Below are 57,671 nucleotides of genomic sequence, written 5' to 3'. Positions count from 1 at the left end.
GTTTAGAGGCTGATCAGCACCATGTGCCGTGTAGAAGTATAATGTCCTGCGTCTCTACGCGGCACATGGAAACTCGCCAACTACCGAATAATGGGGCTCCGCTCGAAGGGGCGGGTGCGGTCGAATTGGTAGCGGTAGGTTACGTGGGTTTTGTAGATGCGGGCCCCGATGGAGCGAGTAAGGGCCAGCATGCGGGGGTTGAAGTCGCCAATCCAGTTCATTTCGATGTCGTGGTAGCCGGCGCGCATAAACTCCTGGCGGGCGTGTACCATCAGGGCGCTTTCCACGCCCTTGCCTTGCCAGGCCGGTACCACCCCAAAAATCACCCCGAATAATTTCTTATCCCGGCGCCGCTCGTATTTGCGCTGCTCCCACAAGAACCGGAGCTTGCCCCAGAGGTTGAAGTTGCGGCCCACGTGCTTGAAAATCTGGTTTAGCTCGGGCAAGCTCACGAAAAAGGCCACCGGCTCATCTCCCGCGTACGCAAACCATAAAATTCGCTCGTCCAGCACGGGCTTCATCTGCTTCACCAGGTCACGGGCCTTGTCCAGGCTCATGGGGTTCACGCCGCTGTGGTTGGCCCAGGCCAGGTTGTACACGTGATGAAAGTCGCGGGCCAGCTTATCGGTGTCGCGCTTACTGGCGTGGCGAAAACTGAACTCTGGATGCTCCTGGGCGTAGCGCTGGGCAGCCTTATCAAAAGTGGGGTGCAACAGCGTGGCCACCTCGCGGTAGCAGGTGTACTGCTTGAAATAGAGCTGAAAGCCGTAGTTCTCGAACAGCGGCTGGTAGTACGGTTGATGATAGAACATGCCGTAGTTGGGCTCGGTGAAGCCATCGGTAAGCAAGCCCCAAAACCGGTCACGCTCCCCAAAGTTGATGGGCCCATCCATGGCCGCCTGCCCCCGCACCGCCAGCCATTGCTGGCAGGTGTCGAACAGCTCGTTGGCTGCTTCCTGATTATCAATGCACTCAAAAAAACCCATGCCGCCCACCGGTTGGGTGGGGTCGGTTTGGGGAGTGTGGTGGTTGATGAAAGCCGCTACCCGGCCGATAACCAGCCCGCCCGCGTCCGTCAGCACCCAGCGGGTAGCCTCGCCGTGCGCAAAATTCGGGTTCTTCTTAGGGTCAAAAACGGCCTCTATTTCGTGGTCGAGGGGAGAAATCCAGGCAGGTTGGTTCTGGTAGAGGCGGCTGGGCAAATCCAGAAATTGCCGGACCAGGGCTGGGGAAGTAACTTCGAGTACAGGCATGGGACTGATAATAAAGGCGCTGGCGTAGCTCCGGTGGCCTACGGCGGCAAACGCAGGGCTGGCTGATGCTAGACCTGGCGCGCCGGCCAGCACATCACCAACAGCAAAGTAAAGCCATTTGCTTACCGAACGTACACCACGCAATTCAACGGGGCCGTTAGGAAATCAGCTGACTGATACGTCCCCATCCTTACCGGCAGAGCGCAACACCGCTACCTGATGCCAAGCCGAAACCTCACAAAACGCAGCTACATTCGGTCCTTCATCTTTTATCCTGCCTGTTGCCGGTGCTTCGTTCTATTCCTCGTGCTATCTGGGCTGCGGCCGTACTGCTCCTGGCGCTTCGGCTGGCCCTCAACCTGGGGCTGAACCCCGGCCTGGAATGGAACTACGATGAGCGCCGCAACGGCCGCATTGCCGACAACTACCTGGCCGGCCGGGGCTACGTGAGCCTGGACCCGGAGCGTAAGCAGCTCCGCCCCGATTCCTTTCACGCCAGCTTTCCGGTGTTTGTGTACGTGGCCTGGAGCCGGACTGGCCTGCCCCGGCACTACCTCACGCTGCTGGTATACGCGGCGGCGGCGGGATGCTACTTGCTGGGCGGGCTGTACGTGCAGCGCACTCTGGGGTACTATGGGCTACGGCCGAAGGTAGCCTGGGCCGGAGCCTTGCTCTGGGCTTTGTCGCCGGGAGTGATATACTACATTGGCGCCTTCTGGTGGTACGAAAACCTGGCCTTACCCCTGCTGATTGTGGTGGTATACAAGCTGCTGCGCCTGCACGGGGGCCGGCCTCTGCGCCTGCCTGATGCCATGCTGATTATCGGGGCCGTAGTGCTGTCGTGCTTACTGCGGGGCTACTTGCTGGCGGTATATGGGCTGCTGTTTGCGGTTTGGCTGCTGATGCTGCGCCGGCCGGCACCACTGCGGCCGGCAGCCTGGGGGCTGGGCCTGGGCCTGCTGCTGGCCCTAGGGCTGGCCCACACGCCCATTCTGCTCAAAAATTACCGGTTGTTCGGGGCCTATGTGCTCAGCAACCAGGCCGGGTTTGAATTGCTGCAGGGGCACAACTCCATCACGCAGGGGCGCTTTATGTTTGATTGGGACGAGCGCCAGGGCCCTTTTGATCAGTACGTGCGCGCCCACATTCCGCAACTGGACTCCCTGAACCAGTACCAGGAAAGCCAGGCCCGGGCTCGGCTGGCCCGGCAATGGGTGGCCGCGCACCCGCAGCAGGAGGTTCAGCTACTGCTGCGCAAAACGGGCCTGTTCTTCTCCCCCGAAAACTTTGTTGCCGATGCCCCCCGCACACCTTGGAACCTCTTTACTGCCCTGCTACTGCTGGCTTTCGGGGCTGCAGTGCTCCTGACTTTGTTTGGCTACCGAGGGCTGCGCTTCCAGCCGCACGACTGGCTGCTACTCACGCCCGTGCTGGCCACCTGGCTGCTGAGTCTGGTGTTTTTCGTGGGGTTCCGGTGGCGGTTTTTTGCTGAGCCGGCTTGGCTGCTGTTCCCCTTGGTGGTAGCGCAGCGTCTGGGGTGGTTTGGCCGGAATACGGCCGGCCGGTAACCGTTACGGATGCTGGTAGATGGAGAGAATGGGTAGCCCATCGGCCGTAACTCGGTACACTTCCCAGCCGGTAGGCGTAACCACGGTGCCCGCCTGGCTGCGGTAATCCAGCAGCAGAAAGCGTCCCGGTGCCGTTTCACTTACCACAAACCGCTGCCTGTCGGCGGGAGGTAGCAGCGCCCGGTTATTCTCGAAAGGAGGAATGTGCTGCGGGTCCACCAGAATTGGGCCCTGTGGGTAAGTTCGTGCCAGGTATTCCAGCCCTTGCCGGTAGGAGAGGCCCCAGTAGTCACGCTCAAACCATTGCTCCACCTTGTGAGTGGGCAGAAAGCTGAAATACACCTGCTGTTGCGGGTGCATCAGCGCCATGCGAACAGCCGTAAAGGCCATTTCCAGGGTTACTGCGCCGGCAGCTGCCTGCATTATTCGCCGCCGCCGCGTGGCCTGCCCGGCCCAGCGCCACAGCCGCACGCCCGCACCAACGGCTAGTAGCAGCAGCGCCGGGTATACAAAATACAAGTGCCGCCAACCATCGTACAGCACCGAGTTCATTCCTATTACCAGTATCATCGGCCCCAGCAACCACCCGCAAAACAGCAAATCGAGCCGGCCGGTGTAGGTGCCCAGCACCGTCCGGGGGCGAGTGCATACCTGCCTGATTTGCAGAAGTAGGCCTCCCAGCGCCGCTAGGGAGTAGGAAAGCGGAGTAGTAACCAGCAGCCAAACCGGGGCATAATGCCAGGGCAGATCCTGCGCCGACTCGTACTCTCCCCAGTACAGCACCTTACCCTGCCAGCGAAAATGCCGCATGGCCTCAAACGCCTGCAGGAAGTTATCCAGAGGGGCCGCCCATAAATAAGGCCAGCCGGCAATGCCGGCACCCACCGTACTTAGCAGGTACACAGCCCCACTAGCACCAAGACGCGCCCGCTTTAGGCGCTGCTGCGTTGGCTGAATAGCTTCCAGCAGCAGTAGTACCAGCGTAAAAGGCACCAGCATGCTACCCAGAATCCGGATGTCCAGGGCCACCGCCGAGGCCAGCCCGTGCACCAGCGCCCGGCCCGGCGTGGGCCGCTCCAGCAGCCGGGCCAGCGTGTACATGCCCAAGGTAAACGCCGCCAGAAACACTAGGTCCTTGGCGTTATAGAACGACTCGGCGAACATGCGCGGCGAAAGCACGAACAGCAGCGCCGTAAACAGCGCCACGTACTGATTGCGGAAGCGTAGCAACGCCAACCGGTACAGCGCCCAGATTCCTCCCACGCACACCACAAAAGTGGCCATGTGTCGCCATAGGTAGTAGGTGCGTAAATCAGAGCCGGAACGGAGCGTAGTATGCAGCAGGGCCAGGGGCAGCTCAAACAGTACGCCGTGGTCATTATCCACGTAGCCAGCCAGGGGCGGTACTTGTTGGAGCAGGGGTTGACGAGCTGCCCATTCGGGCGCTACCAGCGTGGTTATGTGGCGCAAGCTCACCAGGCCGTTCAGGTGGTCCACGGGCTCATCCCAGGATACCCCGTAGTCGGTCACCAGCCAGGCTCCCAGGAGCAACAACCCCCCGAAAAAGGCCGGTGCCAGCCAGCGGGGTGCCCTAATAGCGGGGGTAGCAGGGAGAGAAGGCATTGGGGAGAAGGTAAGCGGCAAACTTGCCGGAACCAGCAAGGTACTTTCCGGCCGCAAAATGGCCGCTCCGGGCACAACAAAAAAGGACTGCCGCAGGCGGCAGTCCTTTTTTGTTGTGGGAGATACTGGGTTCGAACCAGTGACCCTCTGCTTGTAAGGCAGATGCTCTGAACCAGCTGAGCTAATCTCCCGAGGGGGTAAGCGTACTCTAAAAAAAGTGGGAGATACTGGGTTCGAACCAGTGACCCTCTGCTTGTAAGGCAGATGCTCTGAACCAGCTGAGCTAATCTCCCAATGGGCGTGTCCTGTTTGGGATGGCAAATATGGGAGGCTGTTTTCGAAAACGCAACACTTTGTGCCATCTTTGGCAGAAGATTTTTTGCAGTTATTCGTTGGGTTCACCTCAACTAACTGCCAGTCAGAAATTTCAGCGGAAGGAACACAGTGCGTCGATTTCTGAAAATTTTCTGTTTTACCCTACTTGGCCTGCTCACTATGGGCTGGCTGGGCTTGTGGCTGGGGCAGGATTACCTGGTAGGGTTGTTTGTGCGCGGGCTCAACCAGTACCTCTGCGTACCCGTGCACGCCAGCCGGTTGGAGGTATCGGCCCTGGACCAGTTTCCGCGCCTCTCGGTAACGCTGCACGATGTGACGGTGCAGGGCTCGGTGCCCACCGATACCGTGCGCCTGGCCCGGGCCCGGCGGCTGTACTGCGCCTTTGATGCCTGGGACCTGGTAAGTGGGCACTACCGCATCCGGGAGGTTACCCTCACTGATGCCCGGGTTCATATTCGACGCAACCAGCAGGATGTGGGCAACTACCACATCATTTGCCCCGATACTGCCGCCGTTCAGCCCGATGACGCACCTTTCAAGCTGGCCCTGGAAGGTATTCGGCTGGAGCGGGTAGCCGTGGTGTACGAAGATGCCGGCCGGCGCCAGTACATTGCCCTGCATACCCCCGCCGCCCAGGCCCAGGTAGCTATTATCGGGCCGCTGGTGGAGGTGGCCGCCACTGGCGAAGCCCTGGTGCGTACCGTGCGCCTGGGTTCCGACGACTATTTTCAGCAGAAACTCCTGCAGCTTCGGGCCGCCGTACGCATTGACCGGCAGCAGCAGCAGCTTACCATTCAGCCCTCGGAAATTGGGGTAGGTCCGGCGCGTTACTCCCTGGCCGGTAGCATCGGCTACCGGGGCGCACCCCAGCTGAATGTACGTTGTGAAGCTGCCGGGGCCGATGTGCAGGCGGTGCTGGCGCTGTTGCCTCCCCGGCTCACACGCTCCTTGGCCGGCTACCGCAGCCGGGGGCAGGTGTATTTCGGGGGCACAGTGCAGGGGGAGTGGTCGGATAAGCAGAACCCAGCGGTGCAGGTGCAATTCGGCTGCCGACAGGCTTCGTTTTTTCATCCGAAGTACCGGCAGGCGGTGGAGCAGGTAAGCCTGAAGGGGACGTTCAGCAACGGTGCCGCCCGCAACGGCCGCACGGCCGTACTGGCTTTGCAAAACATCCAGGGCCAGTTGGCCGGCCGGGCCTTTAGCGGCCAACTGCGTCTGGAAAATTTCATCAACCCACAGCTGGCCCTCACGGCCCGGGCCGATGTGGATTTACGGCGCGCGGTGCAGTTTTTCCCGGTGGCGGCGGTGCAGTCGGCCCAGGGGGAAGCGCAACTGGCGTTGCAGCTCAACGGTCCGTTGCAGGCCATTCGGGGGCGGCCTACTGCCCGGCAAGTCAGCGGCCAGCTTACGTTCCGAGGGGTTACGTTGCGCCTGCGCGACTTCCGGCAGCCATTTACCGGCTTGGCTGGGCGGCTGGAGTTGCGCGGTGCTGATGTGGCCTTTTCAAGCATTGCGGGGCGGTTGGGCAACTCTGATTTTCAGGCCCGCGGAACCTTGCACAACGTAACCGGCTGGGCCGCCAGCGCCCGCCAGCCCCTGCGCGTGGAAGCCGCCGTAACCTCTGAGCTGCTCGATTTCAACCAATTACTGTATGTGTATCAGCCGGTGAAGGGCAGCGCGGCTAAGCCGGGCCAGCCTGCGCCAGGCGGCTTGCACGTACCAGCCACGTTGGCGCTGAGCGTGCAAACCCAGGCCCGACAGGTACGGTTCAGGCGGTTGCGGGGGCGGCAGCTGCGCGGCACCATGCGGCTGCAAAACCAGGTGTTCAGCTCTCCGGGCCTCACCCTGCTGGCCGCTGGTGGGCGCATAAGCGTGCGGGGCATGGTAGATGCCCGCCGGACGGAGCTGCTGAAAGCCAGTACCATAGCCAGTTGCCAGCAGCTGCCGCTGGATAGCCTGTTTTACGTGTTCGAGAATTTTGGGCAGCAGTTTATTACGGCCCGCCACCTGCGCGGCCGGCTGACGGCCACCGCCGAGTCGGACACGTATTTCGATGCGCACCTGAGCCCGCTAACCGAGCGGCTGGAGGCGGAAGTGCACGCCACGATTCAGGATGGACAACTGCTCGACTTTGAGCCCTTGCAGCGGCTGAGCCTGGTGGCTAACCGAGCCACTTTGCGCCACCTGCGCTTTGCCGAGCTGCGCAACATCCTGTATGTGCAGAGCCGTACCGTGTACATCCCGCAGATGGATATTCGCTCCAACGTGCGGGCCGCTTCTCTGATCCGGGTAACGGGCACGCATACGTTTGATCAGCAGATAGACTACCATGTGCAGATTCCGCTGCTGCCGGGTTTGTTGTCACGGGTGGCGGCCCGCGCCGATGGGCCGGGGCTGCGGCTGGCCATTCAGGGCTCCGAGGATCAGTTTACGGTGCGTTATGAAACCGGCCCCGGGCGCACGGCCACCGCCCCGGCCCCGGCTGCTCCGCCCAGCTCAACGACGCCGGGAACCGCTACTCCGGCCGCACCGCCCGTTTCGAGGCCTGCCGCCCGCCCTTCATTCGAGGTAAAGAAGCCCGTAAAGCAGCCCGCTCAGCCTCAAACGGGCGAGTATTTTGAATTTTAGGCCGGATGAGGGCGGGTTGCTCCAACCTCATCCGGCCCCTCTGCGTTAAGGCCCGAAGAGTTATTTCCACTCCACCCCATTCTCCTCTCGCCATGAACGATACGCAGTTACTTCAGAATTATTCAGATCAAGAAAAAGCGGCTTACCTCAGCGTTATTGCCAGCCTGGCTTCAGCCGACCGGGAAGCCTCGGCGGCCGAAATCGAGTTTTTGCAGCAACTAGCCCACCAGGCTGGCCTCAGCGGCGGTGCTACCCAGCAGGTGCTATCTTCGGCCAAAGATGCCAGCAACGAGTCAATCAAAGCCAACCTGGATGCCCTGCGTGGCAGCGACCTGCGCTTTTCCCTGGTAACCGACCTCATCAGCTTTGCCCGCGCCGACGGCTCCTACGCCAACGATGAGGAGGCCATGATCAACAAAATTGCCAGCTACCTCGGCATCACGCCCCAGCAAACCCAAACCCTGAATCAGGTGGTAGACCAGGCGGAGCAAGTACCGCACAGCGCCAGTGACCCTGCCAAACAAGGCTTTTTTGGGGGCATCACCGATAAGCTGGAAAGCGCCGGCATTCCCAAAAGCGCCCTGATGGCGGGCCTGCTCGGCGTAGTTGCCCCCATGGTTATTTCAAAAGTAATGGGCGGCCGCGGCCAGAGCGCGGGCGGTCTGGGTGGTGGCTTGCTGGGCGGTGGCTCCATGGGTGGCCTGTTGGGCGGTGCCGGTGGTAGCGGCATGGGCGGCTTGCTGGGTGGTCTGCTGGGCGGCGGCTTGCTCAGCGGCGTGTTAGGTGGCGGCGGTCAGCAGCAAACCACAGATTCGTACGGTAACTATCCGCAGCAAGGCTCGCACGTAGGTAGCGGCGGTTTGGGCTCCCTCATGTCGATTCTGGGCGGTCTGGGTGGTCAGCCCAACTCCCAGCCCCGTAGCAACGGTGGCGGCGGCCTGGGTGGCCTCATGAACGGCGGCATGGGCGGCTTGCTCGGTGGCCTGCTGGGCGGACGCTAGCAGCCTCCTTATTTCACAGTTAAACCGGTCGGTTCTGCACATGCAGGACCGACCGGTTTTTTTGTGCTGGTAGCTGTGTGCATCTTGCCAGATATCTTCCAATACCATTTGTATGAGAGTAGTTATCCTGATAGGATTACTGTTGGCGAGTAGTGAGGCGCAGGCGCAAACCAAGCCGGTAATTGAAGTGCGGCCCCCGCTAAAAATTGCCACACTGTATCTGAGCAGCATGGAGCTGGAACACCAAGCCGACGTGCAGCTGCCAGCTGGTACCAGCCGGTTGCTCGTGGCCAACGCCTCGCGCTACCTCAGCAAGGCCCAGGAAGTGGAAGTACGTCTGGGCGATGGAGTAGAGGTGCTGTCGGTAGGCGAGGATGATGAGGAAGACGAAGTAGCAACGGCCCTGCCTGCCGCCAGCCGCGCCGCCGATAGCCTGACGCGGGCTAACGATGAGCTGGCGCGGCTGGATGCCGAGCTTAAGGCCTTGGAAGAAGAAAAAGCCATGCTGCTGGCCAACCGGACCCTGCCGAGCGGAATGCAGGCAAACTGGAGCGCCGAACTGCAGAAGGGAGCCACCCAACTGCGTACCCGGCTGGTGACTATTCAGCTGACCACGCGCCAGTTGCTGGCACAGCAGGAGGTGCAGAAAACCCTGGCCAGAGGAATAGAGCAGCGCAACCGGCCTGCCGAGCAGGTGAAGCCGTTTTACATTGTAGTACGGGCCAAGCGGGCGGGTATTTTTCCCCTGCGGCTGCGCTATGAAGCCCAGCGCCTGCGTACCTGGCGGCCTAAGCTGGAAATACGGGCCGACGAAACCGGCAGAACCGTGCAGTTCCTACCCAGCGGGTTAGTGTACAACCGCACGGGCCTCGACTGGAATAGGGTGCAACTGGTGTTGGTGAATGAAGTGCGGGAAGTGGACATCAGTAAGCCCGCAATGGAGCCTTGGACGCTCGACTCTGATGGGAAAGACGACCACATTGGCGAAGGCCGGGTAGATGCGTTTGTGGTGAAGGGTAGCTCGGCGGGTCGGCCGGTGGAAGCGTCGCAGGGAACCCGCTACGAGGTGCCGGAGCTTATCACGCTCAAGTCGCGGGAGTCGCGCAGTATTGCGCTGCCCGCCCTCACGCTGCCCTCGCGCACGGAGTATCTGGCGCTGCCAAAGCTGTCGGATAAAGTATTCCGGCAGGCGAAGGTGAGCGGGTGGGAAGGTCTGCATCTGCCCGATGAAGCGCAGGTGTACTCCGGTGGGGCCTACGTAGGTGATGCTGAACTAGAAGGCCGCGCCTATAACGACTCGCTGGAACTGGCGCTAGGCTATGATGAGCGCATTGTGGTAGGGCGCACTAAGCTGGAGGATTACAGCCGTAACGTGGGCAGCCAGAAGCGCAAAGTGCGCTTAACCTACGAGCTGAATGTGCGCAACCTGCGGCCGGAAACGGTACGCATCAAAGTGCAGGACCAGATACCGGTATCCAGTGAAAAGGAAATTGAGGTGAAGGCCATCGAAATCAGCGGGGCCCAACTGGAGGAGCGCATCGGCCGCCTGACGTGGTACCTGACCCTGGCCCCGAACGCCAGCCAACGCCTGAAATTCAGCTTCGAGGTAGAAATGCCGAAGGACAAGGAAGTCAATATCATCAAGCACGACATCCGTATCCGCTCACCCAAGTTCCGGTAAGCCACCCGTTCTGGCATCTGCCCCAATAAAAACAGGCCCCATTCGGAATGGGGCCTGTTTAGTGTATGCACGAAAGACTGCCGTTAACTCGACAACCCATTTACCTGCACAATGGTAGTGCCGGTGCTAGCGAAGGTGCCGCCGGCCTGCTCTACGGTTTCCACCAGGCGGTAGTTCAGTTCCTCCTTCACCTCCAGGTACTCATCGTAGTTGGTGGTTTCCACGAAGTATTGCACCGTTACCTCCTTGGCGGCGGGCGTGAGGGCCGAGAACTGCATCTGCACCTCCTTGGTTACCAGTGGGTTTGCCTCGATGACGCGTTTCCCCTCCTCTACAATGCGGTGGAGCTGCTGGCTGGTGGTAGCGTGGCTCAGGGCCAGGGTGAAATTCACGCGCCGGGCCGTGCGCAACGAGAGGTTGTCCAGGGGCTTGTCAATCATGCTCTTGTTGGGCACCGTCACGTAGCTTTTCTCGGCCGTGCGCAGGCGGGTGCTCCGGAAACCTACTTTCTCCACGGTACCGGTTACCGGGCCTACCTCCACCAGGTCGCCCACGGCAAAGGGCCGGTCGAGGAAGATGGTGAAGGAGGCAATCAGGTTTTCCAGGCTTTCCTTGGCGGCGAAGGCCACAGCCAGACCCCCAATACCCAAGCCCCCAATCAGGGCCGTTACGTTCACGCCAAACACCCGGCTCAGCATCACCAGGAAGGTAATGGTGAGCACCAGCACCTTCAGCAAATCCTTGGCAAAGGGAATGAGCTGGTTGCTGAGGCGGGAGTGACTGTTTTCGGAGCGACGCTGGAACACGAGCACCAGAAAATCGATGATGCGCAGCCACACCCAGCCAATACCCCAGATAACGGCCAGCTGAAACAGCCGAAACAACAAGCGCTTCGCCCAGGGCTCATTGTGGGCAATTTCGGAGCTGCGCACCGGATAGTCCAGCACCTGAAACGCGAAGTAGGCCGTGACCAAGAAGATGACGATGGACAGCGGCTGAATTAACAGGGCCTGAAACTGCTCCTCCGACACGCCCTCGGTACGCCGCCGGATAAACCGAAACACCAGCTTGGACAGCAGCCGGGACAGCAGCGTTTTGAAGGCGTACCCAAACAGCAGTATGCCCGCGCACCACAGGTACGCCGCCACGTTGTTGCCCAGAAAGCGGTAGTTGAGGATTTCCTGAATGGTCATACTAGGAATGTGCAGAATGTGGTTGAGTGTGCGGAATGTGAAAAATGACACAATACTGCTGGAACGAGCACATTCTCCACATTCTGCATATTTCACTCACACTCTTATCCTATACCAACTGGCGCAGGGCCATTTCAAACGACTTCTGGGCAATGCCGGTGGTGGCGTCGCCTTGGTGACGGGTGCGCTCCAGGGCCGCCCGAATCACGCGGGAGGTGTCCTGGAAAATGGCTTGGTCGGTAATTTCGGCGTTGGATTCCATCAGGTAGGCGAAAACCCGGGCCATGCCGCAGTTGGCAATAAAGTCCGGAATAACGCTGGTGTGGTCGTCGGCAAACTCGCCGGTGGGCCCGAAGAAGATTTCCGGGTCTTGGAAGGGCACGTTGGCCCCGCAGCTAATTACCTCCAAGCCGCCGGCTACCAGCTGCTCCACCTGCTGGCGCGTAACCAGCCGGGACGCCGCCGCCGGAATAAAGATTTCTGCCCCCGACGACCAGATGCGCTGGTTCACTTCCTCAAAGGGCAGCAGGTTATCGGCCGTGAGGGCGTTGCCCTGGCGGCGCAGAAACAGCTCCCGGATTTCCTCCAGCGTAAAGCCATCTTCCTTAATAAGCCCGCCGGCCCGGTCGATGATGCCGGTGATGCGCGCGCCCTGGCTGGCTAAGTAGTAGGCTGCCGCCGCGCCCACGTTGCCCCAACCCTGTATAATGGCGCGCTTGCCCGCTACCGAGCGGCCGCCCCATAGCTCGTAATAATGGCGCACGGCCTCGGCCACGCCGTAGCCGGTAATCAGGTCGGCCACGGTGTATTTGCGGCTCAGGTCGGGGGTGAAGGTGGCGTCTTCCAGCACTTTCACCACGCCCTGGCGCAGCTGACCCAGCTTCTGAATTTTCTGGGGCTCGGTGGCGCGGTAGTGGCCGTTTACTACGCCTTCCTGGGGGTGCCAGAGGCCGTAATCCTCCGTAATCGGAATCACGTCGTGAATTTCATCCACGTTCAGGTCGCCCCCGGTGCCATAGTAGTTTTTCAGCAGCGGAATAACGGCCTTGTACCAACGCTCCAGCACGCCGCGCTTGCGGGGGTCCTGGGGGTCGAAGTTGATGCCGGATTTCGCGCCCCCAATAGCCGGGCCCGATACGGTGAATTTCACCTCCATTGTTTTGGCCAGGCTTTCTACCTCCCGCTTGTCCAAGCCCTTGCGCATGCGGGTGCCGCCGCCGGCCGCCCCACCGCGCAACGAGTTAATGACCACCCAGCCCTCGGCCTCGGTTTCGGCGTCTTTCCATTCAAATACGATTTCGGGGCGCTTGTTCTCAAACTTGGCCAGCAGGTCTTTCATTCGTTCAGGTAGTAGGGTGGTGGGTGGAACTCAGAGGGGGCAAAGGTAAGCAGCCCCGGCGGCCAAGCCATATTCGCTTCGGTAGTAAGCACCTGGACACTAAACGGCCCCCAGGCACAGCAACAAAGCCAGTTTATATAGGATAAATTATACACTCAGGGATGGTGACCTGCAAAAGCACGCGCCACGCAGCTTTAATGGCCGGGCTTCGTCTGTTGTCGGCAAGAAGCCGTAAAGGGGCATACGGATCCAATTTCCGCGGTTTATAAATTTTTTTTGTCTCTGGTACGCTGGGAGGAACTTTGCGGGGCTTAAATATCGTATTACCCCTATTCCTGCATATCCCCCACTGGTCCCACCACCGTTGTAACGACATATGAAACCCTTGCTTTCACGAGTAGAATCCAAAAAAGTAGATAAGGCGGCCGCCATGCTCAAAGTGTTGGCCCATCCCAAACGGCTGGCTATTGTTGACCTGCTGGGCAAGGAAGAAAAAATGACCGTCACGGAAATTTACCGTTCCCTTGATTTGCCTCAGGCTATTGCCTCTCAGCATCTTATCACCTTGAAAGACCGGGGCATTTTGTCCTCGTTCAAAGTAGGTACCAAAATCTACTACTCTCTCTCCATCCCCAAACTGCTCGACGTAATCGACTCCCTGGAGGATTGCTGCGACACAATGTAAATCCGCTCTGCGCCTGCTGGTGTCGTTGCCTGCAAGTAAAAAGCCCGCTTCACAATCGTGAAGCGGGCTTTTTCTGTATCGTATGGTTGGTGAGGCTTAGGCTACGTTGGGCTGGCGCTCCAGGTCAAACAAGTCGGTGAGTACGTCAATCAACTGGTCGGCTTCGCCGCGTTTGCAGGCCGCTTTCAACTGGAGCACCGGCTGCTTCAGGATTTTCTGCATCAGGGAGCGGGTGATGTCGTCCATGCGCTTGGTTTCCTCGGGGCTCATCTTCTTCTGGTAGCGGTCCATTTCCTCCAGCCGAATCTGTTCCAGGGCGTTCTTCAGCTTCTGAATGGTCGGCGACACCAGCATTTCCTTGCTCCAGTCCTGCAGGCCCAGAATGCTTTCCTCAATAATGGCCCGCACCTGAGGCACAGCAGCTAACCGGCGCTCCAACGCAGCCGAAGCCTTGCTCTGGATGGCATCAATGTTATACACCAGCACCCCGGGCACTTGCTCCACATCGGTAGCAATGCTACGGGGCACGGAAAGGTCGATGAAGAACTTATAGCTCAGCACTTCCAGGCGCTCCACCATGTCGCGGGTGAAGAACGGGTCCTGGCGGGAAATGCTGCTGATGATGACATCAGCCTCCTTCATGCCCTGCACCAGATTCTCGAAATCCAGCACTTGCAGGCCGCACTCCTGGGCCAGCTCATCGGCCTTGGAGCGGGTGCGGTTGCAGATGGTTACGTCGGAGAACACCTTGCTGTCGCCGAAGTGGCGGCACACGTCGGCCCCAATCTCACCCAGGCCCACCACCAGCACGCGTGGGTTAGCTACGTCGGCGGTCAGCTCTTCTACTAGCTCCAGAGCAGCGTAGGAGGTGGAAGCGGCGCCGTCGCGGAAGGAAGTTTCCTGCTGCACGCGCTTATTGGTGAAGAATACGGTGTGCAGCAGGCGGTGCAGGAAGGGCCCGGCGGCATCCTCATCAGCCGACCATTGGTAGGCTTGCTTTACCTGGTTACTGATCTGTAAATCCCCCACCACCTGGGCATCGAGGCCCATGGCTACCTCAAACAGGTGGCGCACGGCCTCCGTCTGCTGGTCCAGCACATCGAAGTAGGGGAAATACTCGGTTACCTCGGGCAGGTTTTTCAGCCGGCCCAAGGCTTCGATGATGGCCGGGCTCTGGTCGCGCTCCGCTGAGTAGTACACTTCGGTGCGGTTACAGGTGCTCAGTACCAGCAGGTCGGTCAGGCCAAGCTCGTGGTGCAGGGTGTGCAGAAAACGCCGACAGGCAGTTTCATCCAAGGCAATAAGCTCCCGAATTTCGAGGGGAGCTTTCTTGAAGGATAAACTTAGGGCCTTGAAAGGTTGAAGCATAGCGGTTGCTAGTGCGGAAATCAGGGGGCAAAAATACGTTACAAATTGCTAGGTAAAAACAGTTAGCGTACGTCCAGGGTTCGGGTGAGGCTGAAATTGGGTCAGAAACCTGGTTTAAACCGGCTAACCAACGATTATTCGGGCTGAAACTGACGAAAATCAGTTGGCCGGCGTTGCTACGCCCGGCCTGGCGGAGGCCGGAAACGTATCTTCGTCGCAGCGGCGGCCGTATCCGGGCCTGCCGACCTACCCTCTTCCTACCCGTGCTGCCGATTCCCATCTACGACCAAAAGTCCCGTATCAAGCTCGTCATTGTGGCCGTGGCCCTGCTAATTGGGGCCGCCACCGTTATTTATACCAACGTGCTGGTGCAGCGCCTCTCGGAGCGGGAGCAGGAGCAGATTGACCTATACGCCAAAACCCAGCGCTACATTATCAACACCGAGGAAACCTCCAATCTGTCGTTTTTGATGGATGAGATTATCGGGGCCAACACCACCATTCCGGTTATCGTGACGGATGGGGACGGCAATATTGTGGATGCGCGCAACGTGAACGTGCCCAAGGGTGCGTCGGAGCAGGCTTCCATCAAGCAACTGCGCCAGGAAATTGAGCTGATGAAGGAGCAGCACCCGCCCATCGTCATTGAAATTGGGGCCGGGCTGCGCAACTACATCTATTATAAGGAGTCGGATTTGCTGACGCAGCTGCGGCTCTACCCGCTGGTGCAGCTGGCCATTATCGGGTGCCTGGCTGTTATTGCCTATTTCGCGTTCAGCTATTCCCGCCGGGCCGAGCAAAACCGCGTGTGGGTGGGGCTGGCCAAGGAAACGGCCCATCAGCTGGGCACGCCCCTAAGCAGCCTGGTGGGCTGGCAGGAATACCTGCGGGAATCGGAGCGGTTCCGGGGGGAGCCCATTGTGGAGGAGTTGGGCAAGGACATCCGGCGGCTGGAAATCATCACCGAGCGGTTCAGCAACATTGGCTCGGTGCCGGTGCTCAATGACGAGAATATTCTGCGGGTAACTCAAAATGCCATTGCTTACCTGCAAAGTCGGGTATCGCGCAAAGTCAGCTTCGAGGTAAAAACCGACCTGCCCACCGATACGCCTGCCCAGGTAAACATTCCGCTGTTCGATTGGGTGATTGAAAACATCTGCAAAAACGCCGTGGATGCTATGGACGGCAAGGGCAGCATTACCATTCACCTGCGTCGTCCCATCCGCAACAAGTCCCAGATTGCCATTGATATAACGGATACCGGCAAAGGCATTTCCAAGAGCAAGCTAGACCGAGTATTTCAGCCGGGCTTCACCACCAAAAAGCGGGGCTGGGGCCTGGGCCTGGCCTTGGCAAAGCGCATCATCGAGAACTACCACAAGGGTAAGCTCTTCGTGAAATGGAGCGAAGTAGGCCGCGGCACCACCTTCCGGGTGATTCTGAACGGGTGAGAATGGGTAAGTGAGAATGAGAAGTAAAAGGTGAAAAGGCAAAAGTCAAAGCTCGGTACCACTCTTAAAATGGCGGCTGAGCTTTGCCTTTTGCCTTTTCACCTTTTACTTCTTACTGGATTTCCCCCGGTTGGTTAGCTCGATGTAGCTGTTGCCGCTGACGGGGCGGCCGTGGTGGGTACCTTCTACCTGGCACATGCCTTCCCAATAGTGCATTTTGATACCGGCGAACAGCTTGAGAGTTAGCTCCTGGTCGGCCACTAGGGGCGTGAGGGTAAGGTCGTACTCCTGGCTGGGGATGCGCAGGCGCCACTTGCTGGGGTAGCGCAGCTTGGAGTGGGGGCTGGTCCAGTAGTCGAGTACTTCGAGCTGGAAATCATCGGCTTTGAGGTCTACGTTTTGGGTAGGGGCGCTGTAGGTGCCGCCGCTGACGGTACGGCTGGAGTTGCGGTCAAACAGCAGGTAGGTCATGATATCGTGGCGGGTGCGGGGACTTCCGGCCGTGGGGTCAGTCTCGTTCAGTTGCAGGGAAAACCAGTCCCAGCCGATGCCCTTGTTCGTGACGCTGTTGCAGTTCCATTGCCGGTCGTACCACAATTCGCCCTCCACCTCGTGCACCTGGCCGTTTACTTCCAGCGTGCCCGCGGCAGTGAGGCGGGGGTAGCTGTAGTAGCCGGCCTTAGCTACGTCGCCGTAGTTCTCGTAGCCAGTGCCGCTGTGCAACAGTACGGGTTTGGCGGGGGTGGTACGCAGGTCGAGGGCATGGCCCTGGTGGGCGGCCATTCGGCCCTGCAAATGGTAGCGGCCCTCCTGTCCGTCGAGGGTCCAGGTCTGATCCTTCTTCCTGGTTTTCAGGCTCAGCGGCAACTGCGGCTCCAGTAGCTGGGGTAGGCGCTCTACCTTGTAGTCGTAGCGGAATTGCTTGGCCTGCGGGTCGGTGAGGGCGAAGTTGACCATCTGCCAATCCCGCTTCCCGTTCAGGTTGAAGTGGAAAAACACATACTCCACCCCGAATTGCTCCCCAGTTTTTACGTCGCGCAGGTGGCCGGTAAAGTACCACCATTCCAGGGAGTTTTGCTTGTGCACGGCTTCCTCCTGGGGCAACTGGGCCCGCTCCGTGAACACGTCATATTTATTGGTCGGCTTTAAGGCGCAGCCCGCCGCCGCAAACAGCAGAAAGGTAGCCAGCAGATAGTTCTTCATACTGCTGGAATAAGGCGTTGACGGGCCAAAAGGTTTATTTCGGGTTGATGGCAGAATACAGATATAGGCTGAACGAGTATGTATCATAGAACGTCATTCCGAGCATGTTGCGTCCTTGCTCTAGACGCAACATGCTCGGAATGACACAACACGTGAAACAAGCTTCTAAAAGTGCTAGCGCGGCAGCACCGGGCGCACCCGCAGTAACGCCAGGCCCAATCCGAACACCGCCACTACGCTCAGCAGTAGCTTGAACAGGCCGCGCTGGGCGGTGGCTAGCTCGGGCTGACTGGTGAAGGAGTGGCGGGGCTCCTGGGCATAGTCGGTGTGGGTGAAGGCGACTTTGCGGAATAGGAAGGGGTAATAAAACGCCCGTAGCGCATCGTGGTAGCGGGTGGCACTGCGCTGGAACGCCAAGTGGGTGGGCAGGTCGGAGCCGGCCAGGGCGTTGAGGCTGGTTTGGGCGTTTATGGCCGGAGAAAGCAGGTTGAGGCTTTCCGCCAGGTTGTGACGTGCCTGCAAACCGGTGGCGTAGGCGGCGGCCTGCGGAGCCACGGCCAGGTCGCCGAGGTGCTGGAAGGCGTAGTACCAGCGCCACACAAACCGCTCCCGAATGGTGGCCGTGTCGCGGAACTGCGGGTAGAGGGCGAAAAAGCGGTTCATGGTTTCCGCTTTGGGCCGGTCCCAGCCCCCGTGGATTTCCTCGCGCTGCTTGATGGTCAGCTCGATACCCTGCGGCAACGGCCGGGCCGCGGCTACCCCCAAACTCAGCAGGCTCGGCACCAGCACCACCAGCAAAAGCCACACGCCCAGCAGGGCCACGGCATTCACGGCCGAGGTGCGTTGCAAGGCTGTCACCACCAGCACCACCCCAAACCAGAACAAGCAGTACAAGGTGCTCAACGCCAACCAGCTAACTACGCGGCTATCCAGCGGGACCCCCGCCCACATCATCCCTGCCACCGACAACAGCCACACCAAGCCTAGCACCACGGCCATCCGGAAGGCGAGCTTGGCTCCGATGACCGTAGCCGGCCGGATGGGTTGGGCCAGCAGCAGCGGCAGAATACCCTCTTCCCGCTCGCTGGACAACAAATTGAAGCTCAGGGCAATGATGAGCAGCGGCAGCAGATACACCAGCACAAAAGCCAGGTCGAAATTGCCGCTGAGCAGCTTCAGGGGGTTGGTATTGTCGGTGGCGTAGAGCTGGTTTTGCAGGCCCAGCAGGCGCAGCTTCACGTAGCTGGGGTTCACGTCGCGCAACCCCAAAGAAAGGGCCGCCCACGGGTCGGGGTGGTGCACGGCGAAGGTGGAGTGGTAGTAGCCTATGTCGCCGGCGTCGGCGGCGTTCGGGAACTTCACTTTCAACTCCTCCACGTTGCGGCGGGTTAGCTCGGGCAACGCGGCCAGCTGCTGGCGCTGCCGGGCTATTTCGGTGGTGCCGTAATAGATGCCGTAGAGGCCCGTAGCCAGTAGTAACCCGCAGAGCAATACCAGGCCCTTGGCAGCCCGAAAGTGGCGCCACTCGGCCGCGAACAATATCGAGAATACACGCATCAGCTTAGGCAACAGACGTTTTAGAAATCAGGCGCAGCCCCAGCCAGCACAACCCCACGGCCCACAGCAGCAGGGCTACCACCGGCAGCAGCAGGCGCGGCAGCGCCCAGCCTAGCGGCGGGGCCTGGTAGCTGAAAACCGGCAGCTTCTGCCAGGTGCTGGCATCCAGGCGCCGTTCTTTGTCGCCATAGCCCATGTTAGCCTGCAGGCCGTTCAGGCGCTGCACCAGCCCGTATCGGTAAGCCTCAGCGGCTTGCTGGAAGTGCACGTAGTGAGCAAAATCGGAGCCGGCCAGGCCCATCGACAGCGGCCGGATGGCCTGGTAGGGATTCAGCAAGCCGGCCCACTCCGACAGGCGGTTTTGACGCTCATAGGTGGCGTTCAGCTCGGCGAAATGCTGCTGGTAGACTTTCGCGGAATACTCCTCGCCGGCTGCCATCTGCACCCCGGCTAGGCTCACGGGCAGCTTTTCCTCGGAGTCAACCCCGTACTTTTTCAGCAGGTCGGCTTTCAGGGCTTCGGCGCGCTGGTCGTGCGGATCGTGGCCGTCGATGCCGTGCTGGGCTTCGTCGTGCACCTCGGCGTCCATCTGGGCCTTGGTGACGGTGGGGTAGAGCGTGGCACCCAGGTTGGCCGTGGCCTTGGGTAGAATCACGCCGCCCAAAATCCAGAGACCCAGTAGCGTAACCAGGGCCGCGCGGGAGCTGGCCTGCCAGGCCGAAACCACCACCGCGCCCACCACGAACAAGAAGAAATACACCGCGTAGCCCACCACAAACAAGGCCAGCCGGGCCACCAGATCAAGGCTGCTGGCAAACTCTTCACCCGTAAACAGCAGGGCTGCCGCCAGCGCCAACGCCGGCGCTACCACCAACGCCACGGCCTGGCTGTACCCTCGAATCTTGCCCCAGGCCACCTGCCGCATAGTTACGCCCTGGCTGAGCAGCAGCTTGAGCGTACCCGTGGCGCGCTCCTCGGAAAAAGCCCCGAAACAGAGGAAAATAATGAGCAGCGGCACCAGCAGTTGCAGCACAAAGGCCACGGTCATCTCCCCAAATCGAATGAGTGAACCAACCTGCTGGGCCTGGCTGAAGTTGATGCTGTTCTGCTGGTGCGCCTCCAGATACACGGCGCTGCCGGTAAAGGCGTCCACGCCCCCATCCAGCAAGCTCAGCCCCGATTTCGGCCGAAACGCATACGAGCCGTAGTGGGCCACGCGGTGCGGGTGCCGGGCCGGCTGGTTCCGGAACTTATCGTTGACGGTTTGCTGGGCCAGCTGGCGCTCCTGCTGCAGGGTGCGGAACGAGGCCCGGCCCACCAGCGTGGCGGCCAGTAGTAGCAGTAGTACCAGGCCGCTCAGCACCGCAAAGCGCCGGTCGCGCAGGGTGCTGACGAATTCTTTTTGCGCAATGCTCCGGATCATCGGCTAGTGCATGTAGGTGAGGTAGAGCTGCTCCAGCCCTTGGGCGTTGAGGGCGGCGGTGGGGCGCACGTCCACCAGCTCGCCTTCGCGCATGATGCCCACGCGGGTGCCCACTTCCTTGGCCCGGAAGATGTCGTGGGTGGCCATGAGCACGGCCGTGCCCTGGCCGCTGAGGCGGTGCAACAGCTCGGAAAACTCGTTGCTGGCTTTGGGGTCGAGGCCGGAGGTGGGCTCATCGAGCAGCAGCACCTTGGCGTGTTTGGCCACGGCAATGGCAATACCCACTTTCTGGCGCATGCCCTTGGAGTAGGCACCCACCCGCCGCCGCACGGCCTCCGCGGGCAGCCCGGCATCAGTCAGGTACGCCAGCAGTTCGCTCTCCGGGTACTTGAAGCCGGCCAGACTACTGAACAGCGCCAGGTTTTCCAGCCCCGACAAGTGGGGGTAGAGCAGCACGTTTTCCGGAATGTACGCCAGGTGCTTCTTGATTTCGAGCGGATTGGCGGCCACTTCCAGCCCGTTCACGAAGGCCGCGCCCGAAGTGGGCTGCACGAACCCCAGAAACAGGTTGATGGTGGTGCTTTTGCCGGCCCCGTTCTGGCCCAGCAAGCAGAATATTTCGCCCGGCGCAATCTGCAAATTCAGCCCGCGCAGGGCCAGCTTATCGGCGTACTGCTTGCGCAGCTCCCGGGCTTCGAGAAGGTAGGTCATGAGTAGTACTAAGTAGTGAGTACCGAGTAGTGAGAAAGAAGGGCCGAAAGCAATCTGCCTGGCTCGGGGGCGTCGGACCGGCGCAAATCAAAACGTGTAGCCCAGCGTGGTCATGAAGTTGCGGGGGGCACCGGGGCTGGCCCGGAAGTAGTCGTAGCCGCCCACGAAGTAGTTCTTGTTCAACACGTTGTTCAGGTTCACGTGGAAGTTGAAGCGGTTGACGGTGTAGAACAGGGCCATGTCGGCCACGGCGTAGCCAGGCCAGTAGGCCCACTCGTCGGGGCCGCTATCCAGGGGCTTCACCTGGTTTTCGAAGCGGCGACGGGTGACGAAGTTGCCCCCCACGGCCACGCCCAGGCCACGCAGACCCGGCGAGAGGAAGGTGTACTTGGCCCACAAACCGCCCGAGTTGCGGGGGGCGTTGGCCAGGGGTTGGCCCTGCTCGGCCGCGAGGTCGGCTTTGGTTACCTCCGTGTGGTTGAAGGCATAGCTGGTGTTCAGGCTGAAATTGGGCAGGATGTTGCCCGTCAGCTCCACCTCTACCCCGCGCGAGCGGGCCTGGTTCTGGCGGTAAATGGCGGCTCCCTCGGCCGTGAGGGCACCGGTAGCCACCAGCTGGTTACGGCGCTCAATCTGGTAGGCGGCCACGGTAGCAAACAGCGCCTTCTGGAAAAACTCCCCTTTCAGGCCGGTTTCCAGCTGGTAGCTGGTTTCCGGGCTGAAAGGCTCCGAGCGGCCGTAGCGCTCCGGGAAGCGAATCAGCTCGGGCCGCAGCGGCCGGAAGCCGGCGCTGTAGCTGGCAAAGTAATTCAGGTTGTCGCGCAAAGCGAAGGTGAGGCCCGCCCGGGGCAGAAACTTGGTCTGGGGAATGTTCGTCGAGCCGTCGCCGTAGTCCCGCTCATCGGCAAACAGCTCGTAGCGCGCCCCCAGCAGCAGCCCCAGGCGGGGCGTTACCGCCAGCTGGTCCTGCACATACAGGCCGGTGGTGTGGTACACGGCGTTGATGTAGTCAAGGAAAAACGCCGGGGTGGGCCGCCGCACGTAGGTGCTCGGGTCCCGGATTTCGTAGCTGGGGTTGTTCAAATCGAGTTGCAGCGGCACCACGCGCTGGCCGACCACGCCGTTGCTCACGCTGGTTACCACCCGCTGCCGCGCCTCAAACATGGCGCTTTCCTTGTCAGTGTTGAAGCGGATATAATCGGCCCCTGCCACCACTTTGTGGGCCACCGAGCCGGTGCTGCGGTTGAGCACGAAGTAGGTCGACAGGTTCTTGGTGTACTCCTCGGCGCGGCGGTCAAAGTAGCGCAGGTTCATCACCGAGTTGGTGGGCTTGCTGGGGTCCGAGTTATCGTAGGAGTTGAGCGTGCGGTGCTCACTCAGGTTCTCGTTGAAAGTGAAATCCAGGTAGGATGCGTTGAACGAGAGCCAGTCGGTGAAGCGGTGGTTGAGCGAGGCGTTGAGGTAGTAGGTCTTCGTGCGGAAATAGTCGCTCGGCTGGCTCAGCGTGAAGGAGCGGGGCACCCCGTACAGGTTGTTGCTTTTAATGGGCAGGCCCCGGTCAAGGTAGCCATCAATGGCCGTGTACACCAGTTCGGCGTTGAGCGTGGTTTTATCCGACACCAAGAACGTCACGGTGGGCGCCAGCATCAGGGAGCGGGTATCGTTCACGTCGCGGAACGTGTTGCTCTTCTCGTAGCCCGCGTTGAAGCGGTAGAGCACGTTTTTCTGCTCGGTGAGCGGGCCGGTGAAGTCGGCAGTGACGCGGGTGGTGTTGAAGCTGCCCGTGGAAAACGTGAGGGCCTTGCGGTCGGTCTGCAAGGGCTTCTTCGTCACCATGTTGATGGTGCCGCCGGGGTTGATGTCGCCAAACATGGCCGCGCCGGGCCCTTTCAGCACTTCCACCCGCTCTAGGTTCACCGTCAGCGGCGCCTGGGTAAACGCGTTGCCGAAGCTAAAGCCCGAGCGCAACCCATTCAGCAGCCGGAAACCACTCTCGTAACCGTTGCGGAACCCTCGAATCGTAAAGTCGTCGTAGTGCGAGTACTGGCTGACGCCGGCCACGTTCTTCACCGTTTCGGTGAGGCGCAGCGCCTGCCGGTCCTCCATCAGTTCCTTGGTCACCGTGGATATGGACTGCGGCACGTCAATGAGCTCGGTGGCCGTGCGCGTGCCCACAAAGCTGTAGTCGCTCTTGTAGGTTTTCTCGGTGCGGCCCAGCACCTCTACTTCCTGCAACGCGGTGGTAGTGGGCTGCAGGGTGAAATCTACCGTCAGCGTGGGTGTTTCAGTGGTCAGTACCACCGCGCGGCGCTGCTCCTGATAGCTCAGGCTGCGGGTAATAAGCGTGTATTCGCCCAGCGGCAGGGTGAGGGAGAAGTGCCCGTCGGCCCCCGTAAAAGCCGAGAAGCGGCCGGAGGTTTCCACCACCGAAATGGCTTCGAGGCCGTGGCCGTTGGGGCCGTTTACGTGCCCATCAATGTGGCCCGTGGAAAACTGCGCCGCCCCCAGCAAAGGCCAGAGCAGCAGCAGACAAGCTAGTAGTCGTTGCATGAAAAAAAGCGCGTACCCAGGCCCAGAGCCGCAAAGCCAGCGGGCGGGTTGAAGTCAGGAAGGTGAGAGGAGGAGCGCCGCAGTAGGCAGCAAAGCGCAGGCGCGCAACGGCCCAATGGCCGAAATCCAAGCCGCGCAATCAGCAGAGTAGCAGCCCATGAGCGGCTACGCCCAATATGCCGGAGCACCAGCTACCCGAAACGATAGACTGTGCTGGCGCCGCAGGCAATAAGCCAGGAGCCGAGCATGAGTAAGCCGGAAAGTGGATTGGCGCCGGTTAAGCCCGGCTGGCGGGCGGACCGCGCAAGGAGGCCCCATCCAGCAGGTGCGAGGCCCGGCACACGGGGGCCTGCGGCCGGTACACAGCATACGCCCGCAATTCCAAAGGTGCGGGCAGTACAACCGGCGCAGCCGGCTGGAATGGCGCATCAAACAGGTGCTCCGTCTGGCAGTGCTGGTGCTCGGCCGAAAGAACGGCTTTGGCCCCTACCTGAGCGGCATACCGCCCGGTAACGGTGTCGTCGGTGTGCTGGTGAAAGTGCGTGCGCAACACGGCCGCCTCGGGCGTGAGCACCCGCAGTAACAGCAGCAACAGCCACCAGGCAACCAGTTTACGCTTATTCAGCACGCTTCACCGCCTCAGTTGATGAGCGGCAAAGGTACTGGGGGAATCGGTAAATGCAACGTAGTTACACGTGAAAAGCTCATCTGTATTGTTGGTTCAGGCCGTTGCTCGCCGACTTGTTACCGCCGCAACAGTCCCGTCAGCCGCTGCCACAGGCCGCGCGGAGCTGCTGTTTGGATTACAACTGGCCAACCTTTAACATCAGGATTCAATCGCACCTTGATAAAATTGTCTGCAGGTTGTAAGCTTCTGATTGTATGTTCCTTTGTGTCGAAACCAACTATTGAGAATATGAGCATTGATTCCTGATTATCCCACTCAGGCAATGTCAATTCGAATGAGCCATCAGCTTGAGTATCTATCCGTACATAGCTACCCTTCAGCAACACCGTGACGCCCGGTAGTCCTTCGCCCGTAGCCGCATCTATCACCCTTCCCCGAATAACCCGGTCAGGAGAAATGGAAGTAGGAGCCACCGGCTCGCCCACCAGCATCCGCTGCTCCTGCAAAGCAGGCAGCTTGCTTTGCGCCATAGCCGGGCCGGCGGTACCCAACAACGCCAGTGCAGCAGCCAGCCAACGCCGCGAAACCAGTGCTTCGGTAGCCATTCGGAGGGGCCGTTGCAATTGTTCCGCCCGGAACCGGCCGCAGCTTTGGCCGCTGGTTTGGGTGAGGTAGGCTACTACTTCGGCGTCGGTCATGCGGGTGAAATCCACCACTACTTTGTCGCAGGCGGCGCAGTGGCGGCCCTGAACGGCGGGCGTCATGGTAGCCCAGTTTTCGTGGCAGGGCTGGGGAATAGCAACAGTGAGGGCGCGGGGCATGGCAGTGGGCTGAGGTTGGAATGGTCTGATGCCACGCGAAGCCGAATTCCACACGCAATAGCCTGAAATAAGTTAGTGAGAAAGTTTAGGCGGCGGTGGGGGCGGGCCTAAATGTATAATTCGTGGCATAACAGCCGGCGAGTAGTTTTCCTGCGGTTCCAGAGTCGGCTGACCAATCATGGGCCCCGGGTTGCGCAACTGAATTATAGTAGGCATACTTTCTTCCGCAGAAAAGTAGCGGGGAATGTACAAACCAGGCTCGGGGTCATCGGGGCGTAAGTTGCTTGGTATGGGTTGAGCCGCTACCAGTTGAGTGCCGCGTAAGGCGTTGGGTAACACCAGAGCAAAAGTGCCGTCGGCAATAGTGCGGGTGTACAAGGTGGTGTCCAGCTCACTGATAATGATGGCATGCACCAAGGGCCGACCGCTCTGCCTGTCCACTACTTTGCCGCGTACCAAAATAGAATCCTGGTGTACGACTGTCTGCTTAGCTGGCAATGTTAAGCTAGTTGTTGGACTTTATTCGCAGGCTGATAAGGACAGCATAGCTGCTGCCAACCACGGTGCCCAACTGGAAATAGGATTGGTATGGGCGGGGCTGAATTTACCGCAGGCGTAAGGATGGCGCTGCAGGTAGGCTACCACCTCGGCGGTGGTCATCGAGGTGAAATCCACGACTACTTTGTTGCAAGCGGCGCAGTGACGGCCGCCGGGAGCGGGCGTCATATCGGCCCAAGAAGCCGGGCAGGGTGCAGGTAGAGAAACGCGGGTTGCCATGGCCGGAAGATAGGGAGCGGCGGGGGTAACGTGCAGCCGCCGGCATTATTCTGTATCTTTTGCCCCTCTTTCAACCCCTCCCAACGCCTTGTCTACTCCGCTTCCCCCTTCCCGCTCCACCGGTTTGTTCCGCCGCAAGAGCCTCGACGACATCCTGCACAACCCGCCCGCCGACGCCGACGGCCACAGCCACGGCGGCCTGGAGCGCCACCTCACCGTCCGCGACCTGACAGCCCTGGGCATTGCCGCCGTAATTGGGGCCGGTATTTTCAGCACCATCGGCAACGCCTCCCACGATGGGGGGCCGGCCGTGTCGTTGCTGTTCGTGTTTACGGCCATTGCCTGCGCCTTCTCAGCCCTCTGCTACGCCCAGTTTGCCGCCACCATTCCCGTATCGGGTTCGGCCTACACCTACGCCTACGCCTCCTTCGGGGAGCTGGCCGCCTGGATTATTGGCTGGGCGCTGATTATGGAGTATGCCGTGGGTAATATCGTGGTGGCCATCAGCTGGTCGGATTACTTTACCGGGCTCCTGAGCGGGGTCGGTATTAACCTGCCCATCTGGCTGACTATGGGTATGCAGAGCGCCCACAAATACTACAACGAAGTGCTGGCGCTCATGGAGGCCGGCAAGCCCCTCACCGATGCCTCGGCGGCCCAACTGGAAGGCTACAACGCCTGGAGCGCCGCTCCTGAACTGGGTGGCGGTCTGCGGCTGGTGCTGGATCTGCCGGCCGGACTTATCACGCTGGCTATTACGGCCTTGGTGTACGTGGGCATCAAGGAAAGCAAGAACGCCAGCAACCTGCTGGTGGCCCTGAAGCTGGTGGTAGTAGCCGTGGTGATTCTGGTGGGTGCGTTCTACGTGCAGCCCGAAAACTGGAGCCCCTTCGCCCCCAACGGCATTGGCGGGGTGCTGAAAGGCGTGTCGGCGGTGTTCTTTGCCTACATCGGTTTCGATGCCATTTCGACAACGGCCGAGGAGTGTAAAAATCCCCAGCGCGACCTGCCCCGGGCCATGATTTACGCCCTCATTATCTGCACTATCCTCTACGTAATCATCACACTGGTACTTACCGGTATGGTGAACTATAAGGAGCTGGCCGTGGGCGACCCGTTGGCCTACGTGTTCAACAAAGTAGGCGTGAAATGGCTGGGCGGCGTGGTGGCCGTGTCGGCGGTGCTGGCTATGGCCTCGGTACTGCTGGTGTTCCAGATTGGGCAGCCCCGCATCTGGATGACCATGAGCCGCGACGGACTGCTGCCGCCGGTGTTTTCCCGGGTGCATCCCAAGTTCCATACGCCCTCGTTCAGCACCATCGTGACGGGCTTTTTTGTGGGCGTGCCGGCTATGCTGCTCAACATGGATTTGGTGATTGACCTGACCTCCATCGGGACGCTGTTTGCCTTTGCCCTGGTGTGCGGCGGCATCCTCATCATCGACCCCCTTGGCCAGAGCGACGCCCGCTTCAAGGTGCCCTACATCAACGGGCAGTTTCTGGTGCCGCTGGTGTTGCTGGTAGGGGCGGTACTGCTGCTGCTGTACAACCAAGCTGGTATCAGCGAGTTTACGGCGGCCCTAGGCAGTGGCTATGAGGAAGCCCGCCACTACATCCCAATGCTGGTGTTCTTCGTGTTCTGCCTGGCGCTGGCCTGGCTGTCGTTCCGCAAAAAGCTGAGCCTGCTGCCGGTGCTGGGGCTACTGACCAACCTCTACTTGATGACGCAGCTGGGCATCAACAACTGGCTGCTGTTCTTCGGCTGGCTGATTATTGGGCTGGCGCTGTACTTCAACTACGGCTACAAACACAGCAAGCTGGGGCTGCGGAAAGCTGCCCACTAGTCACCGTTTGCCGGAAGTGCAAGCAAAAGCCCGGTGCCACGGTAAATCTGCTGGGGTGCCGGGCTTTTGCTTGCGCCTTACGGGGCGTAGTCCTATACTTGATGCTGGGCAACATGCTGCCCGCCTGCCTAGCCTGTTAGTATGGAGTTCGTTACCGATTCAGCCGTTGCTGCTGCCCTCGCCTCCCGCCTCGAAGCCTCCCGCCAGGAGCTGCTGGATCTGGGGATGCGCAATCCACTGCTCAACTTCCGCCTCTCTAAGGCCCAGGGCGTGGCAGTAGTGCGCGAGGAATCGGCGCAGGTGCTCGATATTCTGGTGCGCCAGGGCAAAACCATGTACTTCTCAGCCGCCCCCGAGCCGGCCCGGAACAAGCCCGCCACTGAAACCGCGCCCCGGCTGCAGCCAGGCACAACACCCGAACTGGCTGCGGCTCCGGAAATGGCCCCTGCCCCTGGCGAACCGGTTCCGGAAGCGGCTTCAACGCTGGAGGATTATCTGGAAGAGCATCCGCCCGTGGCGCTGTCGGAGGCCGAGCAAAAAGCCTCACTGACCGATAACAAGCTACAAACTGCCGAGCCGCTGGCCCGCCTGGAAACCCGCCTGCTCAACACCTACTATACGGCCCGCACCAGCCTGGAGGAAACCGGGGTCAACATCCTCTACCTGGCCCTGGGCCAACTCAGCTGGTACGAGGCCGAAAGCAGCCCGGAGCCGCGCAAAGCGCCGCTGGTGCTGGTGCCCGTAGTGCTGGAGCGCGGCACCGTGGCCGAGCGGTTCAAGCTCACCTATTCGGGGGCCGAGGTGGAAGGCAACTTAAGCCTCCAAGCCCGTCTGAAGGCTGATTTCGGTATCCTGCTGCCCTTGCCTGACCCCGATAACCAGCCGCTGCCAGCGTATTTTGAGGCCGTACGGGAGGCGCTGGCCGGCCGCAGCCGCTGGCGCGTGGAAGCCGATGCCATTGCCCTGGGATTCTTCTCCTTCAGCAAGCTGATGCTCTACCGGGACCTGGACCCCGCGACTTGGCCCACCACGGCCAACGGTGCCTCCGAGCTGCTGACGCACCCGGCCATCCGCTCTTTGCTCGACCAGGAAGCCGGCTTCGATGATGCGCCGCCCAGCGTGGGCGAAGGCTCGTTTCTGGATACCGACAGCCCGGCTCACGAGCTGCACCAGGTACTGGATGCCGACTCCTCCCAACTGCTGGCGCTGCTGGCCGTGCAGGAAGGCCGCAACCTCGTGATTCAGGGTCCGCCCGGCACTGGGAAGTCGCAGACCATTGCCAACCTGCTGGCTGAGGCCATCGGAGCGGGCAAAAAGGTGCTATTCGTGGCCGAGAAAATGGCGGCGCTGGAAGTGGTGAAGCGCCGCCTCGACGCCCTGGGACTGGGCGCGGCCTGTCTGGAGCTGCACAGCAACAAAGCCAATAAAAAAAGCCTCCATGATGAACTGCGCGCCACCCTGGCGCTGGGCCGCCCCGCCGCATCCACCATGCTGGATGAGCAGATTGCCCAGCTGCCGCCGCTGCGTGAGCAGCTGAACCGCTACGCCCTGGCCGTGAATGCGCCCCTGGGCCGCAGCCGCCGCACAGCCCAGCAGGTGGCCGGAGCCCTGCTGGCGTTGCGGGAGGAGGTGGGCGCGCAGTCGTTGCCCCGCCCGCCCTTCGCCGACCTCGCCACCTGGACCGATGCCGACGCTACCCGCGCCGAGGTGCTGGCTGGCCGCCTCCAGGCCACCTTGCAGAAAATCGGCCCGCCCCCGCAGCTGCTGTTCTGGGGTTCCGGCCTCACCATGCTGCTGCCCCCCGACCAGGAGGAGTTGGTCGCCAAACTAGCCGCCGCCCGGCAGGCCGTGGATAACTTAGTGCATACCAGCGTCGCGCAGGCCGCACTACTGGGCGTGCCCGCGCCGCCTGATGCCGCTGCCGTAGTGGCGTTGCGGCCCATGGCAGTACAGGCCCAGCGGGAAGCCGAAGCCGCCCACCAGGTAGCAGCCGAGGCTGCGGTGGAGGCGTTGCAGGCTGCCGCTTCAGAGTTAGCCCGTTTGCTCCAGACCCCGGAGCCTACGGACCTGCCCACCGCTGAAAACCTGATAAATCTAGCCCGGCAGCGGCACGGCGAAGCATTGATAGCGCATTCGGGTGAGGCTGAGGCGGCCGTTGGAGCGGTGCAGACGGCGGCTGATGAGTTGGCCCGGCTGCTGGGCGTACCCACCCCGCCCGACTACGCTACGGCCGCCGCGCTGCTGCCCCTGGCCGAGCACGCCGCCTTGGCTCCGCCCTTGCCCGGCGTGGCCGTAGCCGATGCGTTTTGGCAGCAGCCCAACAGCCCTTTGCCCGCCGCGCACCAGGCCGCCGTTACCCTCGACAACCTGCGCCAGCGCCACGCGCCCACGCTGCTGCCCGAAGCCTGGGGGCAGGATCTGGCTGCCGAGCGGGCCGTGCTGCTGACTACCGGCAGCAAGTGGTGGCGCTTTCTGAGCGGCGACTACCGCCGGGCCCGCCGCCGGTTGCAGCAGTTGTGGCGGCAGCCTCTGCCCGGTGCGGCGGCGGAAGTTATGGCCGTTATTGATGACATCCACGCGGCTGCCCGCCACGCCCGGACGTTGCAAGAAATCAGCACGTTGGCCGGTCGGCTTTTTGGCGCAGGCTGGCAGGCCGAGGCCTCCGACTGGCCCGCTTTGCTGCGCGCCGCCGACTACCTCACCCACACGCACCAGCTACTAGCCCAACAGCGCCTGCCCGCCGCCATTCTGCCCTACCTGGCTACCAGCCCGGAAGCCGCCGCTTTAGCTGCACCTCTCACGTCCCTGAAAGCCGCTCTGCCCCGGCACCAACAGGCCATGCAAGCTGCCGTAGCCGCCTGCCAAACTTCCGGGCAACAGCCGCACAGTCTGACTGATAAGTTGTTGGAAGAGCCGTTTGCCGCGCAGGCCGCTGCCCTGGTGGCCTGGGCAGCCGCTACGCCCCGCGCCGATACTATTGCCGCGCAGGTGGCGGCCTGTTCCGCTGCTTTGCAGCAGGTGAAGCAGGCGGAACAGGCTATCTGGCAGGCCGTGCCCGGCGCTTTCTCATTCGGCTTGGCTACTGATTGGACGCGGCAACCCTTCGACTCCCAAAAGGAGCTGTTACGCGCCTGGGTGGCTGCCACGCCGCTGCCTGCTGCTCTGGTTGCCGCCGCGCAAGCCGTAGAAACTGCCCTGGCCGAGCAACAGCGCACGGTGTCGGCCGTGGTGGAGGCGCTGGCGCTGGATGAAACCCTTCGTTTCGGGGAGGCCGGGCCGCTGGTGGCGCAGCCGTTGCCGGTGCAGGCCGGGTTGCTGGCTGCCTGGGCGGCGGATGTGCCGGCCTTGCAGATGGCGCTGGAGTGGAACAACGTGGCCGCTGTGGTGCGCATCGAGGGCCGGCCGGAGTTATTACCCTTGGCTGAAACCTGGCCCGAAGCCCCGCGCTACCTGGTGGCGGCGGTGCGGCAAACCTGGCTGGAATATTTGCAGCGGCTGGCCTACACGCAGTTTCCGGCCTTGCCGCAGTTCGAGCGGGCCGGGCACGAGGACGTAGCCGCTCAGTTCCGCGCCGCCGACCGGGCCAGCCTGCTTCACAACCGCGCCCGCGCCATGACGCGGCACTTTGATAACCTGCCCAACCCGCTGCTGCCCACGGCCGGCGGCCAGATGGGTAGTCTTAAACATGAATTCGCCAAGAAAACCCGCCACCTGCCCATCCGCCAGCTCATGCAGCGGGCCGGGCGGGTGGTGCAGGCCATCAAGCCGGTATTTATGATGTCGCCGCTGTCGGTGGCCGGCTTTTTGCCGCCCGGCGCGGTGGAGTTCGACCTCGTGGTGTTCGATGAAGCCTCGCAGGTGAAGCCGGTGGATGCGCTGGGCGCGGTGGCGCGGGGCAAGCGGCTGGTGGTAGTGGGTGATTCCAAGCAGCTGCCGCCCACCTCCTTCTTCGACTCCCTGACCGGCACCGGCGAGGCGGCCGACGATGAAAATGTAACGGCTGACATCCAGAGCATTCTGGAGCTGTGCAAGGCCCGGCAGATGCCCGAGCGGATGCTGCGCTGGCACTACCGCAGTCTGCATCAGTCACTGATTGCGGCTTCAAATCACCTGTTTTACGAGGATAAGCTGGTGATTTTCCCGAGCCCCGGCGGCAAAGGGCAGCTAGGGCTGGTGTACCATCATCTGCCCGAAACCTACTACGAGCGGGGCACCACGCGCACCAATCCGCAGGAGGCGCAGGCGGTGGCGGCGGCGGTACTGCACCACGCCCGCACTACGCCCCGGCTCACACTGGGGGTGGTGGCCTTCAGCACGGTGCAACGCCAGGCTATTCAGGATGCGCTGGAAGTGCTGCGCCGCCAGCACCCCGAAACCGAGGCCTTTTTCGCCGCCCACCGCCACGAGCCGTTCTTCATCAAGAACCTGGAAAACGTGCAGGGCGACGAGCGGGACGTGATTCTGATCAGCATCGGCTACGGCCGCACCCGGGAAGGCTACCTGAGCATGAGCTTCGGGCCGCTGAACGGGGAGGGTGGCGAGCGGCGCCTCAACGTGCTGATTACCCGCGCCAAGCAGCGCTGCGAAGTCTTCACCAACCTCACCGCCGACGACCTGGACCTGAGCCGCACCCGCGCCCGGGGTGTGGCCGCCCTCAAAACCTTTCTCAACTTCGCCCAGCACGGCCGCCTCAACCAGAACGAGGAAACCGGCCGCGACATGGAGTCGCCGTTTGAGGAGGCCGTGTGCCGCGCCCTCACGGCCCGCGGCTACCAGCTGCGCCCCCAGATCGGCAGCCAGGGCTTCTACATTGACCTGGCTGTAGTGGACCCCGACCAGCCGGGCCGCTACGTGCTGGGCATTGAGTGCGACGGGGCCATGTACCACTCGGCCCGCTCGGCCCGCGACCGGGACCGGCTGCGGCAGCAGGTGTTGGAGGCCGTGGGCTGGCGGCTGCACCGCATATGGAGCACCGACTGGTTTCGGGACCCGGCGCGCGAAACCGAGCGGGCCGTGCAGGCCATCGAAGAAGCCCGCCGCCTGGCCGCCCTCGATGAGCCCGACGAGCCGGAGGAACTGCTGCTACCCGAACCCGCTGAGCTGGAACGCGAGGAGCCTGTGGCCCCCGACGTCAACCCCGCCGTGGTGCCCTACCAGGTGGCACTGCTGCCCGATACCATCCGGCAGCAGGAGCTGCACCAGTACAGCCTGGGCCAGGTGGTGAACTGGCTGAACGTGGTAGTGACCGTGGAAAGTCCCATTCACATGGAGGAAGCCACCCGCCGGCTGGCCAATGCCAGCGGGGCCAGTCAGGTAGGGGCCCGCCTGCGCAAGGTGGGTCGGGATGCGGCCCTGCTGGCCCTGAACCTGCACTATCTGCGCCGCGAAGGCGACTTCCTCTGGGCCCCGGCCATGCAGCAACCGACGCTGCGCGACCGAAGCCAGCTGCCTGCCATTTCCCGCAAACTCACGTTCGTGGCTCCTGAGGAACTGGCTCTGGCCCTGCGCATCGTGGTAGAGCAAAGCTTTGCGCTGCCCCGGGAGGCAGTGTTTCTGCCAGCCGTGCGGCTGCTCGGCTTCGCCCGCCTCAGCGAGGAAATGCGCCAGCAACTGGAACCGGTGCTGGCCGGGTTATTGGAGCGGGGCGAGTTGGTGGAAGTCAATGGGATATTGAAACCAGCCGGCTAGAACGGCATCCTCGCCCTCCGCGTCAACCTTTGCGCCCTCTGCGGGCTAACACCGTATGCTCCCATCTGAAGGTGAAACCATCCTGCTCACTTTGCGCCTAGCCGGCTCCATCCCGGCGCGGGCCGGCCGGGACCTGCATGCCCAGCGCGTAGCCGCCCAGCAGGCCGCCCCCTCCCCGGAAGCCCACCGCCGCGCCGAGAAGCAGTTTTTCGTGGGCTTTGATGCTCTGCTGGACGCCCGCAACGTGGGGCCGGATTATCTTGCCAAAGAAAAGCTGGCCGAAACCATTGCCGGGGAGTTGCTGATGCTGGAAGAGCAGGGCCTGCGGGTGCCGTGCTTCGTGTTGCTGCCCAACCACCTGCACGCCTTACTACACCTGCCGGCTGGCTCGGGCCTCTCGCTCTATAAGGCTGTAGAGCTGCTGCACCAGCGCACCGCCACCCAGGCCCGCCGCCTGCTGCGCGGGCAGCTCCCGCCCGAAGCCGATTTCTGGCAAACCGGCTTTCACGAGCTGCCGATACTGGATACCGCCGAGCTAAGCCGCGTGCAAGCCTATCTGCTGGCGCACCCGCAACGCCTGAACCTGCCCGAGCGGTTTCACCGCTGGCCCTACCTACCCGAAAAGAGTTGAAATAGGGGTAGAAACGCGCGACGTTGTTTAATGGGCACCGTGCCGGTGGTTTCGCTGAAGAGACACGAATATGCGCTTCTATACTCGTCCGGAAAGCCGCACCGGAGGTTGATGCGTAGGTAGCGGAAAGTATTCCTGCCAATGCGCACCTTGCTTCTGCTGATTTTCCTGTTCGCAGCTGAATTTGCCCGCGCCCAGCGCCCCGATAGCGCCCAAACCAGCCCTGACCGCCTGCTGTTCTACACCTTCGCCAACGACGCCTTTTTCCGCACCGATTACTACTTCACCCAGGGTATGACCGGGGGCGTAGTGCTGCCCGCTTTGCGTCATTCGCCCGTAAACCGCCTGCTGGGCCCGGTGCCGGTGGGCAGCACCCGCTACCACGGCGTCCGGCTGCATTACGATGGGTTCACGCCTTTGCGAATTCAGGACCCATTTATTCGGGTCGGTGACCGGCCTTATGCTTCTTACTGGTATGCCAGCCTGTTCCGGGTGGCCAACCAACCCGCCCGCCGCTACCGCCTCACCACCGCCCTGAACCTGGGGTTCATCGGGCCGGCGGCCGGGGCCAAGGGCTTCCAAACCACTTTGCACGAGTGGCTGGGCGCACCCACCCCGAGGGGCTGGGACTACCAAATCCGTAACGACGTGGTGCTGGGCTACGAGGCGCGGTTGGAAAAGCAGATGCTGGCCCTGGGCCGCGCTGCTGAGTTGATAGGCGACGTAAATGCCGCGCTGGGCACGCTCTACACCCACGCCGGGGCCGGCGCCCGGCTGCGGGCGGGGTTGCTGCAGCCCTATTTCAGCAACCTGGGCGTGAGCCGCCAGCCCGGGCAGCGGCGCGTACAGCTCTACACCGAAGCTCAGCTGGAAGGCCGCCTTGTGGGCTACAACGCTACCCTGCAAGGCGGCCTGCTTCGCTCCGACAACCCGTACACCCTGCCTGCCTCGGCCGTACGGCGCGCAGTAGCCAAGGGCACCGGCACCGTGGGCCTGGGCTACGCGGGCCTACGTCTCACGGCTTCGGCCGTATGGATATCCCCGGAATTCACCGGAGCCCGCACTCATAAATGGGTGCAGTTCGGGGTGCTGGCCGCTTTCTGATTGTAAGGTGCCTGCACCGGTTCTGCGCAACAGACACTTGGCTGTATGAACAGTATCCAAAAAGTCCGTCATGCAGAGCGCAGCATCTCGCGTGCTGACGTTGGATTACTGTTGTAACGTCAGCACGCAAGATGCTGCGCTCTGCATGACGGTCGTACTGTAAGTATGACTTTATACTGTCTAACACAGCCTGGCGTATAGGTAGGCAGAACTACTTCGCCCGGTTGATGATGAACACACTGAGCAGAATGATGCCCATGCCCAGCAGGTGCCAAGCGTTGATAATTTCCCCATCCAGCACGCCCCAGGCCAGAGCCATAACGGGTACCAGGTAGGTGTTGGAAGAGGCAAACAGGGCCGTAGACTGCTGAATGAGCTTGTTGAACAGAATCATGGCCACGGCCGTGCTCATGGTGGCCAGCAGGGCAATGTAGCCGAAGGCTGCCCAGGCACCGGGCACCTGCTGGAGCTTGTACAGAAACTCGGTGCCCAGCAGCAGATATAGCAGGGCCGGGCCCCCAATGAGCATGAGCAGCAGGGCCGTAACCGCCACCGCCGGAATACCCTGGAAGTGGTGCTTGATCATGTTGATGCTGACACCGTAGCCCATGGTAGCCAGCACGATGTAGAGCCCGTACCAGGCATTGCCCTCGCCGGTGGGCGTGGCCGTACCGCCGCTGCCACCTACCGCAATGAGCACCACGGTACCCAGCAGCCCCACGCCAATACCCGCCAGCCGCAGCCCCGTAATCCGCTGTCCGAAAAATAGCGCGCCCATCAGCAGGGTGAAAGCTACGGTGAGGGCATTGAGGACCCCGGCCAGTCCCGAGGCCATTTTGGTCTCGGCGTAAGCAAACAGGAAGGCGGGCAACAATGTACCAATCACCCCGGTCAGCAGCAACCACTTAAACCGGCTCTGCTCCACTTGCCGCACGTGGCGTAAAGCAAATGGTAGCAAAATCAGAGCGGCTACGGTTACGCGGGTAGCCCCCAGTTCCACCGCCGAGAATACCACCAGCCCCTTCTTCATCAGGATAAAGGAGGTGCTCCAGATGGTAGCCAGCAGCACCAGCAGCCCCCAGGCCGAGGCTGGCACCCGGTGCGGGGGCGCTGGCGCTGCGGGCGGGTTCTCGGGGGCGGCCGTAACGGCTGGCGCGGGGGTATCAATGGGCATAGTAGGTGGAATAATGAGTAGAACGGGAGAAAAAGGGAAATAAGAACGTCATGCTGAGCTTGCCGAAGCATCTCTACCGCAGTGCTAACTTCTTTAATTAGCTTCGATAGAGATGCTTCGGCAAGCTCAGCATGACGCTCAACGACAACCGATAAGCTACCCCACCAAAACCGGCTCGGCGGCAATGATTTCGTCCATGATGGCGTGGATTTCCAGCGGGTCGTTGCTGTCCACGAGGCGGGTGCGCCACTGGCGGGCCCCTTCCAGGCCCCGGAAGTACTGGGCGTAGTGGCGGCGCATCTCAAACACGCCGGCCCGGGGCCCCTTCCACTCCAGGCTTTTCTCGAAGTGCATGCGGCAGGCCTGTACCCGCTCCTCCACGGTGGGTGGGGGCAGTAGCTCGCCGGTAGCGGCGTAGTGCTTCACCTCCCGGAAAATCCAGGGGTAGCCAATGGCGGCGCGGCCAATCATCACGCCGTCTACGCCGTAGCGGTTTTTGTACTCTACGGCTTTTTGGGGCGAATCAATATCACCGTTGCCGAAGATGGGAATTTTGATGCGGGGGTTGTTCTTGATGCGGCCAATCAGGTCCCAGTCGGCCTCGCCCTTGTACATCTGCACGCGGGTGCGGCCGTGCACGGTAAGCGCCTCAATGCCAATATCCTGCAGGCGTTCGGCTACATCCTCCACATTCTTGGTCGAGTCGTCCCAGCCCAGCCGGGTTTTCACGGTCACGGGCAGGTGAGTGCTCTTCACCACGGCGGCGGTCATTTCCACCATTTTAGGAATGTCGCGGAGCAGGGCCGCGCCGGCACCCCGGCAGGCTACCTGCTTCACCGGGCAGCCGTAGTTGATGTCGATGAGGTCGGGGCCGGCTTCGGTGCTGATACGGGCGCACTCACCCATCGTCTCCACATCGGAGCCAAACAGCTGAATGCCGATGGGCCGCTCGTAGTCGAACACGTCCAGCTTCTGCCGGCTTTTGGCGGCCGCCCGGATCAGGCCTTCCGAGGAAATAAACTCGGTGTACATCAAATCGGCCCCGCCCTGCTTGCACACGGCCCGGAAGGGTGGGTCCGACACGTCCTCCATGGGCGCGAGCAAAAGCGGGAAATCGGGCAGGGCAATGTTACGGATGTGGACCACGGCAGTCTATTCTAGTATTTTGCGCAAATTTACGACATAGGATTTAGTGCCCGGCAGCTAGTGCCTGGTGCGTAGGTGGTGTAGCGGGGAAGCCCACACTCGTTTATCCGCCGCTAAGCACTAAAATCCAAGCACTAAGCACTAAATCCAATGAAAGGTTTCGTCTCCAGCCGATTACATCCCTTCGCCAACCTGGGGCTGTTGATGGTGCTACTAGTGGCCACGTTCTGCGTAGCCAGTTTCCTGGTGATGGTGCTCAACTACCTGTTTTTTGGGGTGGGCATGCAGGATATGGGCAACGTAACCCAGCGCCCCGCCGACTACCCGAATGGCTGGGGCGTATCCATGCTGAGCCAGGGCGTGTTGCTGCTGGGCGGGCTGGGCGGCGCGGCCCTGGCTTTGGCGGCTCTTACTGGTAACAAGCTCGCCGATTACTTTATGCCCAGCCGCCCGGTGCCGGTGGGCTGGCCGTTGCTGGCCGGGCTCATTATTGTGGCAAGCCTGCCGGCCATGTCGGTGCTCATTGCCTGGAACGCCGGGTGGGATTTGCCGGCCTGGGCCGTAGCCAAGGAGGAGCAGGCCAATGCCATCCTGAAGATTCTCACCAACTTTTCCTCACCCCTGCGCTTTGGGGTGGCGGTGCTGGTAATGGCCGTAATACCGGCCGTGAGTGAGGAGCTGTTTTTCCGGGGCGTGTTGCAGCGCAACCTGGTGCAGTGGGCCGGCCGTCACACGGGGGTCTGGCTGACGGCCATTGTGTTCAGCGCCATTCATCTGCAGTTCGAGGGCTTTGTGCCGCGGTTTGTATTGGGCTTGGTACTAGGGTATCTGTATGAGTGGAGCCGCAATATTCTGGTGCCTATAGCTGCCCACTTCGCCCAGAATGCTTTTCAGCTGGTGTTGCTCTACGCCCGGCAGCGCGAGTGGTCTTCCTCTGATTTCGACCCTGACTCCACCGAGGCGCTGCCCTGGTACTGGGTGCTTGCCTCGCTGGGGCTGTGTGCGGCCGGGCTGTGGTACCTCTATCAGCAAACCCAGGCCCCCCGCCCCGATGCGCTGCCCACCGAAATGCACACGCTGGGTGCCCGGGGCGTGGCTGTTAGTCGGCCGGCGGCGCCCACGTCAGCGGCGTCTCGCACCCTCAGTCACGATGGTGTTGATGCTACCAAAGCCAACTAGCCGCCGCTGCTAGCCCAATCCCCTCCCTATACCTCTCTGTCCCTCTCTCTTGACTACCTCTCCCGCCCCCGCTACCGTTTCCACCGAGCCACCCGCCGACAAGCCAGGCATGTCCAATCTGTCCCAGCGCATCATTTTCGGGCTAATTGGGGCCGCCCTCCTGCTGGGTAGTGTGTGGTACAGCGCCTGGACGTTTGCCCTGTTCTTCGGTGCCGTGCAGATGCGCATGCTCTGGGAGTTCTACCGCATGATGCGGCAGGCGGGCTACAAGCCGGCGGCATTGTTAGGCGGGGTAATTAGCGCGCTGATTTTTGCTGGTGTACTGGGCGTGGTGGTGGTAAACAACACTACGGATTCCATCGGTCAGGGCATGCATGTCATAGTAGGTGATGCCCGTTCGGCCGGCATCATCCTGATGGGCATTCTGCTACTGCTGCCCGTCATCCTCATCCTGCGGGAAATGGCGGCCTGGCCCCGGGAGCAGCAGGATTTTTCGCCGTTTTCCAATGTGGGTGTGGCACTGTTGGGCCTGTTGTATGTGAGCCTGCCCATGAGTCTGCTCAACGTGGTGGCCTTCACCGAAACCGGTTACGACTACCGCCGCATCTTCGCGCTGCTGCTGCTGGTGTGGGCTTCTGATACGGGGGCGTACGCGGCCGGCAAAACTTTCGGTAAGCACAAGCTGGCCCCCAAAATCTCGCCCGGCAAAACCTGGGAAGGCGCCGTGGGCGGCTTCCTGCTGACGCTGGCAGTAGGTTGGGCCCTGGGCTATCTGCTGCCGGAACTCTCCCTGACCTACCGCCTGGTAGCCGCCGGCGCAGTAGCCGTCTTCGGTCCCCTCGGTGATTTGGCCGAATCCATGCTCAAGCGCAGCGTGGGCGTAAAGGACTCGGGCCGCATCATGCCTGGGCACGGCGGCTTGCTCGACCGGTTCGATGCTTTCCTGTTCATTCTGCCAGTGCTGGCCTTGCTGCAGCTACTGTGGGGCTAGAGCTACAAAACGGGTAATCCGCTGACTATCGGGCAACTTTCTACGGGAAGTTGCCCGATTTTTTTGTGGCAGTAAACACCCGAATGTATTGCAAAGAATAGCGAAAACCGAATAATAAAATAGCAAACTCACCGGCATTTCGCACGGAGTTTGCTACGTCGCTAGCCCTGGTATACTGGCGGAGTGGTTTCGGCGCAACGGCCGGGCCGTGTATGCAGTAAACCGCTTACCTTTGACCACCCAAAATTTCCGCGCGCAGCCAGGTTGCCCACCAGCTCAGCTGCCGTAGTTTATTTCTCACCCACCCAACCCCCACCTCCGTATGGCTGCCACCACGGTGTACAAAGAACCGGCTCCCCGCGTGGATGCCGAGAACCCCCTGGAATCGATGATGTCGCGCTTCAACGTGGCCACTGAAATCCTCGGCCTCGACGAAGAAACCTACGACGTACTCAAAGCCCCTGATAAGCAGGTTATCGTGCACATCCCCGTGACGATGGACAATGGCAAAGTGCGCGTGTTTGAAGGCTACCGCGTGGTGCACAACACCATCCTGGGTCCCAGCAAAGGCGGTATCCGCTACGATAAGAATGTGCACCTGGATGAGGTGAAGGCCCTGGCCGCCTGGATGACCTGGAAGTGCGCCGTGGTTGACATTCCTTACGGTGGCGCCAAAGGCGGTATCATCTGTGAGCCAACCAAAATGAGCGCCGGCGAGATTGAGCGCCTTACCCGGGGCTACACCCTGGCTATGAAGGACGTATTCGGTCCCGACCGGGATATTCCGGCTCCCGACATGGGCACCGGCCCCCGCGAAATGGCTTGGCTGATGGACGAATTCAGCAAAACGGTGGGTGCTACCTCCCCGGCCGTAGTAACCGGCAAGCCCCTGGTAATGGGCGGCTCGTTGGGCCGCACCGAGGCTACCGGCCGCGGCGTAATGGTATCGGCGCTGGCCGCCATGAAGAAGTTGGGCATGGACCCCACCCAAACGTCGGCCGCTGTGCAGGGCTTTGGCAACGTGGGCTCCTGGGCTGCCAAGCTGCTGAGTGAGCAGGGCGTAAAAATCAAGTGCGTATCCGACGTATCGGGCGCGTACTGGAACGAAAACGGCATCAACATCGACGAGGCCGTAGCGTACAAAAACGTGCATAGCGGCCGCCTCGACGGCTTCACTGGCGCTACCCTTATGGACAACGCCGACGACCTGCTGACCGCCGACGTGGACCTGCTGGTGCCCGCCGCCGTGGAAGACGTCATTACCGAGCACAACGCCCACGATATTAAGGCCAAGCTGATTGTGGAAGGCGCCAACGGCCCCACCTCGGCCTCCGCCGACCCCATCATTAACGAGAAAGGCATTATGGTAGTGCCCGATATCCTGGCTAACTCGGGCGGGGTAACGGTATCCTACTTTGAGTGGGTGCAGAACCGCCAGGGCTTCAAGTGGAGCGAGGAAATGGTAACCGAGCGCGCCGACCGCATCATGACCGATGCCTTCGAGAAAGTGTACGCTACCAGCCAGAAGTACAACATCCCGATGCGTATTGCCGCCTACGTGGTGGCCATCGACAAAGTAGCCCAGACCTACAAATTCCGCGGGGGCTTCTAGGAGAAAAGCAGAAAGCTCAGCAGTGTAACAGGGCATATGCCCTGACTCATTATATTTGTTTGCAGGATAGCCCGGGCCGGTGGCTCGGGCTATCTTTGTGCACTACGGCCAGCCGTTTTGCCAGTGAAACGATTTGGCGGCCGCCCTCTGTTTCTGAAAAAAGCGTCTGAATACCTGGTTTTTCCGTATTCAGCGCAAATCAGCTCTTTATGAAGATCCACAAAGAAGGACGACGTATCCTATTCTTTACGCTGCTGGCCCTGCTGGCTGCTAACCTGCTGCTGTTTCGCTATAATGCTGAGAACGACGGTTTTAACAAGGTGTTTGCTGGCATTTCCGTCATCGTATTCCTCACACTGCTCCAGTTTTTCCGGAGCCCGGCCCGCCGCCTCTTTACCCACGAGGACTTGCTGATTGCCCCCGCCGACGGCAAGGTGGTAGTAATTGAGGACGTGCACGAGCCCGAATACTTCGACGATGTGCGCAAGCAAATCAGCATCTTCATGTCGCCGATTAACGTGCACATTACCCGCAACCCTATTTCGGGCATTGTGCGCTACTTCAAGTACCATCCTGGCAATTACCTGGTGGCTTGGCACCCTAAAAGCAGCACCAAAAACGAGCGTACCACGGTGGTAGTGGAGTCGGAGGCCGGACCGTTTGTGCTCTTCCGCCAGATTGCCGGGGCTATGGCCCGCCGCATTGTGTGGTACGTGAACGAGGGCGACGAAGTAAGCCAGGGCGAGGAGTTCGGCTTCATCAAATTTGGCTCCCGCGTGGATATTTTCGTGCCGGTTGATACCGAAGTGAAAGTGCAGATTGGGGAGAAAGTAAAAGGTGGTCAAACCATCATTGCCCAACTCAAAACCACTGCTCCCAGCCTCTTTTAATCACAGATGCACACAGAATGAATTGATTGCACAGATTCGTTCTGACTTCAAATTGAAAGTACACGGCCGCCCCAACTACTGGGGCGGCCGTGGTGCGTAATAAGCATTTCCGGAAAACGGCTTCACGGTACGTATTGCGCCTGAATGGCCGCGTCGCCGATAAGTTGCTGGCCGCTGGGGTCCCGGCTCTGAAATTTAAGCCAGCCTCGTTCAATGGTATAATACCACGTCTGACTTTGCAGGAGCAGAGAAGCCGCCAACGACTGCCCATAAGCCGTGCCCTGCTTTTTCTCCTTCGAGTTGGGGGTAGTATAGGTGTAAGGAAATAGGAATTCGTCGGAGGTGTATACCCACTCCATGGCTATGTACAGGCCTTGGCTGGGAAACCGGATACCGTACCGGCTCACGTCTACGGTTAGCCAGCCCTTGTGCGGGGCCGAGGCCAGCACGGTCGTAGTCAGTAAATCGGTGCCGGGGCCGCCGTTAGGGCCATCAGGGGCGTACACGCGCACCCGGAAGGGAGCCTGCACGCTGGTTTTGCCGCCGTGTATACTGGGCTTTACAAAGAAGCGTACGGCGGTGAGGTAGCCTTCCGTAACCGGCTGGCATAACCGAGCCACCTGCCAACCCGTGTTTTGCTCCTTGGAAAGTCCGCTCTGCCCGTAACCCGAACCCTTTGGCTCCCCTACAAAGCCCACCCACTGCGGCGTACCGGGCCGCACGCGCACCTCGCCCAAGGCCACAGCCAGCGCTTGCAACTGCAGTCGGACGGTAGCGGCAGTAGGTACCGGCATCTGCCGGCGCGCGTACCCTAGGGCCGACACCGCCAGCGAATCATGGATAGTGAGACCAGTTGGCAGGGCGAAAGTAAAATGGCCCTGCTGATCGGCCTGCACACCCAGCTGACGGCCGGGTAGCTCCACAACAGCGAAGGGCACTGCAACGCCTTGGTTATCCTCAACCGTGCCAGACAACGTGTGTTGAGCCTGTACGCCTGATGCTAAACCCACAAGTACTAGGGGCAAGGGAAGAAAACGGATAGCTGAAAACATAAAAACGGGATAGTTCGACCAGCGAAACTATCCCGTTTTTCTCAACAACAAGGGCGAAGACTAGACCGCCTCAGCCGAATCCGACAGCCGGTAGTGCAGCAGCATCATACCATCGGGCCAGGCTTGGTTGCGCAGCAGGTGCAGGGGCTGAGCGTGGTCTTGGTGGCGCCAAAGCGGAATACCGGCTCCCAGCACCCGCGGCACCACAAACAGCATCAGTTCATCAACCAACCTGGCCGCCAGCAGCGGGGAAGCCAGCGTGCTGCCCCCAATCAGCCAGATGGTACCGCCGGGCTGTTGGCGCAACTCCCGCACAAAGCGGGTTGGGTCTTCGGTGATAAACTGTACGGAGGGGTGGCCTGCTTCCCGCGGAGGCTGACGCGTAAACACGTAGTTGGTTAAGGTGGGGTAGGGCCACTCACCAAAGGTGAGTACCTGCTCGTAGGTGGCGCGGCCTAGCAGCGTAGCATCGGCGGTAGCCAGGAAATTAGCGTAGCCATAGTCTTCGCCGGGTGGGGGCGTGGGTAGCCACTCCACCGAGCCATCGGGGGAGGCTATGTACCCATCGAGGCTGGTGGCAATGTACAGAACAACTTTGCGCATGTGGGAAGTGGGTGGGAATGGTTGTGGGATTGGGGACAGAAGAACAGAATGCGGGCCGCCGGCCGTTGGCCGAACCCTACGTACGGGGCCCTCGGCGGTACTGGTCGGGGGCGGGAGCCAGGAAAGCAAAAAAGTGGGGTGGATGCGCCGGTAACTAGCTGAACAATAGCGAGTATCTGCAGCCGTAAAATACAACATCTTTCCGCCCCATAAAGCCCCGTGCTACCAGATTGGCTGGAATTAAGCGGCAACGGGCGGCACAGTAGGCGTACCTTTGCCCAGCCGCCCGACCAACCTTGGAGCCGTCGAGCGGTTGTACCGTGCACCCTCTTGTCTTTTTCACTTTATGGCTGAAGAACTTCACCTCGATACCACTCTTAGCAAAGCCGAGCAGTACCGCCAGCTCCTGCCTCAGATTGAAGCCCTGACTACCGGTGAGCCGGACCTGATAGCCAACCTGGCCAATACAGTAGCCGCTTTGCGCCAGGCTTTCGGGTTTTTCTGGGTGGGTTTTTATCTGGTGAAAGATGACGAGCTAGTGCTGGGCCCGTTCCAGGGGCCTATTGCCTGTACCCGCATCCGGCGTGGCAAAGGCGTATGCGGCGGTAGCTGGGCGCAGGCCGCCACCCTGCTGGTGCCTGATGTGGAGCAGTTTCCGGGGCACATTGCCTGCAGCTCGGAGTCCAAATCGGAAATAGTGGTACCAGTGTTAAAGAACGGCCAAGTGGTGGCCGTACTTGACGTGGATAGTGACCAGCTCAACGACTTCGACCACCACGACCAGCAAGCTCTGGAGCAGTTGATGCCGCTGGTAGCCTCCTGGTTCTAGTACTTCCCAGCAACTTCAGCCACCGACGCCCGGCCTGCTCAACTGCTTAACAACAACTGGGCAGCCGGGCATAGGGAGTTTACAGAAAGGCGGATTGGAGCTACCAGAGGCGAGTATCATTAATGCCGGCGTCAGGGTGGCAACTTGCTGAAGCCCAGTATGTACCTCCCCCCAGTCACCCCAAAGCTGCCACTGCGGATGATGTGCCATCCTATGATGAAGTGCTGATGCCTGGTAAGCTGTTAGGTCGGGCTAATGTGCGTAGCCCTGCACCGGAAAGGTAGCGTCCTCACGCGGGGCCGGTATGACTTCTGCGCGGCTGTTACGGTTGAATAGCATAACCTGCTTTCCGGGAGCTGAATATTGGGGCCAGGCCGCGCCCGGCTCCCCGGTTTTAATGAAGTGGGCCCAGTACGCGTGCATCTGGGCGGCGAGGTTGGGGTCGGCGGCTTTGCTGGGTGTGCCAGGGGCAGCCACCGTAGCCGCCGCCGAGGTGCCCTGGGGCGCATTCCACACAAAGGCCAACTCCTGAGCGTGAGTGGGCCGCAGGGTAGCATTGCTCCATTCGAAGCGGTAAAGCCAGGTAGGTATCTGTTGCGCGGCCAATACATTGGCCAGGCGGTAGGTAGCCAGGCCGTAGAGGTAGTCGGTGAGGGTAGTATTCCAGGCGGTTAAATCGGGTTGCGTTTGGCGGCGCTGCTGATAAGCGCGCCAGACATGCGGACTGTTACCGGCCCCGAATACCTGCTGCAATGCCGCCTGGCTGGGCGTATGCAGTACTGAGGCGGGCCCGGTGAACAGGCCCGCCTCCTCCAGGTTGCTGCCCAGCAGCACCCGTGGCGCGGCCGTTCCCGGTTGGCGCAGATATTCCAGTGGAGCCTTCGGAATCACCCGCCCGTCCTGCACCGGCCCAAATACCTGTAAGCCGCGGGTACTGTCAGTAAGGTGAGCCTGCGCCCGGACGAGGTCGGCGGCTGGGAGCGTGAGCAGGGCGCGGGTATCGGTAAGGCGCAGTTCCTGCAGCAGCCGGCGCGTTACACCGGCCGCCGTAGCCGTGTCACGAATGGCCTGTACGGCGCCGCTTTCCAGAATAACCTGCTGGAACAGCGGCCGGGCGGCGGGCGTCACCAGCAGCCCACCAATCAGCTTAGCCCCCGCCGATTCGCCCATGACCGTCACCAGGTTTGGGTCGCCGCCGAAGGCCGCAATATTCTCGTGTACCCAGCGCAGAGCTGCCGTAGCATCCAACAAGCCACAGTTGCCAGCCTCAGCGTATTGCGGGCCCAGTATGTTGCCCAATTGCAGAAAGCCCAGCGCCCCGAGACGATAATTGATACTCACCACCACCAGCGTGTCCTGAGCGGCAAATGTCCAGGTGTCGTTTTCCTGTCCTGAGCCCCCGGTAAAGGCCCCACCGTGTACCCATACTACCACTGGCCGCTTCACATTGCGGGGCAGCACCGGGGCCCACACATTCAGGTACAGGCAATCCTCGGAACCCTGCACACCACCCGGGCCGCCTGTTTGCGTGGCTTGGCTGCCGAAGCTGGTAGCCGCCATAACTCCCCGATACTTTTTCAGTGGCTGCGGTGGCCGAAACCGCCGGGGACCTACCGGGGCCTGGGCGTACGGAATACCCCGAAACACGCGCAATGTGCCCTCCTGTACGCCCTGTATCCGTCCTTGTTTGGTGGTAACCACCGGGCCCGCTGCCTGAGCATGCCCCCAGAGCGGGGCGCTTACAGCAACCAGCAAAACACAGCACATCAGGCGCGACTGAGGCATACACAGGAAGAGAAACCCAGAAGGGGTAGTTAGATAGTAGTCGAAGTAAGCTATTTAAGCAATTCCTGAATAAGTGACCAATCTGCGTAGCACGCTGAAAAGGCAGAGAGTAGTTGGCCGACCTATAGTTTACTACACTCCAGCGGCTCGTTACCCTGATTCCGAAGGGCCAGTACAATCAGATACCCGTGGCAAGTGTAGCCGCGCAAGTATGCTTCCTCCCGTGCAACGGATAGAAACCTTGGGGTTAGTCAAATACGAAACCTGTGAAAACAAAAAACCCGGAAGCGGCTCAGATGAGTTGCTTCCGGGTTATCGAGGTAGCGGGGACTGGACTCGAACCAGTGACCTTTGGGTTATGAGCCCAACGAGCTACCAACTGCTCCACCCCGCACTGTTTGGTAATACAAATGTACGAGCCTTTTCGACAATCGAAATATTTGGGGCTGCAAAAATACGCAAAATGTTCATGGGTGCCTGATTATCAGGGATAATAAAATTTCGTATGGCGGGTAAGGCGTTCATTCGTGTGCAGAATTTGGCAGTTTTATCAGTGGTGAAGAGCAGTGTTGCGTAAGGTGAACGGTATTTTGTCCAAACTAATCCCCTCAACATCATGAACACCTTTTCTTTCTCGACCTACAAATGGGGTTTGTCAGTGTTGGCTGCTGGTCTTACGCTGGCTTCCTGCAACACGGCCCAGACTACCGATTCAGCCACTACGAGTGGCAGCTCGATGGATTCCACTACTACGGCGGCTCCGGCAGCGCCGGCCGGACCTACACCGGTGCGGCCCGCCGGCCCGGCCCCGGCCTGGGCTACGGGTATCAAGCCCGAGATGCAGGCGGTAATAGAAGCGCTGGCTAGCCTGGGTGGTAAGCCCATCGAAACCCTCTCGGCCCAGGAGGCCCGGCAGCAGCCCACCCCCGCCGATGCCGTAATGAAGGTGATGCAGGCCAATAACATGCCCATGCCCCCCGTAACGGCCGACACCATGAGCCGCATGGTGATGCCCGGCGTGAAGGTGCGCATCTATACGCCCAAGGGTGCCACCGGCACGTTGCCGGTGGTGGTATACTACCACGGCGGCGGCTGGGTAATTGCCAACTTGGATACCTACGATGCTTCAGTACGAGGCCTGGTAGAGAAAACCGGGGCCATTTTCGTGTCGGTGGCGTACCGGCAGGCGCCGGAACTGAAGTTCCCAACGGCGCACAACGACTCATTTGCGGCTTACCAGTGGGTGCTGCGTAACGCGGCTTCCTTTAAAGGCGACCCGCAGAATGTGGCCGTAGTGGGCGAAAGCGCCGGGGGCAACTTGGCCGCCAGCGTGAGCATGATGGCCCGCGACAAGAAGGTGATGATGCCCAAGCATGAAGTGCTGGTGTACCCCATTGCCGGCTACGATATGAATACGCCTTCTTACCAGAAAAATGCCCAGGCTAAGCCGCTGAACAAGCCCATGATGGCCTGGTTCTTCGATAAGTACCTGCGCAACGCCGCCGACGGTAAAAACCCGATGATTTCGCTGGTGAATGCCAACCTGAAAGGGATGCCGCCCACCACCATCATCACCGCCAGCCTCGACCCCTTGATGAGCGACGGTGAAATGCTGGCCGGCAAGCTGAAAGCGGCCGGCGTAGCCACCAAATACCAGAATTTTGAGGGCGTAACCCACGAGTTCTTCGGCATGGCTCCTTTGGTGCCCCAGGCCGCTGAAGCCCAGGACCTGGCCGCCGGCGAGTTGAAAAACGCGCTGATGAAGTAGAACAGGGAGTCAAAGAGAAAAAGTAAAAAGTCAAAGCGCGGACGTGGCCCGATAAAGGCGGCATCCGCGCTTTGACTTTTTACTTTTTCTCTTTGACTTAACCTCAAAACCGGCTGGTGATGCCGAAATGGATTTTGCCGGCGCTCAAGGACAGCCGCTGCTGCTCACTGCGGCCCAGCGCGTATACAAACTGGAACTGACCCGCGCCCGTGCGGAAGCTCAGGCCCGCGCCCAGGCCTGTGGGCGAGTCCTGGGGATAGGAGTCGTTGGGAATGTCGCGGCGCAGGTAGGCTTGGTCGGCAAACACGAATACGTAGGCGTCGGTGCCGGTAAACTGGCGGAACTCGGCGGTACCCACGGCGTACTGGCTGGCGTAGAAATTCAACTCGTTGAAGCCCCGCAACGTAGCCAGGCCCCCTAACCGGAACAGGTCATTGAGGAAGAGGCGGTTGTTGATAAGGGCCTCGCCGCGCAGGCGGGTGAGCAGCACGCCCTGGCGGCCCACCCGGAAATAGTGCTCTGCTCGCAGCCCCAGCGTAATCTGCCGGGTGCGCAGCGGAATACCCTCGTAGAAGCTGTCCTGCAAATCGGCGTTTTTGCTGATGCGCTTGGTGCCAATGGCGCCCTGCCCGCTTACCAGCAGCCCCCGGCGCGGGAAGTAGGGGTCATCCAAGGTATTCCAAGTATAGTTGAGGCCGTAGGAGGCGTACTGCGAATCGACGTTTTCGGGGAGAGCCGTGGCTTTGTTGAGCGCGGAAGAAATTAGACGGGAGTTGCGCCACTCGGCAAATACGGCCAGCCTCCCGGCCAGGGCCGTAGGGTAGGCCACCTGCAGGCGGGGCCGGGTGTTAAGAAATAGCGTGTCCTGCTTGAGCAGGTTGAAGGAGCCGCTAACTTCCAGGGGCGTCCCGAAAAAGGCCGGGTGCAGATATTGGGCATCCAGCAGCTGGGAGTTGGCATCCAGCTTGCGCCACTGCAGGCCCACGCCCTTGCCGCCGCCGTTGATGTTGCGCAGATTCAGGGTAATGTCGCCGGTAATCTGCACTCGTTTCTGGCCTATACTCGGGTTGGGGTTGGGCAGCACGCCTACAATGGCATCAAACTGGTTGGCTGTGCGGTCTTCGAGCAGGAAATACACCCGGGCCCGGCCACGGGCAAACCGCACTTCCGGCTCGGCCTTGAGCTGCAAATACGGCAACTGGCGCAGGCGGCGGGCGGCCTCTAAAATGCGCTGCTGACTGAACGGCTGGCCGGGTTCCAGCTGCAGATAGTCAATGAGGAAACGAGCCTTGGTCTTGGTTTTGCCCAGAATTTGCAGGGAGTCGAACTGCACCAGGGGGCCGCGCTGCAGCACCACCCGGCCGGTTACCTCCTGCCCGGTAAGCGCCAACGAATCAAGGCGCAGAGTAGCAAACGGGAAGCCCTGGTTTTCGGCCTCATGCAGCACGTTTTCCTGGAGTTTGGCCCACTCCTGGGGGCGCAGGGGCTGCTGCTGAAACAGCTTGTCGCGAAAGCCCGCGCGGGTAAGCAAACCATCGCCGAGGTTACCGTTGCGCAGGCGGGCCCAGCGGAAGGCTTCCCCCACGTACAGACGCACTTGCAGCGTATCGTGGCGCCAGCGCAGCTCATCGGCCGAGGCCGTGAGGTAGGCGTCGCCCTGCAGCGCCACCACCAGGTTGCGCACCTCCCGCAAAGCGGCCAGGGAGTCGGGGAGAGTGGTACGGTAGCGGTAGGGGCGCAGTACGGGCTGGTCGGCGGCTTCGGTGAGTAGGCGTAGCGTGATGGGGCGGGCCGGCCGCGCCGCTACCGGAGCTGTTCGCCCGGCCGAATCGGGCGGGGCCAGGGTGGGAGCCGCCGAAACCGGCGGGGCGGCCGGGTTGAGCGGGGTGGTGCCCTGCGCAGTGGCGGGCGGCGCCAGTAAAAGGCGCAGCAGCAAAAACCAGCAGATAACGAGGGCGCGGGCGTACATTTGCAGGTGGAAACGCGAAACCCCGCGTTTAATTTCCCGAAAGTAACCTTTCCTGCTTCCGCGTCCGGCCCGCCGAACTTTCCGTGGTGGCCTCCAGTTTCCTCCCGCATGGCCGGCCTCTATCTTCATATTCCCTTCTGCAAGCAGGCCTGCCATTACTGCGACTTTCACTTCAGCACCAGCATGGCCCTGAAAAGCCGGCTGGTGGATGCCTTGGTGGAGGAATTGGCGCTGCGCCACAACTATCTCGAGCCCGGCTCTACCCTTAATACTATCTACTTCGGGGGCGGCACGCCTTCCCTGCTCACGGCTACGGAATTGGACGTGCTTTTCGCGGCCATTCACCGCCACTTCGCGGTGGCTCCGGACGCGGAAATTACCCTGGAAGCCAACCCCGACGACCTCACCACCGCCAAAGTGCGGGAGCTGGCCGCCTCGCCCATCAACCGGCTCAGTATCGGGCTGCAAAGCTTCCATGAGCCCCACTTGCGCCTGATGAACCGGGCCCACTCAGCCGAAGAGTCGACAGCGGGGGTGCGGCGGGCGCAGGAGGCGGGCTTCGAGAACATTTCGGTGGATTTGATTTACGGCGTACCCGCCCCGGACCACGCTATTTGGGAGCAGGATATGGCCACGGCCTTCGCGCTGGACGTGCCCCACCTGAGCTGTTACGCCCTCACTATTGAGCCCGATACGGTATTTGGGCGGCAGCTGAAAAAGGGCAAATTTCCGGCTGTGCCCGACGAGTTTGTGGCCCGGCAGTTTGAGTTGCTCCTCCAGGAAATAGCCCGCCACGGCTACCAGCAGTACGAAATCAGCAACTTTAGCAAGCCCGGCCGCGAGTCGAGGCACAACTCGGCGTACTGGCGCGGAGTCCCCTACCTGGGGTTGGGGCCGAGTGCTCACTCCTTCAACGGCCACAGCCGGCAATACACCGTGGCCAACAATCCGCAGTACGTAGCGGCCGTGCTGGACCGGGGCGAAGTGCCCGCCACCGTGGAGCACCTCAGCCCCCGCGACCAGGCCAACGAGTACCTGATGACCAGCCTGCGTACGGCCCAGGGCTGCAACCTCGCCCGCCTGCGCACCGAGTTGGGCGTGGACTTGGAGCAGGAGAAAGCCGCCTACCTGCGGGAACTGCAGCGCACTGGCCTGGCCCGGATGGCAGATGGCTACCTGCAACTCACGGATGCGGGCAAGCTGCTGGCCGACCATATTACGCTGGAGCTGTTTCAGGGCTGAACCCAGCTGCCCGGCCCGCGCCCGAATTAGCCTTTTCCGGCTTTTCTTCTTTCTTTGAAACAGCCAATCGGCCAGCCGTTTCGGCTTCGCTCAACGGTCGGCCCACCGCAAAATTTCCGTTGATTGGCTAGTAGTATGAAAATGAGACGATTAATAGACGCCCTGGCCGACGACACTGATTTCTTTATCGAGCAGGTGCAGATTACGGCCATCGTGTTCGATAACTCCGACGACGTAACAGTGTGGGCCACCACCTACTTCGACCAGGAGGCCCATTTCTTTCACTTGGGCCTGCCGTTTCAGCAGCTGGATTTGTTGCTGCGCCTAGCCGGTGGCCGGGCCGAAGCGCTGCAGGAAGACGTGGCCGATGCGCTGGCTACGGTGCAGGAATGGCCCTGCCTGCTGCAGTACAACACCGAGGCCGCTCCCCCCGTGCCCCTGCCCAACGTGGCCCTGAAATTATCCTGTACCTACCCCGCCGATTTGTTCGAGGATGAGGAAGAAGGCGAGGATGACGACTCATTCGACATCAGCATGAACGCCGACAGCGAGGAAGCCGAGGACTACGACTCCGGTCAGCCCCACAACATCTTCTATCTGGAGGATGTGTTTTTGCGCATAGAGCCGTGAGAGGGAAGGAGGAGCAAAGAGAAAAAGTAAAAGAGAAAAGCGCGCGCACCCCGAAAGAAATAACAAAACTGTTCAGAAAGTGGTGGAACGTCATGCTGAGCGAAGTCGAAGCATCTCTACCGCTTCGTTGAACGGCTCTGATGAAGCGGTAGAGATGCTTCGACTTCGCTCAGCATGACGTTCTTTCAAGTTTCAGGTACTTTCTAAACAGCTGCAACGGTACGGTTTTCCTGGCCGATACAACGCCTTTTCCTTCTCACCCTTGTATTCTTTCTTCATCCCATGTTCTACCTGATTCCGGGTTTAGGAGCTGATGAGCGGGTATTTGGGCGGCTGCAGCCGCTGTTGCGCGGCGAAACCCGCCTGCTACCCTGGCTGACACCCGAGCTTGGAGAAACCCTGCCGCAGTACGCCGCCCGCATGGCGGCCGGTATTCCGCCGGAGGCAGAGGGCCTGCTGGTGGGCGTGTCGTTTGGGGGCGTGGTGGGGCTGGAAATTAACCGGTTGCGGCCTCGGCTGCGCACGGTGCTTATCAGCAGTATTCCGGATGCCAGCTGCCTACCACCTCTGCTGAAAGTGGTGCGCGGCTCGGGCCTGTACCGGCTATTTCCGCCGCAGTGGCTGAAGCTGTTTCCCCGGGCCGGACAGTGGTATTTTGGGGTGCAGAACGGGGAGGAATACCAGCTGTTCAAGCAAATACTCAGGGATATGGAGCCGCAGTACACGCGCTGGGCTGTGGCCCGCCTCCTGCACTGGGACAGTACCCACGTGGGCCGCAGCATCCAGATTCTGGGCACCCACGACCGGGTATTTCCGCCTGGGCCCACGCCCGTGGAGTACCTTATTCCGGGCGGCGGCCACTTCATGGTATTCAGCCACGCCGAGGAAATCAGCCGCATTCTGAACAAGCTGGCTGAAGGGAAAGCTGAGAATTGAGCTGGAACTCCTGGTTGTAAATCCGGCGGGTCGCTTTACGTCTGGCACGCTGAGCAGAAAGCCAAAAACGTCTGTCATTCCGAGCAACGCGAGGAATCTAGGTTTCCTGCTAAGTGCATAACCCAGATTCCTCGCGTTGCTCGGAATGACAGGTTTCCCGCTAACGTTGTAATCTGATACCTGATTTTATACTCCATGCTTGCTACCTACCCCTACCAGGGCCGCACGTTTGCTTTCGACCCGGCCGCGCCGCTGGATATTTCTTTACCGCTGGCCCCGGGTGAGGAGCAGGTCAACTGTTTCTGGGCCGAGCCGGTGCAGGTGGAGGTGATTCGGGTGGGCAGCTTTGTGGGCAGCGTGGCGCTGGGGGGCAGCACCAACTACCAGCGGGTACACCTCACGCCCCACGGCAACGGTACCCACACCGAGTGCTACGGCCACATTTCCCCCGACCCTGCCGCCACCCTCGACCGGTGTCTGCGGCGGTTTCTGTTCGTAGCCCGGCTGGTATCGGTGCAGCCCCGGCCCCAAGCCAATGGCGACGAAGTGGTACTGCTGGAAGATGTGCGCCGGGAGCTGGAAGGCGGTCCGGAGGCAGGCATACGACCTGAGGCCCTCATTCTGCGCACCCTGCCTAACCACCGTAGCAAGCGCACCCGCCACTATTCCGGCACCAACCCCACCTACCTGGAGCCTGCCCTGGCCGAATACCTGGCCGAGCAGCACATCGAACACCTGTTGCTGGATTTGCCCAGCGTCGACCGGGAAGAGGATGGGGGCCAACTGCTGGCTCACCACGCGTTCTGGCAGTATCCCCAGGCCACCCGCCAGGCGGCTACCATCACCGAGCTAATTTTCGTGCCTGATGAGGTGGAAGACGGCCTATACCTGCTGAACCTGCAAGTAACCAGCCTGCAACTGGATGCCAGCCCCAGCAAGCCGGTACTCTATGCGTTGCGACAGGCGTAACTAGTCGTTCAAACACAAACCCACAGAATACAGAACGTCATGCTGAGCAGTTAGTGCTCCGACATAAAACAACAGCCCCTCGCCTATCCAATAGGCGAGGGGCTGTTGTTTTATGTCGGATGCGTCAGATTCCGCGCTTTGCTCGGAATGATAAACGGGCTAGTTCAGCCACACAGTCAGGAGCATTTCGAAGCGGTGGGGGCCGTAAGCGTTGTAGTAAGGCGCTTCACCCTCAAAACCCAGCACGTGCACCAGAGGCATGCCCTCGGTGCGGGAGTCTACCACGCGCACGGGATAGAAGTGACCTTCTTCGGGCCAGTCGCCTACGTGGTTGTAAGGGCGCTGGCTGGCATCTACGCAACGGGCGTAATCAATGAAAGGAGCGTGACGGGTGGCTTCCGCCAGCGTAAGGTTGGCTACTTCGAATTTAGGCATGATGGACAGTTCTACAAAAACACTACCAGGATGATTCCTGGCAGGCGCGGAAAGCGTCAGCTTCAGGCGCTTACAGCAAGGTTAGAGCTTGAATTGTAGGCTCACTTTTACCCCAAAGGTACGGGCTCCGGGCGAGTTTCGATACGTGAGGCGGTGCAGGAAATCAACACGCGCTACCTTGAAAATGTTCTCTACGCCGTAGCCAACTTCCGCGTACGGTAGCCGGCCCAACGACTGAAAGGAAGGCAGCAGCCCGCCATTTACGGGGTCTTCGAGGGGAATGATGCGGCGGTTGGCCTGGCTTACGCTGCCCCAGAGCACGTTGCCGGTAGCCACCAGCCGCCAGTTGAGCTGCTTGATGGCGGGCAGGGAGTTCAGCAAAAAGCCGTCGAACTGGTTTTCGGCCCGCAATGCCACGTACCGGTCACTCACGAACTCGAAATAGCGCATCAGGTTGAAGGCCCCGGCGTTGTAGAACGGCGACTGGTTGCCTAGGTGGGTTTTGAGCACCGGGTAGGGCACCGTGCTCGGGATGTAGCCCGCGTCGAGGCGGTAGTCCAGGCGGCCCAGCTGGCCCATCCGGATGCTTTGGTCGATGAGCAGGTTGAGCTTGTGGTAGCGGAAATCGGCGCCCAGCAGCTCGTCTACGCCCAGAGTGTAGCGCACCGTAACCACCGGCCAGCGCTTTAGCCCGATGGCCGTGCGGCGGTTCTGGTTGTTCTGCACCAGCACCTCGTCGCGGGCGTAGCGTGATTCCAGCACCACTTCCGACAAATCGAACTGGTCGGCGGTGGGGGCGCCGGGCTGGGCCTCACCGGTGTAGTAGGCAAATGGGTAGAGCGGCCGGAACTGCTGATGCCGTAGCACCACGCGCTGGGTAAAGCCCCGAAACAAGTCAGACTGTAACCTCAGCGTGGTCAGGTCGCGCAGCAGGGGGCGGCTGCCGCTGATGTTGCCCAGGCGGGCCGAAGCTTCAAACAGCGGGTTATCGAGGGCATAGTCGTTGTCTAGAAACGCTACTTGGTCCAGGTCGCGGCGGTGCTCGAAGTTGGCCACCGTCCAGTGGCGGCGGTCCAGCACGCGCTGCACCCGCAGGCCGTACTTGAAGCGCCCGTCGCGGGTGCCGTAAGCCAGGTACGTGCGCAGCAGCCAGTCGCGGCTCCACTCCGGGGTAGTGCGGAACCCAAAGCGGACCCGGTGGCCCTCAATATTGTTGAAGCTGTAGGTGGACAGCAAAGGGCCCAAATCCAGCTTGCCGGTGCGGTAGTAACCATTTACGGCAATATCAGCCAGCTCCAGCACCGAGCGTACCGCTGGCAGCTGGCGCACGGTATCCAGCACGGCCAAGGTGGCGCGCTCCTGCTGGCTGAGCGTATCGGGGCGGTTCTGCTCAAAAAAGCCCTTGGGCACCTCAAACGCATCCAGGGCGGTTTCCAGGGGGCGGTCGTAGAAGGGCAGGGGCTTGGGTTGGTTTACCTGGAAGCCGGAGTTGATGATGGTGAGCCGGGCCAAAATGCCGGTGCTGCCTTTGGTAGGCTTGATGCCAATAACTACCCGGGTTTGCCGGGGCAGCCACTGGCCGGCAGGCGAGTGCGCCATTTCCTGGCGTACCCGCACCTGCTCCACAAAATTCAGGTTGGCCTCGGGGCTCACCGCCAGCTCCAGCTTGCGCAGGGCGTAGGTGTCAGTAGTAATCCAGATGGTGCCGGTGAAGGCCAAATCCTGGGCGCGGCGCGGCGTTACCCCAATCTGGTAGCAGAAATCCGGGCCAACCAGCACCGAATCCTGCAGCTCGTACTCGTAGGTGAACTTCCAACCGTCGGCAATGGGCGAGACGAAATCCTTGCCCAATAGCTGCTGCCAGTTGCGGTAAAAATCCCAATCCTGAAACGAGGAGCCCATAATCTGCGACACTACCGAACCCTCCCGGGGCGTGGCCCCGCGCATCTGCGTCCGCCGGATTTCCTCCCGTTTGCGCAGGGGCTCATTGAGCTGGTAAAAGCGCGACAGTACCTCGGAGGCGAAAATGGGCACCACAGCCTTGCCGTTGGCATCCCGGGCAATACCCAGGCTGTCGGCTACCTGCGTGAGCTGGCGCAGGGCCTTGCGCCGGCTCACCACATCGGGCAGGTTATTGAGGGCTACTTCCGTGCGGCTGTAGCTGTCAAACTCAAAGGCTTTGAGCCGGAATTTGTCGTTGCGCGGCTTTTGCTCCTGCACGCGCCGCATGATACGGTAAGCCGGGTTTTCGCGGGGCCGTACCACTACTTCGCCCAGGAAAACCGAACCGCTGCTCAAAGCAAAATTCACGACTTGTCGCTCCGCCGGGCTGCTGACGCGCTTTTTGAGGGTGCCGAAACCAATGGCCGAAGCTGCCAGCGTATCAACCGGGCCGGCTACCGTGAGCTGGTAGCGGCCGGCCTCGTCGGCGGTGGCACCCTGGCTGGTGCCGCGCACAAACACCGAGGCAAACGGCACCGGCTTACCCGAGGCAGCTTCCGTTATCTGGCCGCTGAAGGTGATGCGCTGTGCCCAAGCTTGCGGTACCCCCGGAACGAGCAATAGGAGGGCGCACAAGGAATAGAAAAAACGCATAAGCGAAACCGAAGCGAAAAGGGGCATACCTAGACAAGGTAGCTGCAGTAAGATACCACGAGGGGCAGTCAGTTCCTAGTTAGGCAGAATAGTTAGGGTTGGATAGCCGGGTTAAGATTAGCAGTGGCGAGTTGGCATCAGGGACTAACAATCATGCAGAAGCGGGGCCGAAATACCCCGCTTGGCTGATGGTAGCAAGGCCCGGGCACACTGAGCGCAGGTGACGCATTTCTCGCGCTTCGTTATACTGATTAGTGGTAGCCAGCGGTGGAGATGCGTCGTGAGGCACCACTTGATGCTCTTATTCCAACAACATCAGTGGGCGAGATGCTTCGCCTCAGCATGATCAGTCAATTCATCATTCATAGCTCGTCATTCAGCTCTTTACTTCGGGCACTCCTCGCGGGTCAGGGTTTCATTGATGTTGATGGCGGCGGCACTACCCTCAGCCGCCGCCAATAGGGCCTGTTGGGTGCCGGGCGTGGTGTCGCCGGCAGCGTAGAGGCCCGTTATGGTCGTCTGTAGTTTTTTATCTACCCACACCGCGCCTTTCTTGGTAAGACGGCAGCCTACCTGCTCAGCCAGGGTAGTGCGCTGGTGCTGATGGGCATGCACGAACACCGCCGTGCGCGCCAGCTTCTCCCCCGATTCGAACACGAGGTAGCGCAACTCTCCGCTGCGCGTGCCTTCCAGGCGTACTACTGGTTCATCACGTACCCGAATTTTCTGTTGGCGGAGTCGCCGCCGGGCATTGGCTGTGAGGTAGGCCGGGTCTTCCACGCACACTACCACGTCGGGGCTCCA

General features: G+C 60.9%; 43 protein-coding genes and 3 tRNA genes (2 of these 46 running past the window's edge). 21 read left to right on the top strand and 25 right to left on the bottom strand.

What is annotated here, in order from left to right:
• Nucleotides 1-13, top strand: the 3' portion of a protein-coding gene (gene coaE, locus ABIB60_RS06060) for a dephospho-CoA kinase (RefSeq protein WP_354578444.1). The gene continues 581 nt to the left of window position 1, outside the view; the window shows 13 of its 594 coding nt (coding positions 582-594); its start codon lies beyond the left edge, outside the window; it ends in the stop codon at nt 11-13.
• 67 nt (nt 14-80) lie between these two features.
• Here the strand turns inward: coaE and ABIB60_RS06055 are convergent, their stop codons facing one another.
• Nucleotides 81-1,253, bottom strand: coding sequence for a GNAT family N-acetyltransferase (locus ABIB60_RS06055; RefSeq protein WP_354578443.1), 1,173 nt, complete (start codon nt 1,251-1,253; stop codon nt 81-83).
• A 287-nt stretch (nt 1,254-1,540) separates the two neighbouring features.
• Between ABIB60_RS06055 and ABIB60_RS06050 the strand changes: the two genes are divergently transcribed.
• Complete coding sequence (locus ABIB60_RS06050; protein WP_354578441.1) at nt 1,541-2,821, top strand: hypothetical protein; 1,281 nt, start codon at nt 1,541-1,543, stop codon at nt 2,819-2,821.
• Nucleotides 2,822-2,824: 3 nt separating this feature from the next.
• Here the strand turns inward: ABIB60_RS06050 and ABIB60_RS06045 are convergent, their stop codons facing one another.
• From ABIB60_RS06045 to ABIB60_RS06035, 3 genes are all read right to left on the bottom strand, one after another.
• Entirely contained in the window at nt 2,825-4,444 is a 1,620-nt protein-coding gene (locus tag ABIB60_RS06045; RefSeq protein ID WP_354578439.1) for a glycosyltransferase family 39 protein, read from the bottom strand.
• Between the two features lie 116 nt (nt 4,445-4,560).
• Nucleotides 4,561-4,635: transfer RNA gene (locus ABIB60_RS06040), tRNA-Val, on the bottom strand.
• A 27-nt stretch (nt 4,636-4,662) separates the two neighbouring features.
• A tRNA-Val gene (locus tag ABIB60_RS06035) sits at nt 4,663-4,737 on the bottom strand.
• A 151-nt stretch (nt 4,738-4,888) separates the two neighbouring features.
• On the opposite strand from ABIB60_RS06035, the gene ABIB60_RS06030 reads away from it, so the two are divergent.
• The 3 genes from ABIB60_RS06030 to ABIB60_RS06020 all read left to right on the top strand — a co-directional run bounded on the left by ABIB60_RS06030 (nt 4,889) and on the right by ABIB60_RS06020 (nt 10,090).
• Nucleotides 4,889-7,408: an AsmA-like C-terminal region-containing protein gene (locus tag ABIB60_RS06030; protein WP_354578437.1), complete on the top strand. Its 2,520-nt coding sequence runs from the start codon at nt 4,889-4,891 to the stop codon at nt 7,406-7,408.
• A gap of 92 nt (nt 7,409-7,500) precedes the next feature.
• Entirely contained in the window at nt 7,501-8,409 is a 909-nt protein-coding gene (locus tag ABIB60_RS06025) for a tellurite resistance TerB family protein (protein WP_354578436.1), read from the top strand.
• A gap of 112 nt (nt 8,410-8,521) precedes the next feature.
• A complete protein-coding gene (locus ABIB60_RS06020; RefSeq protein ID WP_354578435.1) occupies nt 8,522-10,090 on the top strand; it encodes a DUF4139 domain-containing protein in 1,569 nt (522 codons plus the stop codon).
• 83 nt (nt 10,091-10,173) lie between these two features.
• Here ABIB60_RS06020 and ABIB60_RS06015 read toward each other — a convergent pair whose 3' ends face one another.
• Both ABIB60_RS06015 and ABIB60_RS06010 read right to left on the bottom strand, forming a co-directional pair.
• Nucleotides 10,174-11,334, bottom strand: coding sequence for a mechanosensitive ion channel family protein (locus ABIB60_RS06015; protein WP_354578433.1), 1,161 nt, complete (start codon nt 11,332-11,334; stop codon nt 10,174-10,176).
• A gap of 58 nt (nt 11,335-11,392) precedes the next feature.
• Nucleotides 11,393-12,622 (bottom strand): Glu/Leu/Phe/Val dehydrogenase dimerization domain-containing protein, encoded by a 1,230-nt coding sequence (locus ABIB60_RS06010; RefSeq protein WP_354578432.1) that lies wholly within the window; start codon nt 12,620-12,622, stop codon nt 11,393-11,395.
• A 376-nt stretch (nt 12,623-12,998) separates the two neighbouring features.
• Between ABIB60_RS06010 and ABIB60_RS06005 the strand changes: the two genes are divergently transcribed.
• A complete protein-coding gene (locus ABIB60_RS06005) occupies nt 12,999-13,307 on the top strand; it encodes an ArsR/SmtB family transcription factor (protein WP_044003755.1) in 309 nt (102 codons plus the stop codon).
• Between the two features lie 96 nt (nt 13,308-13,403).
• Here the strand turns inward: ABIB60_RS06005 and hemA are convergent, their stop codons facing one another.
• A complete protein-coding gene (gene hemA / locus ABIB60_RS06000; protein ID WP_354578429.1) occupies nt 13,404-14,675 on the bottom strand; it encodes a glutamyl-tRNA reductase in 1,272 nt (423 codons plus the stop codon).
• A 263-nt stretch (nt 14,676-14,938) separates the two neighbouring features.
• Here hemA and ABIB60_RS05995 point away from each other — a divergent pair, with 263 nt between their 5' ends.
• The gene (locus ABIB60_RS05995; RefSeq protein ID WP_315997411.1) at nt 14,939-16,126 is read left to right on the top strand and encodes a sensor histidine kinase; all 1,188 of its coding nucleotides are present in this window, start codon (nt 14,939-14,941) and stop codon (nt 16,124-16,126) included.
• A 105-nt stretch (nt 16,127-16,231) separates the two neighbouring features.
• Here ABIB60_RS05995 and ABIB60_RS05990 read toward each other — a convergent pair whose 3' ends face one another.
• The 8 genes from ABIB60_RS05990 to ABIB60_RS05955 form a co-directional block, all read right to left on the bottom strand.
• On the bottom strand, nt 16,232-17,329 hold the full coding sequence (locus ABIB60_RS05990; protein WP_354578428.1) for a lipocalin-like domain-containing protein: 1,098 nt from the start codon (nt 17,327-17,329) through the stop codon (nt 16,232-16,234).
• A gap of 174 nt (nt 17,330-17,503) precedes the next feature.
• The gene (locus tag ABIB60_RS05985; protein WP_354578427.1) at nt 17,504-18,886 is read right to left on the bottom strand and encodes an ABC transporter permease; all 1,383 of its coding nucleotides are present in this window, start codon (nt 18,884-18,886) and stop codon (nt 17,504-17,506) included.
• 4 nt (nt 18,887-18,890) lie between these two features.
• Nucleotides 18,891-20,309: an ABC transporter permease gene (locus ABIB60_RS05980; protein WP_354578426.1), complete on the bottom strand. Its 1,419-nt coding sequence runs from the start codon at nt 20,307-20,309 to the stop codon at nt 18,891-18,893.
• A 3-nt stretch (nt 20,310-20,312) separates the two neighbouring features.
• The gene (locus ABIB60_RS05975; protein WP_354578425.1) at nt 20,313-21,020 is read right to left on the bottom strand and encodes an ABC transporter ATP-binding protein; all 708 of its coding nucleotides are present in this window, start codon (nt 21,018-21,020) and stop codon (nt 20,313-20,315) included.
• Between the two features lie 87 nt (nt 21,021-21,107).
• Nucleotides 21,108-23,570 carry a TonB-dependent siderophore receptor gene (locus tag ABIB60_RS05970; RefSeq protein WP_354578424.1) on the bottom strand — a complete coding sequence of 821 codons (2,463 nt, stop codon included), beginning with the start codon at nt 23,568-23,570 and terminating at the stop codon, nt 21,108-21,110.
• Nucleotides 23,571-23,847: 277 nt separating this feature from the next.
• A complete protein-coding gene (locus ABIB60_RS05965; protein ID WP_354578423.1) occupies nt 23,848-24,198 on the bottom strand; it encodes a hypothetical protein in 351 nt (116 codons plus the stop codon).
• Nucleotides 24,199-24,314: 116 nt separating this feature from the next.
• Nucleotides 24,315-24,962 carry a carboxypeptidase-like regulatory domain-containing protein gene (locus tag ABIB60_RS05960; protein ID WP_354578422.1) on the bottom strand — a complete coding sequence of 216 codons (648 nt, stop codon included), beginning with the start codon at nt 24,960-24,962 and terminating at the stop codon, nt 24,315-24,317.
• Nucleotides 24,963-25,538: 576 nt separating this feature from the next.
• A complete protein-coding gene (locus ABIB60_RS05955; protein ID WP_354578421.1) occupies nt 25,539-25,796 on the bottom strand; it encodes a hypothetical protein in 258 nt (85 codons plus the stop codon).
• A gap of 88 nt (nt 25,797-25,884) precedes the next feature.
• Between ABIB60_RS05955 and ABIB60_RS05950 the strand changes: the two genes are divergently transcribed.
• From ABIB60_RS05950 to ABIB60_RS05935, 4 genes are all read left to right on the top strand, one after another.
• Entirely contained in the window at nt 25,885-27,639 is a 1,755-nt protein-coding gene (locus tag ABIB60_RS05950) for an amino acid permease (RefSeq protein WP_354578420.1), read from the top strand.
• A 141-nt stretch (nt 27,640-27,780) separates the two neighbouring features.
• Nucleotides 27,781-33,327, top strand: a complete 5,547-nt coding sequence (locus tag ABIB60_RS05945) for a DUF3320 domain-containing protein (protein WP_354578419.1) — start codon at nt 27,781-27,783, stop codon at nt 33,325-33,327.
• A gap of 55 nt (nt 33,328-33,382) precedes the next feature.
• Nucleotides 33,383-33,958 carry a hypothetical protein gene (locus tag ABIB60_RS05940; protein WP_354578418.1) on the top strand — a complete coding sequence of 192 codons (576 nt, stop codon included), beginning with the start codon at nt 33,383-33,385 and terminating at the stop codon, nt 33,956-33,958.
• Nucleotides 33,959-34,099: 141 nt separating this feature from the next.
• Entirely contained in the window at nt 34,100-35,062 is a 963-nt protein-coding gene (locus ABIB60_RS05935; RefSeq protein WP_354578416.1) for a lipid A-modifier LpxR family protein, read from the top strand.
• A gap of 211 nt (nt 35,063-35,273) precedes the next feature.
• On the opposite strand, the gene ABIB60_RS05930 is transcribed toward ABIB60_RS05935, so the two are convergent.
• Together ABIB60_RS05930 and dusB are read right to left on the bottom strand one after the other, a co-directional pair.
• On the bottom strand, nt 35,274-36,236 hold the full coding sequence (locus ABIB60_RS05930; protein WP_354578415.1) for a DMT family transporter: 963 nt from the start codon (nt 36,234-36,236) through the stop codon (nt 35,274-35,276).
• A 156-nt stretch (nt 36,237-36,392) separates the two neighbouring features.
• Complete coding sequence (dusB, locus tag ABIB60_RS05925; RefSeq protein ID WP_354578414.1) at nt 36,393-37,382, bottom strand: tRNA dihydrouridine synthase DusB; 990 nt, start codon at nt 37,380-37,382, stop codon at nt 36,393-36,395.
• Nucleotides 37,383-37,532: 150 nt separating this feature from the next.
• Between dusB and ABIB60_RS05920 the strand changes: the two genes are divergently transcribed.
• The 4 genes from ABIB60_RS05920 to ABIB60_RS05905 all read left to right on the top strand — a co-directional run bounded on the left by ABIB60_RS05920 (nt 37,533) and on the right by ABIB60_RS05905 (nt 42,054).
• A complete protein-coding gene (locus ABIB60_RS05920) occupies nt 37,533-38,561 on the top strand; it encodes a CPBP family intramembrane glutamic endopeptidase (RefSeq protein ID WP_354578412.1) in 1,029 nt (342 codons plus the stop codon).
• A gap of 49 nt (nt 38,562-38,610) precedes the next feature.
• Nucleotides 38,611-39,552 (top strand): phosphatidate cytidylyltransferase, encoded by a 942-nt coding sequence (locus ABIB60_RS05915; RefSeq protein WP_354578411.1) that lies wholly within the window; start codon nt 38,611-38,613, stop codon nt 39,550-39,552.
• Between the two features lie 322 nt (nt 39,553-39,874).
• Entirely contained in the window at nt 39,875-41,164 is a 1,290-nt protein-coding gene (locus ABIB60_RS05910; protein ID WP_354578410.1) for a Glu/Leu/Phe/Val family dehydrogenase, read from the top strand.
• Between the two features lie 209 nt (nt 41,165-41,373).
• Nucleotides 41,374-42,054 (top strand): phosphatidylserine decarboxylase family protein, encoded by a 681-nt coding sequence (locus tag ABIB60_RS05905; protein WP_354578409.1) that lies wholly within the window; start codon nt 41,374-41,376, stop codon nt 42,052-42,054.
• Between the two features lie 122 nt (nt 42,055-42,176).
• Here the strand turns inward: ABIB60_RS05905 and ABIB60_RS05900 are convergent, their stop codons facing one another.
• Entirely contained in the window at nt 42,177-43,106 is a 930-nt protein-coding gene (locus ABIB60_RS05900; RefSeq protein ID WP_354578408.1) for a carboxypeptidase-like regulatory domain-containing protein, read from the bottom strand.
• A 60-nt stretch (nt 43,107-43,166) separates the two neighbouring features.
• Nucleotides 43,167-43,709, bottom strand: coding sequence for a dihydrofolate reductase family protein (locus ABIB60_RS05895; RefSeq protein ID WP_354578406.1), 543 nt, complete (start codon nt 43,707-43,709; stop codon nt 43,167-43,169).
• Between the two features lie 346 nt (nt 43,710-44,055).
• On the opposite strand from ABIB60_RS05895, the gene msrC reads away from it, so the two are divergent.
• Complete coding sequence (gene msrC / locus ABIB60_RS05890) at nt 44,056-44,538, top strand: free L-methionine (R)-S-oxide reductase MsrC (RefSeq protein WP_354578404.1); 483 nt, start codon at nt 44,056-44,058, stop codon at nt 44,536-44,538.
• 252 nt (nt 44,539-44,790) lie between these two features.
• On the opposite strand, the gene ABIB60_RS05885 is transcribed toward msrC, so the two are convergent.
• Nucleotides 44,791-46,323, bottom strand: a complete 1,533-nt coding sequence (locus ABIB60_RS05885; protein ID WP_354578403.1) for a carboxylesterase/lipase family protein — start codon at nt 46,321-46,323, stop codon at nt 44,791-44,793.
• Nucleotides 46,324-46,644: 321 nt separating this feature from the next.
• A tRNA-Met gene (locus tag ABIB60_RS05880) sits at nt 46,645-46,717 on the bottom strand.
• Nucleotides 46,718-46,939: 222 nt separating this feature from the next.
• Here ABIB60_RS05880 and ABIB60_RS05875 point away from each other — a divergent pair.
• Nucleotides 46,940-48,091 (top strand): alpha/beta hydrolase, encoded by a 1,152-nt coding sequence (locus ABIB60_RS05875; RefSeq protein WP_354578402.1) that lies wholly within the window; start codon nt 46,940-46,942, stop codon nt 48,089-48,091.
• A 103-nt stretch (nt 48,092-48,194) separates the two neighbouring features.
• Here the strand turns inward: ABIB60_RS05875 and ABIB60_RS05870 are convergent, their stop codons facing one another.
• The gene (locus tag ABIB60_RS05870) at nt 48,195-50,060 is read right to left on the bottom strand and encodes a BamA/TamA family outer membrane protein (protein WP_354578400.1); all 1,866 of its coding nucleotides are present in this window, start codon (nt 50,058-50,060) and stop codon (nt 48,195-48,197) included.
• A gap of 108 nt (nt 50,061-50,168) precedes the next feature.
• Between ABIB60_RS05870 and hemW the strand changes: the two genes are divergently transcribed.
• From hemW to ABIB60_RS05850, 4 genes are all read left to right on the top strand, one after another.
• A complete protein-coding gene (gene hemW / locus ABIB60_RS05865; RefSeq protein ID WP_354578399.1) occupies nt 50,169-51,302 on the top strand; it encodes a radical SAM family heme chaperone HemW in 1,134 nt (377 codons plus the stop codon).
• Between the two features lie 141 nt (nt 51,303-51,443).
• Entirely contained in the window at nt 51,444-51,932 is a 489-nt protein-coding gene (locus ABIB60_RS05860) for a hypothetical protein (protein WP_354578397.1), read from the top strand.
• A 282-nt stretch (nt 51,933-52,214) separates the two neighbouring features.
• The gene (locus ABIB60_RS05855; RefSeq protein WP_354578396.1) at nt 52,215-52,868 is read left to right on the top strand and encodes an alpha/beta fold hydrolase; all 654 of its coding nucleotides are present in this window, start codon (nt 52,215-52,217) and stop codon (nt 52,866-52,868) included.
• 195 nt (nt 52,869-53,063) lie between these two features.
• A complete protein-coding gene (locus tag ABIB60_RS05850) occupies nt 53,064-53,837 on the top strand; it encodes a cyclase family protein (protein ID WP_354578395.1) in 774 nt (257 codons plus the stop codon).
• 159 nt (nt 53,838-53,996) lie between these two features.
• On the opposite strand, the gene ABIB60_RS05845 is transcribed toward ABIB60_RS05850, so the two are convergent.
• From ABIB60_RS05845 to ABIB60_RS05835, 3 genes are all read right to left on the bottom strand, one after another.
• On the bottom strand, nt 53,997-54,272 hold the full coding sequence (locus tag ABIB60_RS05845; protein WP_315997382.1) for a hypothetical protein: 276 nt from the start codon (nt 54,270-54,272) through the stop codon (nt 53,997-53,999).
• A gap of 81 nt (nt 54,273-54,353) precedes the next feature.
• Nucleotides 54,354-56,894 (bottom strand): DUF5686 and carboxypeptidase-like regulatory domain-containing protein, encoded by a 2,541-nt coding sequence (locus tag ABIB60_RS05840; protein WP_354578394.1) that lies wholly within the window; start codon nt 56,892-56,894, stop codon nt 54,354-54,356.
• A gap of 357 nt (nt 56,895-57,251) precedes the next feature.
• Nucleotides 57,252-57,671: the 3' end of an NAD(P)/FAD-dependent oxidoreductase gene (locus tag ABIB60_RS05835; RefSeq protein ID WP_354578392.1), read on the bottom strand. The gene runs 528 nt beyond the window's last position; the window shows 420 of its 948 coding nt (coding positions 529-948); its start codon lies off the right edge, out of view — the gene reads right to left on this strand; the stop codon is at nt 57,252-57,254.

The sequence above is a fragment of the Hymenobacter sp. UYP22 genome (assembly GCF_040547285.1).
In the GTDB taxonomy this organism is placed as follows: domain Bacteria; phylum Bacteroidota; class Bacteroidia; order Cytophagales; family Hymenobacteraceae; genus Hymenobacter.
Note: the sequence above shows the minus strand (reverse complement) of the source record. Positions and strands in the feature narration are given on the sequence as shown.

What these genes read in the sequence shown, in the direction of transcription:
- ABIB60_RS06055 (WP_354578443.1), bottom strand. Translation starts at nt 1,253, where the DNA reads ATGCCTGTACTCGAAGTTACTTCCCCAGCCCTGGTCCGGCAATTTCTG.
- ABIB60_RS06045 (WP_354578439.1), bottom strand. Translation starts at nt 4,444, where the DNA reads ATGCCTTCTCTCCCTGCTACCCCCGCTATTAGGGCACCCCGCTGGCTG.
- ABIB60_RS06025 (WP_354578436.1), top strand. Translation starts at nt 7,501, where the DNA reads ATGAACGATACGCAGTTACTTCAGAATTATTCAGATCAAGAAAAAGCG.
- ABIB60_RS06020 (WP_354578435.1), top strand. Translation starts at nt 8,522, where the DNA reads ATGAGAGTAGTTATCCTGATAGGATTACTGTTGGCGAGTAGTGAGGCG.
- ABIB60_RS06010 (WP_354578432.1), bottom strand. Translation starts at nt 12,622, where the DNA reads ATGAAAGACCTGCTGGCCAAGTTTGAGAACAAGCGCCCCGAAATCGTA.
- ABIB60_RS06005 (WP_044003755.1), top strand. Translation starts at nt 12,999, where the DNA reads ATGAAACCCTTGCTTTCACGAGTAGAATCCAAAAAAGTAGATAAGGCG.
- hemA (WP_354578429.1), bottom strand. Translation starts at nt 14,675, where the DNA reads ATGCTTCAACCTTTCAAGGCCCTAAGTTTATCCTTCAAGAAAGCTCCC.
- ABIB60_RS05990 (WP_354578428.1), bottom strand. Translation starts at nt 17,329, where the DNA reads ATGAAGAACTATCTGCTGGCTACCTTTCTGCTGTTTGCGGCGGCGGGC.
- ABIB60_RS05985 (WP_354578427.1), bottom strand. Translation starts at nt 18,886, where the DNA reads ATGCGTGTATTCTCGATATTGTTCGCGGCCGAGTGGCGCCACTTTCGG.
- ABIB60_RS05980 (WP_354578426.1), bottom strand. Translation starts at nt 20,309, where the DNA reads ATGATCCGGAGCATTGCGCAAAAAGAATTCGTCAGCACCCTGCGCGAC.
- ABIB60_RS05975 (WP_354578425.1), bottom strand. Translation starts at nt 21,020, where the DNA reads ATGACCTACCTTCTCGAAGCCCGGGAGCTGCGCAAGCAGTACGCCGAT.
- ABIB60_RS05970 (WP_354578424.1), bottom strand. Translation starts at nt 23,570, where the DNA reads ATGCAACGACTACTAGCTTGTCTGCTGCTGCTCTGGCCTTTGCTGGGG.
- ABIB60_RS05960 (WP_354578422.1), bottom strand. Translation starts at nt 24,962, where the DNA reads ATGACGCCCGCCGTTCAGGGCCGCCACTGCGCCGCCTGCGACAAAGTA.
- ABIB60_RS05955 (WP_354578421.1), bottom strand. Translation starts at nt 25,796, where the DNA reads ATGGCAACCCGCGTTTCTCTACCTGCACCCTGCCCGGCTTCTTGGGCC.
- ABIB60_RS05945 (WP_354578419.1), top strand. Translation starts at nt 27,781, where the DNA reads ATGGAGTTCGTTACCGATTCAGCCGTTGCTGCTGCCCTCGCCTCCCGC.
- ABIB60_RS05940 (WP_354578418.1), top strand. Translation starts at nt 33,383, where the DNA reads ATGCTCCCATCTGAAGGTGAAACCATCCTGCTCACTTTGCGCCTAGCC.
- ABIB60_RS05935 (WP_354578416.1), top strand. Translation starts at nt 34,100, where the DNA reads ATGCGCACCTTGCTTCTGCTGATTTTCCTGTTCGCAGCTGAATTTGCC.
- ABIB60_RS05930 (WP_354578415.1), bottom strand. Translation starts at nt 36,236, where the DNA reads ATGCCCATTGATACCCCCGCGCCAGCCGTTACGGCCGCCCCCGAGAAC.
- ABIB60_RS05920 (WP_354578412.1), top strand. Translation starts at nt 37,533, where the DNA reads ATGAAAGGTTTCGTCTCCAGCCGATTACATCCCTTCGCCAACCTGGGG.
- ABIB60_RS05910 (WP_354578410.1), top strand. Translation starts at nt 39,875, where the DNA reads ATGGCTGCCACCACGGTGTACAAAGAACCGGCTCCCCGCGTGGATGCC.
- ABIB60_RS05905 (WP_354578409.1), top strand. Translation starts at nt 41,374, where the DNA reads ATGAAGATCCACAAAGAAGGACGACGTATCCTATTCTTTACGCTGCTG.
- ABIB60_RS05900 (WP_354578408.1), bottom strand. Translation starts at nt 43,106, where the DNA reads ATGTTTTCAGCTATCCGTTTTCTTCCCTTGCCCCTAGTACTTGTGGGT.
- ABIB60_RS05895 (WP_354578406.1), bottom strand. Translation starts at nt 43,709, where the DNA reads ATGCGCAAAGTTGTTCTGTACATTGCCACCAGCCTCGATGGGTACATA.
- msrC (WP_354578404.1), top strand. Translation starts at nt 44,056, where the DNA reads ATGGCTGAAGAACTTCACCTCGATACCACTCTTAGCAAAGCCGAGCAG.
- ABIB60_RS05885 (WP_354578403.1), bottom strand. Translation starts at nt 46,323, where the DNA reads ATGCCTCAGTCGCGCCTGATGTGCTGTGTTTTGCTGGTTGCTGTAAGC.
- ABIB60_RS05875 (WP_354578402.1), top strand. Translation starts at nt 46,940, where the DNA reads ATGAACACCTTTTCTTTCTCGACCTACAAATGGGGTTTGTCAGTGTTG.
- ABIB60_RS05870 (WP_354578400.1), bottom strand. Translation starts at nt 50,060, where the DNA reads ATGTACGCCCGCGCCCTCGTTATCTGCTGGTTTTTGCTGCTGCGCCTT.
- hemW (WP_354578399.1), top strand. Translation starts at nt 50,169, where the DNA reads ATGGCCGGCCTCTATCTTCATATTCCCTTCTGCAAGCAGGCCTGCCAT.
- ABIB60_RS05860 (WP_354578397.1), top strand. Translation starts at nt 51,444, where the DNA reads ATGAGACGATTAATAGACGCCCTGGCCGACGACACTGATTTCTTTATC.
- ABIB60_RS05855 (WP_354578396.1), top strand. Translation starts at nt 52,215, where the DNA reads ATGTTCTACCTGATTCCGGGTTTAGGAGCTGATGAGCGGGTATTTGGG.
- ABIB60_RS05850 (WP_354578395.1), top strand. Translation starts at nt 53,064, where the DNA reads ATGCTTGCTACCTACCCCTACCAGGGCCGCACGTTTGCTTTCGACCCG.
- ABIB60_RS05845 (WP_315997382.1), bottom strand. Translation starts at nt 54,272, where the DNA reads ATGCCTAAATTCGAAGTAGCCAACCTTACGCTGGCGGAAGCCACCCGT.
- ABIB60_RS05840 (WP_354578394.1), bottom strand. Translation starts at nt 56,894, where the DNA reads ATGCCCCTTTTCGCTTCGGTTTCGCTTATGCGTTTTTTCTATTCCTTG.